The sequence below is a fragment of the Leucobacter iarius genome, assembly GCF_039530105.1.
In the GTDB taxonomy this organism is placed as follows: Bacteria; Actinomycetota; Actinomycetes; order Actinomycetales; family Microbacteriaceae; genus Leucobacter; species Leucobacter iarius.
Window position 1 is genome coordinate 1 of record NZ_BAAAOB010000006.1, and the last position, 55865, is coordinate 55865.

General features: G+C 71.3%; 53 protein-coding genes, 1 tRNA gene and 1 rRNA gene (1 of these 55 running past the window's edge). 32 read left to right on the plus strand and 23 right to left on the minus strand.

Going from position 1 to position 55865, the window contains the following annotated elements:
- The first annotated feature begins 2 nt into the window (after nt 1-2).
- Nucleotides 3-119, plus strand: a 5S ribosomal RNA gene (gene rrf, locus ABD169_RS15450).
- Between the two features lie 235 nt (nt 120-354).
- On the opposite strand, the gene ABD169_RS15455 is transcribed toward rrf, so the two are convergent.
- Nucleotides 355-1371 (minus strand): hypothetical protein, encoded by a 1017-nt coding sequence (locus tag ABD169_RS15455; protein ID WP_344033518.1) that lies wholly within the window; start codon nt 1369-1371, stop codon nt 355-357.
- A gap of 114 nt (nt 1372-1485) precedes the next feature.
- Between ABD169_RS15455 and ABD169_RS15460 the strand changes: the two genes are divergently transcribed.
- Both ABD169_RS15460 and ABD169_RS15465 read left to right on the plus strand, forming a co-directional pair.
- Nucleotides 1486-2304, plus strand: a complete 819-nt coding sequence (locus ABD169_RS15460; protein ID WP_344033519.1) for a hypothetical protein — start codon at nt 1486-1488, stop codon at nt 2302-2304.
- Nucleotides 2301-3341 carry an HAD-IIA family hydrolase gene (locus ABD169_RS15465; protein ID WP_344033520.1) on the plus strand — a complete coding sequence of 347 codons (1041 nt, stop codon included), beginning with the start codon at nt 2301-2303 and terminating at the stop codon, nt 3339-3341. The genes ABD169_RS15460 and ABD169_RS15465 overlap by 4 nt, the downstream gene beginning before the upstream one ends.
- A 114-nt stretch (nt 3342-3455) precedes the next feature.
- On the opposite strand, the gene ABD169_RS15470 is transcribed toward ABD169_RS15465, so the two are convergent.
- Nucleotides 3456-4739 carry an Nramp family divalent metal transporter gene (locus ABD169_RS15470; RefSeq protein WP_425560983.1) on the minus strand — a complete coding sequence of 428 codons (1284 nt, stop codon included), beginning with the start codon at nt 4737-4739 and terminating at the stop codon, nt 3456-3458.
- 95 nt (nt 4740-4834) lie between these two features.
- Nucleotides 4835-5515: a metal-dependent transcriptional regulator gene (locus tag ABD169_RS15475; protein ID WP_046454640.1), complete on the minus strand. Its 681-nt coding sequence runs from the start codon at nt 5513-5515 to the stop codon at nt 4835-4837.
- A 42-nt stretch (nt 5516-5557) separates the two neighbouring features.
- Here ABD169_RS15475 and ABD169_RS15480 point away from each other — a divergent pair, with 42 nt between their 5' ends.
- From ABD169_RS15480 to ABD169_RS15515, 8 genes are all read left to right on the plus strand, one after another.
- The gene (locus ABD169_RS15480) at nt 5558-5743 is read left to right on the plus strand and encodes a hypothetical protein (RefSeq protein ID WP_046454641.1); all 186 of its coding nucleotides are present in this window, start codon (nt 5558-5560) and stop codon (nt 5741-5743) included.
- Nucleotides 5736-6581 (plus strand): TlyA family RNA methyltransferase, encoded by an 846-nt coding sequence (locus ABD169_RS15485; protein WP_344033522.1) that lies wholly within the window; start codon nt 5736-5738, stop codon nt 6579-6581. Before ABD169_RS15480 ends, ABD169_RS15485 begins: the two co-directional genes overlap by 8 nt.
- Before the next feature lie 35 nt (nt 6582-6616).
- Nucleotides 6617-7537, plus strand: coding sequence for an NAD kinase (locus ABD169_RS15490; RefSeq protein WP_344033523.1), 921 nt, complete (start codon nt 6617-6619; stop codon nt 7535-7537).
- On the plus strand, nt 7534-9222 hold the full coding sequence (recN, locus tag ABD169_RS15495) for a DNA repair protein RecN (RefSeq protein ID WP_344033524.1): 1689 nt from the start codon (nt 7534-7536) through the stop codon (nt 9220-9222). Before ABD169_RS15490 ends, recN begins: the two co-directional genes overlap by 4 nt.
- 37 nt (nt 9223-9259) lie before the next feature.
- On the plus strand, nt 9260-10531 hold the full coding sequence (locus tag ABD169_RS15500) for an AI-2E family transporter (protein WP_344033525.1): 1272 nt from the start codon (nt 9260-9262) through the stop codon (nt 10529-10531).
- A 104-nt stretch (nt 10532-10635) separates the two neighbouring features.
- Entirely contained in the window at nt 10636-12324 is a 1689-nt protein-coding gene (gene pyrG, locus ABD169_RS15505) for a CTP synthase (protein WP_344033526.1), read from the plus strand.
- The gene (locus ABD169_RS15510) at nt 12317-13012 is read left to right on the plus strand and encodes an NUDIX domain-containing protein (RefSeq protein WP_344033527.1); all 696 of its coding nucleotides are present in this window, start codon (nt 12317-12319) and stop codon (nt 13010-13012) included. The genes pyrG and ABD169_RS15510 overlap by 8 nt, the downstream gene beginning before the upstream one ends.
- Nucleotides 13009-14061, plus strand: a complete 1053-nt coding sequence (locus tag ABD169_RS15515) for a site-specific tyrosine recombinase XerD (protein WP_344033528.1) — start codon at nt 13009-13011, stop codon at nt 14059-14061. The genes ABD169_RS15510 and ABD169_RS15515 overlap by 4 nt, the downstream gene beginning before the upstream one ends.
- A 23-nt stretch (nt 14062-14084) precedes the next feature.
- Here the strand turns inward: ABD169_RS15515 and ABD169_RS15520 are convergent, their stop codons facing one another.
- The 6 genes from ABD169_RS15520 to ABD169_RS15545 form a co-directional block, all read right to left on the minus strand.
- Complete coding sequence (locus ABD169_RS15520) at nt 14085-14990, minus strand: sensor histidine kinase (RefSeq protein WP_344033529.1); 906 nt, start codon at nt 14988-14990, stop codon at nt 14085-14087.
- Complete coding sequence (locus tag ABD169_RS15525; protein ID WP_344033530.1) at nt 14987-15703, minus strand: response regulator transcription factor; 717 nt, start codon at nt 15701-15703, stop codon at nt 14987-14989. The genes ABD169_RS15520 and ABD169_RS15525 overlap by 4 nt, the downstream gene beginning before the upstream one ends.
- Before the next feature lie 11 nt (nt 15704-15714).
- Entirely contained in the window at nt 15715-16311 is a 597-nt protein-coding gene (locus tag ABD169_RS15530; RefSeq protein WP_344033531.1) for a DUF3060 domain-containing protein, read from the minus strand.
- A gap of 186 nt (nt 16312-16497) precedes the next feature.
- Nucleotides 16498-17118, minus strand: coding sequence for an NADPH-dependent F420 reductase (locus ABD169_RS15535; RefSeq protein ID WP_344033532.1), 621 nt, complete (start codon nt 17116-17118; stop codon nt 16498-16500).
- Entirely contained in the window at nt 17115-18332 is a 1218-nt protein-coding gene (locus ABD169_RS15540) for an FAD-dependent monooxygenase (protein ID WP_344033533.1), read from the minus strand. The genes ABD169_RS15535 and ABD169_RS15540 overlap by 4 nt, the downstream gene beginning before the upstream one ends.
- A gap of 39 nt (nt 18333-18371) precedes the next feature.
- Nucleotides 18372-19751, minus strand: a complete 1380-nt coding sequence (locus tag ABD169_RS15545) for an MFS transporter (RefSeq protein WP_344033534.1) — start codon at nt 19749-19751, stop codon at nt 18372-18374.
- 138 nt (nt 19752-19889) lie between these two features.
- Here ABD169_RS15545 and ABD169_RS15550 point away from each other — a divergent pair, with 138 nt between their 5' ends.
- From ABD169_RS15550 to ABD169_RS15570, 5 genes are read left to right on the plus strand one after another with little or no spacing between them, the layout of a single operon-like run.
- Nucleotides 19890-20849, plus strand: a complete 960-nt coding sequence (locus ABD169_RS15550; RefSeq protein WP_344033535.1) for a LysR substrate-binding domain-containing protein — start codon at nt 19890-19892, stop codon at nt 20847-20849.
- 34 nt (nt 20850-20883) lie between these two features.
- Nucleotides 20884-21738, plus strand: a complete 855-nt coding sequence (locus ABD169_RS15555) for a ParA family protein (RefSeq protein WP_046454653.1) — start codon at nt 20884-20886, stop codon at nt 21736-21738.
- Nucleotides 21739-21757: 19 nt separating this feature from the next.
- Nucleotides 21758-22594, plus strand: a complete 837-nt coding sequence (locus tag ABD169_RS15560; RefSeq protein WP_046454654.1) for a segregation and condensation protein A — start codon at nt 21758-21760, stop codon at nt 22592-22594.
- Nucleotides 22584-23231: an SMC-Scp complex subunit ScpB gene (gene scpB / locus ABD169_RS15565; protein WP_344033536.1), complete on the plus strand. Its 648-nt coding sequence runs from the start codon at nt 22584-22586 to the stop codon at nt 23229-23231. Before ABD169_RS15560 ends, scpB begins: the two co-directional genes overlap by 11 nt.
- On the plus strand, nt 23218-24243 hold the full coding sequence (locus ABD169_RS15570; RefSeq protein ID WP_344033537.1) for a pseudouridine synthase: 1026 nt from the start codon (nt 23218-23220) through the stop codon (nt 24241-24243). The genes scpB and ABD169_RS15570 overlap by 14 nt, the downstream gene beginning before the upstream one ends.
- 35 nt (nt 24244-24278) lie before the next feature.
- Here ABD169_RS15570 and ABD169_RS15575 read toward each other — a convergent pair whose 3' ends face one another.
- Nucleotides 24279-25415, minus strand: a complete 1137-nt coding sequence (locus tag ABD169_RS15575; protein ID WP_344033538.1) for a 3-isopropylmalate dehydrogenase — start codon at nt 25413-25415, stop codon at nt 24279-24281.
- Between the two features lie 204 nt (nt 25416-25619).
- On the opposite strand from ABD169_RS15575, the gene ABD169_RS15580 reads away from it, so the two are divergent.
- The 4 genes from ABD169_RS15580 (at nt 25620) to ABD169_RS15595 (ending at nt 29580) form a co-directional block, all read left to right on the plus strand.
- Nucleotides 25620-26645 (plus strand): GNAT family N-acetyltransferase, encoded by a 1026-nt coding sequence (locus tag ABD169_RS15580; protein ID WP_344033539.1) that lies wholly within the window; start codon nt 25620-25622, stop codon nt 26643-26645.
- Between the two features lie 2 nt (nt 26646-26647).
- Entirely contained in the window at nt 26648-27184 is a 537-nt protein-coding gene (locus tag ABD169_RS15585; RefSeq protein ID WP_344033540.1) for a GNAT family N-acetyltransferase, read from the plus strand.
- Between the two features lie 117 nt (nt 27185-27301).
- On the plus strand, nt 27302-28783 hold the full coding sequence (locus ABD169_RS15590; RefSeq protein WP_344033541.1) for an aldehyde dehydrogenase family protein: 1482 nt from the start codon (nt 27302-27304) through the stop codon (nt 28781-28783).
- On the plus strand, nt 28780-29580 hold the full coding sequence (locus tag ABD169_RS15595) for an SDR family NAD(P)-dependent oxidoreductase (RefSeq protein ID WP_344033542.1): 801 nt from the start codon (nt 28780-28782) through the stop codon (nt 29578-29580). The genes ABD169_RS15590 and ABD169_RS15595 overlap by 4 nt, the downstream gene beginning before the upstream one ends.
- Nucleotides 29581-29678: 98 nt before the next feature.
- Here ABD169_RS15595 and ABD169_RS15600 read toward each other — a convergent pair whose 3' ends face one another.
- The 6 genes from ABD169_RS15600 to ABD169_RS15625 all read right to left on the minus strand — a co-directional run bounded on the left by ABD169_RS15600 (nt 29679) and on the right by ABD169_RS15625 (nt 37149).
- Nucleotides 29679-30464, minus strand: coding sequence for an NAD(P)H-dependent oxidoreductase (locus tag ABD169_RS15600; RefSeq protein WP_344033543.1), 786 nt, complete (start codon nt 30462-30464; stop codon nt 29679-29681).
- A 39-nt stretch (nt 30465-30503) separates the two neighbouring features.
- Entirely contained in the window at nt 30504-31904 is a 1401-nt protein-coding gene (locus tag ABD169_RS15605; RefSeq protein ID WP_344033545.1) for an amidase, read from the minus strand.
- Complete coding sequence (locus ABD169_RS15610; RefSeq protein ID WP_344033546.1) at nt 31894-33648, minus strand: dipeptide ABC transporter ATP-binding protein; 1755 nt, start codon at nt 33646-33648, stop codon at nt 31894-31896. Before ABD169_RS15610 ends, ABD169_RS15605 begins: the two co-directional genes overlap by 11 nt.
- On the minus strand, nt 33648-34568 hold the full coding sequence (locus ABD169_RS15615; protein WP_344033547.1) for an ABC transporter permease: 921 nt from the start codon (nt 34566-34568) through the stop codon (nt 33648-33650). Before ABD169_RS15615 ends, ABD169_RS15610 begins: the two co-directional genes overlap by 1 nt.
- Before the next feature lie 2 nt (nt 34569-34570).
- The gene (locus ABD169_RS15620; protein WP_344033548.1) at nt 34571-35518 is read right to left on the minus strand and encodes an ABC transporter permease; all 948 of its coding nucleotides are present in this window, start codon (nt 35516-35518) and stop codon (nt 34571-34573) included.
- Nucleotides 35519-35619: 101 nt separating this feature from the next.
- Nucleotides 35620-37149: an ABC transporter substrate-binding protein gene (locus ABD169_RS15625; protein WP_344033549.1), complete on the minus strand. Its 1530-nt coding sequence runs from the start codon at nt 37147-37149 to the stop codon at nt 35620-35622.
- Between the two features lie 258 nt (nt 37150-37407).
- Between ABD169_RS15625 and ABD169_RS15630 the strand changes: the two genes are divergently transcribed.
- On the plus strand, nt 37408-38163 hold the full coding sequence (locus ABD169_RS15630; RefSeq protein WP_046454664.1) for a FadR/GntR family transcriptional regulator: 756 nt from the start codon (nt 37408-37410) through the stop codon (nt 38161-38163).
- Between the two features lie 108 nt (nt 38164-38271).
- Here ABD169_RS15630 and ABD169_RS15635 read toward each other — a convergent pair whose 3' ends face one another.
- Nucleotides 38272-39504 carry an MFS transporter gene (locus ABD169_RS15635; protein ID WP_344033550.1) on the minus strand — a complete coding sequence of 411 codons (1233 nt, stop codon included), beginning with the start codon at nt 39502-39504 and terminating at the stop codon, nt 38272-38274.
- 209 nt (nt 39505-39713) lie between these two features.
- Here ABD169_RS15635 and ABD169_RS15640 point away from each other — a divergent pair, with 209 nt between their 5' ends.
- The 6 genes from ABD169_RS15640 (at nt 39714) to ABD169_RS15665 (ending at nt 46259) form a co-directional block, all read left to right on the plus strand.
- On the plus strand, nt 39714-40175 hold the full coding sequence (locus ABD169_RS15640; RefSeq protein WP_046453989.1) for an Lrp/AsnC family transcriptional regulator: 462 nt from the start codon (nt 39714-39716) through the stop codon (nt 40173-40175).
- 76 nt (nt 40176-40251) lie between these two features.
- Entirely contained in the window at nt 40252-41352 is a 1101-nt protein-coding gene (locus ABD169_RS15645; RefSeq protein ID WP_344033551.1) for a prephenate dehydrogenase, read from the plus strand.
- Complete coding sequence (cmk, locus tag ABD169_RS15650; RefSeq protein WP_344033552.1) at nt 41349-42131, plus strand: (d)CMP kinase; 783 nt, start codon at nt 41349-41351, stop codon at nt 42129-42131. Before ABD169_RS15645 ends, cmk begins: the two co-directional genes overlap by 4 nt.
- On the plus strand, nt 42128-43672 hold the full coding sequence (gene der, locus ABD169_RS15655; RefSeq protein ID WP_046453991.1) for a ribosome biogenesis GTPase Der: 1545 nt from the start codon (nt 42128-42130) through the stop codon (nt 43670-43672). Before cmk ends, der begins: the two co-directional genes overlap by 4 nt.
- A 689-nt stretch (nt 43673-44361) precedes the next feature.
- The gene (locus ABD169_RS15660; RefSeq protein ID WP_344033554.1) at nt 44362-45252 is read left to right on the plus strand and encodes an alpha/beta fold hydrolase; all 891 of its coding nucleotides are present in this window, start codon (nt 44362-44364) and stop codon (nt 45250-45252) included.
- 74 nt (nt 45253-45326) lie between these two features.
- On the plus strand, nt 45327-46259 hold the full coding sequence (locus ABD169_RS15665) for a DUF817 domain-containing protein (protein ID WP_344033555.1): 933 nt from the start codon (nt 45327-45329) through the stop codon (nt 46257-46259).
- 22 nt (nt 46260-46281) lie between these two features.
- Here ABD169_RS15665 and ABD169_RS15670 read toward each other — a convergent pair whose 3' ends face one another.
- From ABD169_RS15670 to ABD169_RS15680, 3 genes are all read right to left on the minus strand, one after another.
- Entirely contained in the window at nt 46282-46824 is a 543-nt protein-coding gene (locus ABD169_RS15670; RefSeq protein ID WP_344033556.1) for a DUF4190 domain-containing protein, read from the minus strand.
- Nucleotides 46825-47316: 492 nt separating this feature from the next.
- Nucleotides 47317-48879, minus strand: coding sequence for an MFS transporter (locus ABD169_RS15675; RefSeq protein ID WP_344033557.1), 1563 nt, complete (start codon nt 48877-48879; stop codon nt 47317-47319).
- The gene (locus ABD169_RS15680) at nt 48876-49499 is read right to left on the minus strand and encodes a TetR/AcrR family transcriptional regulator (protein ID WP_344033558.1); all 624 of its coding nucleotides are present in this window, start codon (nt 49497-49499) and stop codon (nt 48876-48878) included. Before ABD169_RS15680 ends, ABD169_RS15675 begins: the two co-directional genes overlap by 4 nt.
- 113 nt (nt 49500-49612) lie before the next feature.
- On the opposite strand from ABD169_RS15680, the gene ABD169_RS15685 reads away from it, so the two are divergent.
- Entirely contained in the window at nt 49613-50446 is an 834-nt protein-coding gene (locus ABD169_RS15685; RefSeq protein WP_344033559.1) for a lysoplasmalogenase family protein, read from the plus strand.
- On the opposite strand, the gene ABD169_RS15690 is transcribed toward ABD169_RS15685, so the two are convergent.
- Both ABD169_RS15690 and ABD169_RS15695 read right to left on the minus strand, forming a co-directional pair.
- Nucleotides 50443-51327, minus strand: coding sequence for an NUDIX domain-containing protein (locus tag ABD169_RS15690; protein WP_344033560.1), 885 nt, complete (start codon nt 51325-51327; stop codon nt 50443-50445). The genes ABD169_RS15685 and ABD169_RS15690 overlap by 4 nt on opposite strands.
- A 9-nt stretch (nt 51328-51336) precedes the next feature.
- The gene (locus ABD169_RS15695) at nt 51337-52740 is read right to left on the minus strand and encodes a DUF2252 domain-containing protein (RefSeq protein WP_344033561.1); all 1404 of its coding nucleotides are present in this window, start codon (nt 52738-52740) and stop codon (nt 51337-51339) included.
- A gap of 134 nt (nt 52741-52874) precedes the next feature.
- On the opposite strand from ABD169_RS15695, the gene ABD169_RS15700 reads away from it, so the two are divergent.
- The 4 genes from ABD169_RS15700 (at nt 52875) to ABD169_RS15715 (ending at nt 55065) form a co-directional block, all read left to right on the plus strand.
- The gene (locus ABD169_RS15700) at nt 52875-53270 is read left to right on the plus strand and encodes a VOC family protein (protein ID WP_344033562.1); all 396 of its coding nucleotides are present in this window, start codon (nt 52875-52877) and stop codon (nt 53268-53270) included.
- A gap of 71 nt (nt 53271-53341) precedes the next feature.
- Nucleotides 53342-53719: a MerR family transcriptional regulator gene (locus ABD169_RS15705; protein ID WP_344033563.1), complete on the plus strand. Its 378-nt coding sequence runs from the start codon at nt 53342-53344 to the stop codon at nt 53717-53719.
- The gene (locus ABD169_RS15710) at nt 53716-54690 is read left to right on the plus strand and encodes an aldo/keto reductase (protein WP_344033564.1); all 975 of its coding nucleotides are present in this window, start codon (nt 53716-53718) and stop codon (nt 54688-54690) included. The genes ABD169_RS15705 and ABD169_RS15710 overlap by 4 nt, the downstream gene beginning before the upstream one ends.
- A gap of 301 nt (nt 54691-54991) precedes the next feature.
- Nucleotides 54992-55065 (plus strand) — tRNA-Pro (locus ABD169_RS15715).
- Nucleotides 55066-55274: 209 nt separating this feature from the next.
- On the opposite strand, the gene ABD169_RS15720 is transcribed toward ABD169_RS15715, so the two are convergent.
- Nucleotides 55275-55865 carry the 3' portion of a TetR/AcrR family transcriptional regulator gene (locus ABD169_RS15720; RefSeq protein WP_344033565.1) on the minus strand. The gene runs 30 nt beyond the window's last position, so the window shows 591 of its 621 coding nt (coding positions 31-621); its start codon lies beyond the right edge, outside the window; its stop codon occupies nt 55275-55277.

Here is a 55865-nt window from a genome sequence, read left to right on the forward strand (position 1 = left end):
GTTACGGCGGTTATAGCGTCAGGGAAACGCCCGGTTACATTCCGAACCCGGAAGCTAAGGCTGACTGCGCCGATGGTACTGCACTCGGGAGGGTGTGGGAGAGTAGGACACCGCCGGACCCCTTTTCATGAGGAGGCCGTTCAGAAGGAGACACCAGCGATGGTGCCCCCTTCTGGGCGGCCTTTTCTATTATTGGCGCGTGGATGGCACGCGCAGGCACGAGGAGGCCACATGAGCAACGACCGCAACAACGACCGCGGCGACCGTCGAAACGACGGAGACCGGGGCAACCGCGGCGACCGCAACGGCCGGCGCGACTTCGGGTCCCGCGACTTCGGCTCGCGTGGCTCCTCCTCAGACAACCGCGGCGGGTACCGCGGCCCCAAGCGCGGCGACGGCCCGCAGGGCGGAAGCCGCAGCGGAGACCGCTTCGGTGACCGACCCGCACCGCGCCAGGATCGCCACGGCCGAGACGACCGCGGAGATCGCGGCGATCGCCCCCGCTACGACGGCGCCGCGCGCAAGCCCTTCCGCGACGACGACCGCCGCCCCCGCCGCGACGATCGCGCGCAGGGGGAGCGGAGCTACGGCGACCGCCCCCGCCGCGACGACCGTCCCCAGGGCGACCGCGCCTTCCGCAGCAACGACCGCTTCCAGGGCGACCGTCCCCGTCGTGACGACCGTCCGCAGGGGGATCGTCCGTTCCGCGATGATCGCCCGCGTCGCGACTTCGGCGACCGCCCGCGCCGTGACGACCGTTCTTACGGTGATCGTCCGCGTCGCGATGACCGCCCGCAGGGCGACCGCTCCTTCCGCGACGACCGCCCCCGCCGCGACGACCGTTCGCAGGGCGACCGTCCGTTCCGCGACGACCGACCGCGTCGCGACGATCGGGGCCAGGGGGAGCGTTCTTTCCGGGATGATCGCCCGCGTCGTGATGACCGTCCGCACGGTGACCGTCCGCGCCGCGACGACCGGGGCCAGGGGGAACGTTCCTTCCGGGATGATCGTCCCCGTCGCGACTTCGGCGACCGTCCTCGCCGTGACGATCGTTCGCAGGGCGATCGTCCGTTCCGCGACGACCGACCGCGTCGTGATGACCGTTCGTACGGTGACCGCCCGCGTCGCGACGACGGACCCCGTCGTGATTTCGGCGACCGTCCCCGTCGCGATGACCGCCCGCAGGGGGATCGCCCGTTCCGCGGTGATCGCCCGCGTCGCGACGACCGCGGATCGAACGACCGCTTCGACAACGCCCGCGGACGCGGCGGCACCCGCGGTGGCGGGCGCAGCGACCGCGGCGGTGCCGAGCGCGAGTTCACCGAGGCCGAGCGCCTGCAGCACTCGCTGCGTCCCGTCCGCGCCGAGCACGACGACCCCATCATCCCGGACGACATCCGTCCGAACGACCTCCACCCCGCCGCGCGCAACGAGCTCAAGACCCTCCAGGTCGAGCTGCAGGAGCGCGTCGCACGGCACCTCGCCATGGTGGCGCTCCTGATCGACACCGATCCCGCGCTCGCCCACGAGCACGCGCTCTCGGCCAGCCGCCGCGCCGGTCGGATCCCCGTGACCCGCGAGACCCTCGCGATCACGGCGTACCGCAACGGAGACTTCGGCCTGGCCCTGCGGGAGCTCCGCACCTACCGGCGGCTCACCGGATCCGACGCGCACCTCGCGCTCATGATCGACTGCGAGCGCGGCCTCGGCCGTCCGCAGAAGGCGCTCGAAACCGGCCTCGAGGCCAAGGACGCCGAGCTCGACATGGAGCAGCGGGTGCACGTCGCCATCGCCATGTCGGGCGCGCGGCTCGACCTCGGCCAGACCCAGCAGGCCCTCTTCGAGCTCGAGATCCCCGAACTGGACCCGAAGCGCGCGTACTCCTGGAGCCCCGACCTGTTCGGCGCCTACGCGACCGTGCTCGAGGACCTCGGTCGCGAGGCCGAGGCCGCCAAGTGGTGGGCCAACGCCGAGCGCGCGGCCGGCGCACTCGACGACCACTTCGGCGCCCGCGACGAACTCGAGGTCTTCGAGGTGTTCGAGCACGACTACGTCGAGTCCGACGACGCGGATTCGACCGACGAGGCCACTTCCGACGAGGCCACTTCCGACGCAGAGGCGTCCGAGGAGGACGCACCGGAGCTCGCTGAGGCCGAGGCCGCACCTGCGGCCGACGCCGATGCCGATCGCATCGCGGATGCGGACTCGCCTGCCGACGCCCCCGAAGCCGAGGATGAGGTGCCCGCTGCGGAGGAAGCAGCCGACGCGGCAGCCGAGCAGCCCGAGGCGGAGCCGAAGCAGTGAGTCTCTTCGGGCGCCGCGTGGCGGCCACGGGTCCCGCGCCGATCGAGGGACGCGAGCTGCTGCTCGCCGACCTCGACGGCGTGGTCTACCGTGGCGAGGGCGCGATCCCCGGAGCGGTCGAAGCCCTGAACCGCGGTGCCGCGCAGGTCCCGCTCGGGTACATCACCAACAACGCCGCCCGCACCGACGAGGCCGTGGCGGAGCACCTGCAGCGCCTCGGACTGAACGCCGAAGCACGCGAGATCGTGACCTCCCCGCAGGCCGCCGTCGCACTGCTGCAGCGCACCGTCGCACCCGGCTCGCGAGTGCTCGTGGTCGGCGGTGAGGGCATCGAGCGCGAGCTCGAGCGCGCCGGGTTCGAGATGACGCGCAGCGCCGACGATCGGCCCGACGCCGTGATCCAGGGCTTCGCCCCGCACGTCGGCTGGGAGCACCTCGCCGAAGCCGCGTTCGCGCTCGCCGAGGAACCCGGTCGCGAGCCGATCCCGTGGATCGCGACGAACACCGACTGGACGATCCCCGTCGCCCGCGGCCTCGCGCCCGGCAACGGCACCCTCGTCTCGGCAGTGCACACCGCGGTCCAGCGCCTTCCCGTGTTCGCGGGCAAGCCCGAGACGCCGATCTTCGAGACCGCGTTCGAGCGGTTCGGGACCCGCAACGCGCTGATGATCGGCGACCGCCTCGACACCGACATGGCCGGAGCTCAGGCCGCGGGGATCCCCTCGCTGCACGTGCTCACGGGCGTCGACCGGCCCAAGCAGCTGGTCGCCGCCACGCAGAACATGCGCCCCGACTTCATCGTCGCGAGCCTCGACGAGATGTTCGAGCCGTACCCCGAGACGCGCACGCTGAAGGACGGCACCGTCGTCGTCGGCGACGCGAAGGTGCGCATGAGCGCGCACGTCGCCGAGGTCGTCTCCGAGGGCACCGACCCGCTGAACCTGCTGCGCGCCGGCTGCGCGGCGATCTGGGCCTCCGGGCTCGCGATCTACGGGCTGAAGGTGCCCGAGATCCTGTACGCCGACCACTGGCGCTGACCGCGCCGACGGGACAGCCGTCACCGGCGCTGCGAACCGACACCACGAGGCCCGGTGGGGTCGATCCTCGGATCGACCCCACCGGGCCTCGCTGCGTTTCCGGGCGGTGTCGGGCTAGGCCTGCCCGGTCGCGGTGAGCACGACGAGCAGCACATTGAGCGCGACGATCGCGACGGTGATGAGGATCGCGACCACCTGCAGGGGGACGCGGTTCGCGAAGCCGCCCATGTCGGACTTTCGGCTCGTGAGCCAGACGAGCGGGATCAGCGCGAACGGGATGCCGAGCGAGAGGACCACCTGGCTCACGATGAGCGAGAGCGTGGGATCGATGTTCAGGCCGAGCACCAGCAGCGCGGGGATGAGCGTGATCGCGCGGCGCAGCAGCAGCGGGACTCGGATGTTGATGAGTCCGGCCATGATGTCGGCGCCCGCGTAGGCGCCGACCGAGGTCGAAGCGAGGCCGGACGCGAGCAGGCCGATGCCGAAGATCACGCCGATGGCGGGGCCGAGGTGGGCGCTGATCGCGGCCGCGGCGCCGTCGATGGTGTCCGTGCCGTCGACGCCGGGAAGCGCGGACGCGGCGAGCAGCAGCATCGCGATGTTGACGCCGCCGGCGACGACGAGCGCGAGCGCGACGTCCCAGCGGGTGGCGCGGAGGAGGCGGCGCACGACGCTCGGGTTCTCGGAGGTGCCGTGGCGATCGCGGGAGAGCGTGGAGTGCACGTAGATGGCGTGGGGCATGACGGTGGCGCCCAGCATGCTCGCAGCGAGCAGCACCGTCTCGGGGCCCTGGAACCGGGGGACCATGCCGCCCGCGACCCCGCCCCAGTCGAGCGGGCTGAAGAACAGTCCCGCGACGAAGCCGACGGTGATGATGGTGAGCAGCGCGAGGATCACCAGTTCGAAGCGGCGCTGGCCCCGGCCCTGGATCGCGAGGATCGCGAGCGACACGATGCCGACGATGACGCCGCCCACGAGCAGCGGGGTGTCGAACAGGATCTTGAGGGCGAGCGCACCGCCGACGACCTCGGCGAGGTCGGTCGCGATCACCACGACCTCGGCCTGCAGCCAGTACAGCACCCGGCCGGCCTTCGGCATGCGTTCGCCGAGCAGCTCGGCGAGGCTCTTGCCGGTGACGAGGCCGAGCTTCGCCGAGAGGTACTGGACGACGACCGCCATGGCGTTCGCGACCACGAGGACCCAGATGAGGAGATAGCCGTACTTGGCGCCCGCGGTCAGATTGGCCGCGACGTTGCCGGGATCGACGTAGGCGATGGCGGCGACGAACGCGGGTCCGAGCAATCGGAGCAGGCCTCGTTCGGGGCGGGCGGTCGTGGTCACTGCGGGAACCTCCGGATCGGTCGACGGCCGGCGCTGATCGCCGGGTGCTACGACCATACGCGAGATCAAACTACGTCGCAACGTAGTTTCATTCTCGGGCGCAACGAAAAGCCCCGCGAACGGCGTGTTCGCGGGGCTCCGAGGTGATCGTTCTAGTCGGTGAGCACGGTGGCCCAGACGGAATCGAGGGCGACCTGTCCGAGCGGGAACGATTCGGCGGCACCCGCGATCGCCACCTCGACGGCGCCGGAGAACGGCGCCCCGGCGCGCAGCTCGATCTCGGTGCCGATGCCGATGCCGTGATCCGCGAAGAACTGCAGGAGCGCCGGATCCTCGTCGGAGATCCGCTCGATGCGCGCCCGGCTCCCGGCGGTGAGCGTGCTCAGCAGCACGGCGTCGGGCAGCTCGAGCGTGCCGTCGGCCGCGGGGATCGGGTCGCCGTGCGGGTCGCGGGAGGGGTGCCCGAGGTGGACGTCGATGCGGTCGACGAGGAAGTCGGAGACCGCGTGCTCGAGCGCCTCCGCCTCGTCGTGGACCTGATCCCAGCGGTAGCCGAGCACCTGCACGAGGAAGGTCTCGATCAGCCGGTGCCTGCGGACCATGGCGAGCGCGAGCTCGCGGCCCTCGTCCGTGAGCGAGATGGAGCCGTATCGGGCGTGGTCGATCAGTCCGAGGTCGGCCAGTCGGCGGACCGCGTCGGACGCGCTGGAGAGCTTGACTCCCGCCTTCGCCGCGAGGGTCGACGGGGTCACCGGGGCGTCCGACCACTCCTGCAGGCTCCAGATCGCCTTGAGATAGTTCTGGTTGCTGGCCGAGAGCGTGGAGACGGACATGCCTCGAAGGGTATCAACTCGGGGCAGCGGTACGCTTGGTCCATGAGTCCCGAGGAGATCCCCGAGCCGGTCCCGGAGCTCGCGAGCGCGGGCGACGACGGCCTGCTCGATCGCGCGGCGCTCGTCGAAGCGCAGCCGCTCGCGCAGCGCGCGGCCGGCTTCGACCAGATCGCGGAGGAGCTGCTGGCCGAGCTGCAGCGCAGCGACCACGAGGGCGCCGGTGGCTGAGCGCGACGCGAGCAGCGCGGTCTGGCAGGGTTCCGCCGAACGTCTCGATCGGGTGCTCCCCGAACTCGGCCTGGTCCGCTCCCGGAGCCGCGCGGCCGAGCTGATCGTGTCCGGGGAGGTGCGGGTCGATGGCCGCGTCGCGACGAAGGCCGGCGCGCGCATCGCCGCCGGAGCGACGATCGCGGTCTCAGGGACCGACCGGTACGTCAGCCGCGGCGCGCACAAGCTCATCGCGGGTCTCGACGGCTTCGGGGTCGCGGCCGCGGATCGCCTCGCCCTCGACCTCGGTGCGTCGACGGGCGGCTTCACGCAGGTGCTGCTCGAACGGGGCGCTCGCGAAGTGCTCGCCGTCGACGTGGGGCACGACCAGCTCGTGCCCGAGCTGCGCGAGGATCCGCGCGTGCGCGTGGTGGAGGGCTGCAACGCCCGCGAGCTCACCGCCGCGGGTCTCGCCGCCGACACGGGCGTCGCCGAGGCGCCGACGCTCGTGGTCGCCGACCTGTCGTTCATCTCGCTCACCCTGATCCTGCCGGCGATCGCCCGGGTCGCGGCGCCGCGCGCGGAGCTGATCCTGCTGATCAAGCCGCAGTTCGAGGTCGGCCGCACCGGGATCCGCGAGGGGATCGTGGTGGATCCGGCGCTGCGCGCCGAAGCGATCCGCACGGTTCTGGGATCGGCGGCCGAGAACGGCTTCGCGGTGCGGGGCCTCGCACCCTCGCCGATCGCCGGTTCGCACGGCAACCGGGAATTCCTCGTGCATCTCTCGCGCGGCGGAGACGCGGATCCGACAGAATGGGAAGCACGGATCGCCGAGCTCGTCCCGGAATCCACCGACTGACCGGAGCGCACCGGGAACCCCCGACAGGAGGCGACATGAGCCGAGCCGACGCGGCCGAGCGCCGCATGCTCGTGGTCTCGCACACCGCGAAGCGCGAAGCCATCGAAGCGACGATCGACGTGGTGTCCGCGCTGCGCGCCGCCGGGGTCACCCCGGTGATGGCCCCCGCGGATCGCATCGAGTTCGCGCCCCATCTGCCGCTCGACCGCACGGCGGAGCTGGGCGTCGACGCCGAGGTCTCGGCGCTCGAGATCGCCATCGTGCTGGGGGGCGACGGGACGATCCTGCGCGCGGCCGAGCTGGTGCGCGAGTCCGACTGCCCGATCGTGGGCGTCAACCTGGGCCACGTCGGATTCCTCGCCGAGATGGAGCGCCACGATCTCGCCTCCACCGTCGAGCAGGTGCTCGCGGGGGACTACACGGTCGAGGAGCGCGTGACGCTGGAAGTCCGCGCCACGCTCGACGGGGCGGTCATCGCCGAGACCTGGGCGGTCAACGAGGCCAGCGTCGAGAAGCGCCAGCGCATGCTCGAGGTCGCCGTCGGCGTGGACGGCCTCCCGCTCTCCTCCTTCGGCTGCGACGGCGTCGTGCTCGCCACGCCCACGGGATCCACCGCGTACGCGTTCTCCGCGGGCGGCCCGGTCGTCTGGCCCGGGGTGCAGGCCATGCTCCTGGTTCCGATCGCGGCGCACGCGCTCTTCAACCGGCCGCTCGTCGTCGGGCCCGACTCGGTCCTCTCGGTCGAGATCCTGCCGCAGAGCGTCGGCGAGGGCGTGCTCTGGTGCGACGGACGCCGCCGTTCGGAGCTGCCGTCGGGGTCCGTCGTCGAGGTGCGGCGGTCGGCGCGGCCCGTGCGCCTCGCGCGGCTCGACGAGGCCGTCTTCACCGACCGCCTCGTCAACAAGTTCAACCTGCCGGTCACGGGCTGGCGCGGACGCAGCGGAGGCGAAGCGTGATCGAGGAGCTCAGGATCCGCGACCTCGGGGTGATCGGCGACGCGACGCTCGCGCTCGGCCCGGGGTTCACCGCGATCACCGGCGAGACCGGTGCGGGCAAGACGATGGTCGTGAGCGCACTGGGCCTGCTCATGGGCGGGCGCAGCGACGCGGGCGCGGTCCGATCCGGCGCGAGTCAGGCGCGGGTGAGCGGCCTGGTGCGCACCGCAGATGCCGACGTGGTCGAACTCGTCGAGGAGGTCGGCGGCGACGTCGAGGAGGGCGAGCTCGCCCTCACCCGGACGGTCAGCTCCGAGGGGCGCAGCCGCGCCAGCGTCGGGGGAGCCGCGGCTCCGGTCGGTGCGCTCGGGCGTCTCGCCGATCGGCTGTTCGCCGTGCACGGCCAGTCCGAACAGCTGCGCCTGCGCAGTCGGTCGGCACAGCGCGAGACCCTCGACCGCTTCGGCGGGGCCGAGGTCGCCGCAGCGCTCACCGCCTACCGGAAGCTGCACGAGGAGCGCGCCGCGCGTTCGGCGGAGCTCGCCGAGCTGCGCGCCGCGCACGACGCCCGAGCGGCCGAAGCGGTCCGCCTGCGCGAGGATCTGGACGAGATCGCGGCGCTCGACCCGCAGCTCGGCGAGGACGACGAGCTCCGCACCCGGATCGAGCGGCTCAGCAACCTCGAGGCGCTGCGCGCCGCGAGCAGCGCGGCGGCGCGGGCCGTGGCGGGCGACGGCGACGATCCCTACGAGCGCGACGCGACGGGCCTCATCACCGAGGCCCAGCAGGAGCTCGAGCGGGTGGCCGCGCACGACGAACGGCTGGCCGCCGTGCTCGAGACGCTGCGCGGCATCGGATTCCAGCTCGCCGACGCGACGCGCGAGCTCGGCGGCTACCTGAGCGACCTCGACGAGGACGGCCCGGGCGAGCTCGAGCAGGCCAACGAGCGGCTGTCGGCGCTGAACGCCGTGATCCGCCGATTCGGCGGCGGACTCGCCGAAGTGCTCGAGATCGCGGAGACCGGGGCGCTGCGCCTCGCAGAGCTCGACGGCGACGACGAGCGGGTCGACGAACTGGACGCGAGGCTCGCGGTGCTCGTCTCGGAGGAGCGGGCCGCTGCGGATCGCCTCTCCGAGCTGCGCCGCTCGGCGGCGGTCGAGCTCGGCGAACGGGTCTCCGCCGAGCTCCGGCACCTGGCGCTGCCCGACGCGGAGTTCGCGGCGCTCGTCGAACCGGGCGAGCTCGGGGGAGCGGGCGCGGACGAGGTGACGTTCCTGCTCCGCTCGCACCCCGGCGCCGATCCCCGGCCGCTCGCGAAGGGCGCCTCCGGCGGCGAGCTCTCGCGCATCATGCTCGCGCTCGAAGTCGTGGTCGCCGCCACCGACCCCGTGCCGACCTTCGTGTTCGACGAGGTCGACGCCGGCGTCGGCGGTGCGGCGGCCATCGAGATCGGGCGGCGGCTCGCCCGGCTCGCCCGCACCTCGCAGGTGATCGTCGTGACCCACCTGGCGCAGGTCGCCGCGTTCGCGAACAACCACCTCCAGGTCGTCAAGGATTCCTCCGGCGGGTTCACCGAGAGCAGCTGCCGCCGCCTCGACGGAGACGAGCGGCTCGGCGAGATGGCGCGTCTCCTCTCGGGGCTCTCGGACTCCTCGAGCGCGCTCGAGCACGCCGCCGAGCTCCTCCAGCTCGGGCGCGAGGCGTAGCCGTTCCGACGTCGGTGCCGACTGCTACGCTCCCTGCATGAGCAAGATGCCCTGGCGGCGCAGCCGACCCGCGGAGCGCCCGAGCGCCTCCAGCAGCGCGAGCGAAGCGGCCGAGCGCGCGCACCTGCTCGACTCGCACCCGCAGGTCGTGCACGCCGACATCGAGCAGATGGACGCCGAGACCCGCAAGATGTACCGCGACGCGCGCAACGCGGCGATCGAGACCCGCGAACAGGATGCGCGCGAGAAGCGGACCCGCGAGTTCGTGGTGCGCGCCCCGTTCCAGCTCGGCTTCGTCATCACCCTCGGTGTGCTCGCAGCGCTGCTGGTCGGCGCCATGGTCAGCGAGCTGACGACCATCATCATGTACGTGGTCGGCGCCCTGTTCATCGCGCTCGGCCTCGACCCCGTGGTGCGCTGGCTCGAGCGCAAGGGCATCAAGCGACCGCTCGGCATCGGCATCGTCTTCGGCAGCTTCATCCTGATCATCGCCGGGATCTTCGCGCTCGTCATCCCGATGCTCTCCAACCAGGTCGCCCAGCTGGTGCGCAGTGCACCGAGCTACTTCAACGACATCCAGAACCAGCCGTGGTTCAAGGACTTCCACGCCCGCTTCGACGGACTCGTCGACCTCGACGGCCTGCTCAAGATGGGCCAGGACTTCGTCGCGAAGCCCGAGAACTGGGCCCAGTTCGCCGGCGGCGTCTGGCAGGCGAGCATCGGCATCGCCAACGGCATCACCGCCGCGATCATCGTCCTCATCCTCAGCCTCTACTTCCTCGCCTCGCTGCAGGCCATCAAACGCGGGTTCTACACGCTCGTCCCGCGGTCGGGTCGCGCCAAGGTGATGGACATCACGGAGCAGGTCACCAAGTCCGTCGGCGGCTACGTCAACGGCATGGTGATCCTCGCGCTCATCAACGCCGTGCTCGGTTTCATCATGATGACCATCGTCGGGGTGCCGTTCGCCGGCCTCGTCGCGGTCGGGGTCTTCTTCCTCGCGCTCATCCCGCTCGTCGGTTCGCTCATGGCGACCGTGCTCGTCGCCGCGGTCGCCCTGTTCAACTCGCCGGGCGCCGCGCTCGCCGCTGCGATCTACTACCTCATCTACATGCAGCTCGAGGCCTACCTCCTCACGCCGCGCATCATGAACCGTGTGGTGTCCGTCCCGGGCTCCCTGGTGGTCATCGGCGCGCTCGCGGGCGGCACGCTGCTCGGCCTGCTGGGCGCGCTCATCTCGATCCCGGTCACCGCGATGGTGCTGATGATCGTGAAGCAGGTCTGGGTGCCGCGCCAGGAACTCCACTGATCCGCGGGCGCGATCCGCTCCCTGACTGGGATCGCGGGGTCCGCGCCCCCTCCGTGCCCGAATGACCGGCGGCGAGAGCCCCAACAGTGATAGGATCGAAGCCCGTGGGAGCAGAGCGAAGCACGACGGACACGACCAAGCACATCTTTGTCACGGGAGGTGTGGTCTCCTCGCTGGGCAAGGGACTCACCGCCGCCAGCCTGGGCAATCTGCTCACGGCTCGCGGACTCCACGTGGTCATGCAGAAACTGGATCCGTACCTCAACGTCGATCCGGGCACGATGAACCCCTTCCAGCACGGCGAGGTCTTCGTGACCGACGACGGCGCTGAGACGGACCTCGACATCGGGCACTACGAGCGCTTCCTGGGCATCAACCTGTCCCAGGCCGCCAACGTCACGACCGGTCAGATCTACTCGACCGTCATCGCCAAGGAGCGCCGCGGCGAGTACCTCGGCGACACGGTCCAGGTGATCCCGCACATCACCAACGAGATCAAGCGCCGCATGCGGCTGCAGTCCGAAGAGGATCCGCGTCCCGACGTGATCATCACCGAGGTGGGCGGCACCGTCGGCGACATCGAGTCGCAGCCGTTCCTCGAGTCGGCGCGCCAGGTGCGCCACGAGCTCGGCCGCAAGAACGTCTTCTTCGTGCACGTCTCGCTGGTCCCCTTCATGGGCGCCTCGGGCGAGCAGAAGACCAAGCCGACCCAGCACTCCGTCGCCGCGCTCCGCTCGATCGGCATCCAGCCCGACGCGCTCGTGCTGCGCAGCGACCGCCCGGTCACCGACGACAACCTGCGCAAGATCGCGCTGATGTGCGACGTCGACGAGGACGCGGTGGTCAACGCCATCGACGTGCCGAGCATCTACGACCTGCCCCGCCTGCTCAACGACCAGGGCCTCGACCGCACCATCATCGAGCACCTCGGTCTCGACGAGCGCGCCGGCGAGGTCGACTGGACGGACTGGCAGCCGGTGCTCGACGCGGTGCACCACCCGAAGGGCGAGGTCACCATCGCGCTCGTCGGCAAGTACATCGACCTGCCCGACGCCTACCTCTCGGTCACCGAGGCGCTGCGCGCCGGCGGTTTCGCGCACTCGACCAAGGTCAACATCCGCTGGGTGCCCTCCGACTCCTGCGAGACGCCCGAGGGCGCGCTCGAACAGCTCGGCGAGGTCGACGCGATCTGCGTGCCCGGCGGCTTCGGCGTGCGCGGCATCGAGGGCAAGCTCGGCGCGCTGCGCTTCGCCCGCGAGAACGCCATCCCCACGCTCGGCCTCTGCCTCGGCATGCAGTGCATGGTCATCGAGTACGCGCGCAACGTCGCCGGGCTCGAGGGCGCCTCGTCGACCGAGTTCGACCCCGAGACCCCGACCCCGGTCATCGCGACGATGGCCGAGCAGGTCGAGATCATCGACGGCGGTGACCTGGGCGGCACCATGCGCCTCGGACTCTACGAAGCGGCCTTCTCCGAGGGATCGCTCGCGGCCGAGCTCTACGGGGCGTCGAGCGCCAGCGAGCGCCACCGCCACCGCTACGAGGTGAACAACCGCTACCGCGATCAGATCGGTGCGGCCGGCCTGTCGTTCTCGGGCACCAGCCCCGACGGCGAGCTCGTCGAGTACGTCGAGCTGCCGCGCGACGTGCACCCGTTCTACATCGCCACCCAGGCGCACCCCGAGCTGCGTTCGCGCCCGGGCACCCCGCACCCGCTGTTCGCCGGGCTCGCCGAGGCCGCGATCGCGCGCCGTGAGGCCGCCCGCCTGTTCGACGTCGAGGGTCGTGACTAGCGACCGCTCGAGCGAGGGGTTCGACGGCGTGCCGGCAGGGCGCGCCGCCGAACCCCTCGCCGACGCCTACGCCGCCGACGTCGGCGTCGAATCCAGCGAACTGCTGACGCGCGGCCACGTCTGGGACGTGCGCCGCGATCGCTTCGCCTACGGCGGATCCGTGCTCGAACGCGACTACGTCGACCACCCGGGGGCCGTCGCGGTCCTCGCGCTCGACGAGCAGGAGCGCGTGCTGCTCATCCGGCAGTACCGCCACCCCATCGCGCACCGCGACTGGGAGATCCCGGCCGGCCTCATGGACGTCGCCGGAGAATCCGGCCTCGCGGGCGCGCAGCGCGAACTCGTCGAGGAGGCCGACCTCGAGGCCGCCCGCTGGGATCTGCTGCTCGACGTCTGCACCACTCCCGGGGGCAACAGCGAGGCGATCCGCATCTTCCTCGCCCGCGGCCTCGCCCCGGTCGAGCACGACTACGTCCGCACCGATGAGGAAGCCGACATGCTGCGGCGCTGGGAACCGCTCGACACGGTGATCGATGCGGTGCTCGACGGGCGCGTGCAGAACGCGCTGACCACGAACGCCGTGCTGGCCGCGGCCGCGGCCCGCGCCCGCGGATGGGACTCGCTGCGCCCGGCCGATAGCCCGTGGACGCGCCGGGACCTCGTGCGCGGCGACCGCTCGAAGGCATGAGCGGGGCGCTGCCCCCGCGGACGGGCGTCGAACGGTTCCTGCGCCACATCGCGATCGAGCGCGGACTCGCGGAGCACACCCGAGCCGCCTACCGGCGCGACCTCGACGCCTACGCCGACTGGCTCGAGTCCCAGCGCATCGACGACCTCGGACGGCTGACACCCGAGACGCTCTCGGCGTACGTCGCCGAACTCGGCGGCGCGCCGACCCGGCCCGGCGGACCCGGCGGGACGGCCGAGACCGCAGCCGGGGGAACCCCGGTCACGACGCCCGAGCACCCCCAGCGCCTCGCCCCGAGCTCCATCACCCGGCGCATGTCGGTCGTGCGGGGGCTGCACCGCTTCCTCTTCGAAGAAGGTGTCCTCGACGAGAACGCCGGGGGAGCGCTCCGCGCCCCGAAACCGACGAAACGGCTGCCCAAGGCGCTGTCGATCGAACAGGTCGAAGCGCTGCTCGCCGCGACCGTCGGCGACGACCCCGTCGCGCTCCGAGATCGCGCCCTGCTCGAACTCCTGTACGCGAGCGGCGCGCGCGTCAGCGAGGTCACCTCCCTCGACCTCGACGACCTCCTCGCCGGAACCGGCGACGGCGGCGACGCCTGGACCGACCCGGTCGCGGCCCTCGGTGACGGCGGTTTCATCCGCGTCACCGGCAAAGGATCGAAGCAGCGGATCGTGCCCTACGGCCGATACGCCGGCCAAGCGCTCGCCGCCTACCTGGTGCGGGCCCGCCCGCCGATGGTCGAACGGGGACGCGGCACGCCCGCACTGTTCGTCGGGCCGCGCGGCGCACGGCTCTCGCGGCAGAGCGCCTGGCTCGTGATCCGAGCCGCGGCGGAGCGCGCCGAACTCGACATCGAAGTCTCACCGCACTCCCTGCGGCACTCCTTCGCCACCCACCTGCTGGCCGGCGGAGCCGACGTGCGCACCGTGCAGGAACTGCTCGGGCATGCCTCCGTCACCACCACCCAGATCTACACCCAGGTCACCGCCGACACCCTGCGGGAGCACTACCTGATGTCGCATCCGCGTGCGCGGATCCAGCGCTGATTCGGCGTCGTGGGCGCCGAGAACTAGGCGACCGGGATCCTGACGCGCACGCTCGTACCCGATCCCTCGCGGGAGCGCACGGCGACGTCGCCGCCGTGCCGCTCCGCGACGATCCGCACGAGCGACAACCCCAGCCCGCTGCCCTCGACGCGACGTGCGCGGTCCCCGCGCCACAGCTCGTCCCAGACCCGGGCCTGCTCGGCCTCGGGAATGCCCCAGCCGGTGTCCGCGACCTCGACCACCACGAAACCGGAGTCCTCCGAACCGCGGATCTCGATGCGGGCGTCCGGATCCGAATACTTCGCCGCGTTGACCAGCAGATTGCGCACGGCGACCGCGAGCAGATCCGCGTCGCCCGCGACGGACGGCAGCGGCCAGGGTGCGGCCGGGAGCTGCACACGGATATCGCGGCGGGCGTCGCGCACCTCGAGATCCTCGGAGAACGCCGCGGTCTCATCACGGACGACCGCGGCGAGATCGACCGGAACCCGTTCGATCGCGGAGGTCTCGAGCGCCGAGAGCGAGCGCAGCTCGCCGATCAGATTCGCGAGACGGCCAGCCTGGGCCGCGGCGACGTCGAGCGAGGGGGCCGGATCCGGATCGAGCTCGAGCGCGGCGCGGATCGCGGTCACCGGATTCTTGAGCTCGTGGTCGAGCCGGGCGACGAAGCGCCGGTGCGCCTCCCGCTCCTGCTGCGCGCCCGCCGCGAAGCCCCGCGCCTCGCGCGCGCGGAGCACCGAGCGCACTCCGAGGCCCGCCCAGACGCAGACGGAGAGCAGCGCGCCCGCCACGACGAGAACGGTCGCGAGCGGGACCGTGACCTCGAACGAACCGTTCACCCGGGCCGCCACCACCGCGACGGCCGCGAGGCCGCCGAGCAGGAGGGGCGCACCGATCCCGATGAGCGATGCGATGCGAGCGCGGCTCACCGCTGCACCACCCGCCCGCAGAAGCGGTATCCCGCGCCGGGCACCGTCTCGATCCAGCGCGGACGCTGGGCGTCGTCCCCGAGCACGCGCCGGAGCTCGGCGACGCGATGGTCGACGGCGCGCGTCGTGACCGCGAACTCGAATCCCCAGAGCGCCGACAGCAGGTGCTCGCGCGTGTGCACCTCGTCGGGGTGCGCCATCAGATAGTCGAGCAGCGCGACCGCCTTGGGCGTGAGATCGACCGTCCGCCCCTCGACGCGGGTGCGGCGGCCGGAACGATCGAGCTCGAGCGCGTCGCTGAGCAGCAGATTCGCGGCCGAGAGCGGCCGCCCGCCGATGGTGCGCCGCAGCACGGCGCGGATGCGCGAGACGAGCTCCGACGGGAGGAACGGCTTGCCGAGGTAGTCGTCGGCGCCCTCGTCGAGGGCGGCGGCCCGCTCGGAGGCCTCATCGACCTGCGTCAGCAGGATCACCGGGGTCCAGGTCTCGCTCTGCCGCAGGCGGCGGACGAGGCCGCGGCCGTCGAGCCCGGGCATCAGCACGTCCGAGACCACGATGTCGGGACGGCTCTCGGCGTGGCGTTCGAGCGCCTCCTCGCCGTCCGCCGCGACGATCACCTCGAAGCCGGCCCGTTCGAGGTACGGGCCGAGCGTCGAGGTGATCGCCTCCTCGTCATCGACGAGGAGCACTCGGGGACGCTGCGGATCGGGCACGGGATCGACGATCAGTTCGCGGGGGCGAGCACGTTGCCGATGCCCGCGTCGGAGATGGCGGGGGAGCCGGACTCCCACGCGACGGTGTTGCCGTTGCCGGTGACGTCGAGCGCGTCGAGGCGCTTCGTGAACACCGTGACCCCCGTCCCGGTGACCTGCAGCTTCGCGACGTCGTTCGCGAGCACGGAGGCTCCGTTCGCCGATACCTTGACCGTCGCGCAGTTGCCGTCGATCGCGACCGTGGTGCCCACGTTGACCACCTCGACCGTGCCGCCGACGCAGCTGGCGTGCTTCTCGACCAGGGGTTCGAGCGTGGCGCGGGTGATCCGCTCGGAATCATCGGAGCCGCTCGCCCCGGTGGCACCCGATGCGCTGCCGGCAGCGCTCGCGGCGCCCTCGCTGGCCGCGGAAGAAGCACCCTCGCTCGCGGAGGTCGCCGGCGTCGAGGGGGTTTCGGAACGGGAGCTCGACGGCGCGGGCTTCTCGGCGTCGGACTGCGGCGTGAAGCCGATCCCGCACCCCGTGAGCCCCGCGGATACCGTGAGCAGTGCGGCGATCGCCGCGGTGGAACGGAGGATCGCTGTGCGTGCTGCGGTGATTTCGGTCATGTCGGACCCCTTTCGAATTCATACTCGCACACCGGTTCCGGCGCGCGTCGTCCGGAGCGATCCGAACGCTTCCCACGCTAGGAACCGAAGGGGACGCGATGGTCGTGGCGCTGTCGCAGCCCTGTCGCAGTTCTGCGACAGGGCTGCGCGGGCGCTGAACCCGATCCGAAGGGGGCCTCCCGCCCGTCAGGGCAGCAGCGCGAAGCCGGTCTCGTACCGGGTCTTGCCGAGGGCGGCCATGATGATCTGCAGGAAGCCCATCGCCTCCAGCTCCCGCGCGCGCGTCAGCGGGCCGGCGTCGACCGCGCGCATGCCCGCATCCTCGATGAGCGCCGCGACCTGCTGTTTGGCGTCCGCGTAGTCCCCGGCGATGAGCACGGTCGTGGGCGTCGTGCCGTTCGTGCCGCTGACGAGCGTGTCGCCGAGGTTGACGTTGAAGGCCTTCACGACCGCCGCACCCTCGGGCAGCTGCTGGGCGAGCTCGGCCGCGGTCGAGGAATCGGCCGGGGACAGCAGCTCGTCGTACGTGCTGAAGTCGATGGGGTTGCTGATGTCGATCACGACCTTCTCGCCGAGCTGGTCCCGATAGCGCTCCAGGATCCCCGGGTACGCCGAGTAGGGGACCGCGAGCACGACGAGATCGCCGGTGAGTCGATCGCCCAGCGCGCCGTACGTGAAGCCGGGCCGTGCTGCGGATGCGCTCGCCGCGCTGCGCTTGACGATCTGGACCTCCGCGCCGGCGCGCACGGCGACCTCGGCGATTGCCGCGCCCATCTTGCCGCTGCCGATGATGCTGATGGTGGTCATGCGGGAATCCTCCGGAATCGGGTGAGCGCCTGCTCGGCGACTTTCTGGGCGTCGTAGTCGAACACCGCGCCGCGTCGGAAGTCGCGCCCGACGCGGATGTCGGCGTCGCGCTTCTCCAGGTTCGCGAACTCGTACTGGGCGTCGAACATGGCGCCGGCGCGGCGCGAGCCGTTCTGCAGGATCGCGGTGCGCTGCATGCGGACGGCGGCGTAGCGGCGGAAGGCCTCGGGGATGCCGTCGACCCCGTCGGCCGCGGCGAGGAAGGTCGCCAGCGCCATGCTGTCCTCGATCGCCTGGTTCACCCCCTGGCCCTGATGGGGCAGCATCGTGTGCGCCGCATCGCCGAGGAGCGTGATCGGACCGTTCGACCAGTTCGTGAGCGGCTCGTGGTCGAACAGGCCCCACCAGAAGGTCCGCTCGATGGCCGCGATGAAGCTCTGGAGGCGCGGATCCCAGCCGTCGCCCGCGAACTCGGCGGCGAGCTCGCTCACCTCGGCCGACCCGGACCACGGGCCGTTCAGCGGCCGGTCGCTCGGGATGCCTGCGACGAAGTTGAACAGCTTGCGCTGCTGCAGCGGGTAGCACATGAAGTGGCGGCTGTCGCCCATCCAGACCTGGCTGATCATGGGCCAGTTCTCGGGAAGACGAGACGCGTCGACGACTCCGCGGTAGACGATGTAGCCGGAGTAGACGGGGTCGGGGTGCTGGTCGACGGACTTCCGCACCACCGAGTGGATGCCGTCGGCGCCGATCACCGCGTCGAAGTCCTCCTCGACGCCGTTCTCGAACGCGAGACGGACGCCGGATCCGAGGGGCTCGACGGACCGCAGCCGATGCCCGAGCCGGATGCGTTCGGGATCGACCTCGGCTGCCAGGGCGCCGATGAGGTCCGGCCGGTACATGCCGATGTTCTGGTACCGCTTGGCGGAATCCTCCCAGGCGGCGTCGGTGACGAGGCCGCCCATCGCGTCCAGGTAGACGCCGTGCCCGTCGGGCACGGCCCCGAGCGAGCGGATCCGGTCGAGGACGCCGAGCGCATCGAGCACCCGCGCCGCGTTGGGGGCGACCGTGACGCCCGCGCCGACCTCGCCGAGCCGGCTCGCCTGCTCGAACACGGTGACGTCGACTCCGGCGATCCGGGTGAGCGCGATCGCGGCGGTGAGGCCGCCCATCCCGCCGCCGATGATCGCGACCCTGGTGGACTGACTTACCATTTCTGCTCCTTGACTGAATTGCGAGGCACGGACGGCGACCTAGCGCGCCGGTGCCGGTTCGAGCGCTTCCGCCCGCGCGGTGAACACGGTGGCCCCGGCGGCCTGCTCGGCCTCGTGGTCGGGACCGAGGGGGATCCCGCTCCGGTCCCGGAGGCAGAGGGTCGCCGCGCCGCCGATGAGGGAGGCGGCGAGGAGGTAGCCGGAGACGGCGGTCGTCGAGCCAGTGGCCTCCAGGAGCATCTGCGCGATCATGGGCGCGAAGGCGCCGCCGAGGACCGCCCCGATCGCGTAGGTGATCGAGACGCCCGAGAACCGGATCGACGCCGGGAAGATCTCGGAGTACCACGCGGCCAGCGGGCCGTAGGTGAGGCCCAGCCCGATCGAGATGAGGACGAGCGCGGTGTAGAGCCCGGGCAGTCCGCCGTTGTCGACGAGCCAGAAGACGGGGAACACGACGAGCGCCTGCAGCGCGAAGCCGATGAGGAAGGTGCTGCGCCGGCCGATCCGGTCGGAGAGGATGCCCGCGACGAGCGTCGAGAGGAACCAGACGGCCGCGGCCGTCGCCGCCGCGACGAGCACCGCCGTGGTGTCGAGGCTCTGCACGTTGATCGCGTAGCTGTTGAGGAAGCCGCCGGTGGTCATGTAGCCGAGCGTGCCGTTGCCGGCGAAGACGAGCGCGGCGAGGAGCACGAGATGCCAGTGCCGCTTGAACACCTCGACGATCGGAACGCTCGGCTGCGCGCCCCGCTCGGCGAGCTCCGCGAACACGGGGCTCTCCTCGACCGTGCGGCGGATCACGAAGCCGACGACGATGAGCACGACGCTCAGGAGGAACGGAACACGCCAGCCCCATTCGAGGTATGCGGCGCCGGGGGAGACGACGCCGGTCATGAGCGCGGTCACGCCGGAGGCGAGGAGGAAGCCGAGGGGCACCCCGAGCTGGGGCCAGGATCCCGCGCGGCCGCGGCGGTCCGCGGGAGCGTGCTCGACCGCCATGAGCACGGCTCCGCCCCACTCGCCGCCGGCGCTGAGGCCCTGGAGGATGCGGAGGAGCAGGAGGAGGACCGGGGCCGCGGTGCCGATCTGCGCATAGGTCGGCAGCAGGCCGACGAGGGTCGTCGCGGCACCCATGAGGACGAGCGTGAGGACGAGCATCGCCCGCCGCCCGAGGCGATCCCCGAAGTGCCCGGCGAGGAACGCGCCGAGCGGGCGGAAGAGGAACGAGATGCCGACCGTCGCGAAGGAGAGCAGCAGCCCGATCTCGTGCCCGGCCGGCTGGAAGAAGAGCTGCGCGAAGACGAGCCCGGCGCTCGTCGCGTAGATGAAGAAGTCGTACCACTCGATCGTGGTGCCGATGATCGTCGCGAAGGCGATCCGGCGTTGCGAGGTCTGCGCGCTCGCGGAGGCTGAAGAGGTCATCGAAGTCCCTAACGTCATTGTTTTCCCTGCGGGAGGGAGGGCTGCCATCCATCGTGATGCGCACGACTCTGCGTGTAAATCACGGTTATTCGAGGATATAATTCGGCTAAATCGAAGAAGATGCATCGAGGGGGCACCGTGGCCGATGTGAGCCTGCGCCAGTTGGAGCTGTTCGCCGCGCTCCCGAACTTCGCCACGCTCAGCGCGGCGGCGGCACACCTGCACATCTCGGAATCCGCGCTGTCGCAGGCGATCACGGTGCTCGAACGCACCGTCGGCGAGCAGCTGTGCGTTCGCCGGAAGGCTCGCGGGCTCACGCTGACCCCGACCGGGCAGCAGTTCGCCAAGCGGGCCCGACGGATCGTCGCCGAGACGCAGGAACTGGTGCTGGGGGCGGGCCTCGGGCAGGAGCTGCACGGGCCCGTGAAGCTGGGCTGCTACTCGACCTTCGCGACGAACGTGGTGCCCGAGCTCCTTGAGGAGTTCCCGAAGCTCCACCCCGGCGTGCGCATGGAGATCATGGTCGGCACCAACGAGGAGCTGCTCTCGGCGCTCGAAGCGGGGCGCCTCGACGTCGCCCTCGTGTACGACGTCTCGCTGCCCGTCGGATACCGTCGCCGCAAGATCTACGCGACCGAGCTCGAGGTCCACCTGCACCCGGATCATCCGCTCGCGTCGGCCGGAACGGTCGACCTGCCGGATCTCGCCCATCAGCCCTACATCCAGTTCGACGCGACCCCCGGCACCGTGAACGTCACCGACGCGTTCGCCGCCCGCGGCCTCGAACCGTCGATCGAGGCCCGGGTCAGCGAGATCGGGCTGGTCGAGGCGCTCGTGGGGCGCGGGCTCGGCTACGGCCTGCTCATGTCCCGGCCCAACGCGGCCACGACGAGCCTCGAGGGGCGGCCGATCGTCATCCGTCCGCTCGACCCGCCCGTCACGGTCACCCATGTGGTGGGGATCTGGCCCGAGGACATGGACCTGACCTCGCGGGCGCTCGCGCTGCTGGACTTCGCCGCGGAACGGCTCGGCGGTCGCGACGGCGGTCGCGACCGCGGTCATGACCGCGCAGAATCCGGGGCGGTCGCCGCACGCTAGGATGGATCGTTAGCGACTCGAGAGGAGGGCCGGAATGGCGAAGCAGCAGGTCGAGCTCGGTCCCACCGGGCGACCCGAGCGGATCATTCCGGCACCGAAGAAGCTCGACCGCCACGGTCCCGCGCGCATCATCGCGATGTGCAACCAGAAGGGCGGCGTCGGCAAGACGACGAGCACCATCAACCTCGCCGCCGCGCTGGCGCGCTACGGCCGCCGGGTGCTGGCCGTCGACTTCGACCCCCAGGGCGCGCTCTCGGCCGGCCTCGGCGTGCCCGCGCACGACGTGCCGACCATCTACGACCTCATGCTCGGCAAGGTCAAGGACCCGCGCGAGGCGATCGTGCGCACCGCGACCCCCGGTCTCGACGTGATCCCGGCGAACATCGACCTGTCGGCCGCCGAGGTGCACCTCGTCACGGAGGTCGCGCGCGAGCAGATCCTCGCGGGCGTGCTCCGCAAGGTCGTCGACGACTACGACGTGATCCTCATCGACTGCCAGCCCTCGCTGGGCCTCCTCACGGTGAACGCCCTCACCGCGAGCCACGGCGTGCTGATCCCGCTCGCCTGCGAGTACTTCGCGCTGCGCGGTGTCGCGCTGCTCGTCGAGACCATCGACAAGGTGAAGGACCGCCTCAACCCGGCGCTCGAGCTCGACGGCATCCTCGCGACCATGTACGACTCGCGCACCCTGCACGCGCGCGAGGTGCTCGAGCGCGTCGTCGACACCTTCGACGACCAGGTGTTCGACACCGTCATCGGCCGCACCGTGAAGCTGCCCGACGCGCAGATCGCGGCGAAGCCGATCCTCGACTACGCGCCGTCGAACGCGGCGTCGGAGGCCTACCTGAAGCTGGCGCGCGAGCTCGTCGCCCGCGGCGTGGTCGCCTGAGCGGTCCGATGGGCGCGGCATGACCGAGCTCGGCACCGCGGAGGCGGGCGGCCCGGAGGCTCCCGGGTTCCGCGTCTCGCTCGAGGTGTTCGACGGCCCCTTCGACCTGCTGCTGAACCTGATCGGCAAGCACGAGCTCGACATCACCGAGGTCTCGCTGAGCCTCGTCACCGACGAGTTCATCGCCTACCTCTCGTCGCTCGACGGGCAGGGGCTCATCGAGCTGGATCAGGCCTCGGAGTTCCTCGTGGTCGCGGCCACCCTGCTCGACATGAAGATCGCCAGTCTGCTGCCGCAGGGGGAGGCGGTCGACGCCGAGGACATCGCGCTGCTGGAGGCGCGCGACCTGCTCTTCGCGCGACTGCTGCAGTACCGCGCGTTCAAGCAGGCCAGCGCCTGGTTCCGCGGCCGCATCGAGTCCGAGGAGGCGCGGCACCCGCGGCAGGTGCCGCTCGACGCGCGGTACCGCCAGCGCGGGCCCGAGCTCATCTGGACCCTGTCGGCAGACGACTTCGCGGCGATGGCCGTGCTGGCCTTCACACCGCGCGAGCTCCCCACCGTGGGGCTCGACCACCTGCACGCCCCGCTCGTGTCGATCCGCGAGCAGGCCGCCATCGTCGTCGCGATGCTGCGCACCGACGGCGCGCACACCTTCCGGCAGCTCATCGCGGGACTCCAGGTCGGGTCGGAGCGCGGCGTGATCGTCGCCCGGTTCCTCGCGATCCTCGAGCTGTATCGGCGCGACGCCGTGGGCTTCGAACAGGCGGAACCGCTCGGCGAACTGACGGTGCGCTGGACGGGCGCGCACTGGTCGGACGACTCTCTTGCGACACTGGGAACGGACTATGACGGATAACGAGACGACACCGGCCACGGGCGCTCCGGCCGACGGGGCGCAGGCGCCCGGTGCGGCGGGCGAGCTGGAGCGGGCGCGCGCCGAGCACACCCTCGAGCAGCAGCTCGAGGCGCTGCTGCTCGTGGCCGACGAGCCGCTGAGCATCGTGAGCCTCGCGACGGCCACCGACCGCCCGGTGCGCGAGGTGCGCCGCGCGGTCGACCTGCTGGCGAACGACTACGCGGGTGCGCTGGACGGACCGGTGCGCGGCTTCGAGCTGCGCGAGGTCGCCGGCGGGTACCGCTTCTACGTGCGCGAGACGCTCGATCCGGTCGTGTCCGACTTCGTGCAGCAGCAGACCCCGGCGCGGCTCTCGCAGGCCGCGCTCGAGACGCTCGCCGTGGTCGCCTACCGGCAGCCGATCTCGCGGGGCGCGATCGCCTCGATCCGCGCGGTGAACGTCGATTCGGTCGTGCGTACGCTGGTCGGGCGCGGACTCATCACCGAGGTCGGGCACGACGGTGAGACCGGCGCGATCCTCTACGGCACCACCGACACGCTCATGGGGCACCTCGGCATCTCGAGCGTCGAGGAGCTGCCGCCCATCTCGCCCCTGCTCGACGACGGACTGGAAGGATTCGAACATGAGTCGTTCTGACGAACGCCCGAAACAGCGACGCACCGGAGGTTCCGGCGGTTCCGGCGGGTCCGGCGGTGAGTTCTCGGTCGACGGGCAGGCCGTCGAGATCGACCTCGCCGAGTGGGGGTGGCCGGGGGCCGCAGCCGCCGACGGTGACGCGGAGCCCGAGGCTCCCGCCGACGACCGCCCGCGCCTGCAGAAGGCGCTCGCGCACGCGGGCGTCGCGTCGCGTCGCGCCTGCGAGACGCTGATCACGGGCGGCCGGGTGACGGTGAACGGCGAGATCGTGCGCGAGCTCGGCAGCCGGATCGATCCGGGCGACGAGGTGCGCGTCGACGGCGTCGTCGTGCAGCTCGACGCGAGCAAGCGCTACTTCGTGCTCAACAAGCCGCGCGGCGTCGTCTCGACGATGTCGGACGAGAAGGGGCGCCGCGACCTGCGGGAGTTCACCGATCGCGTCGAGGATCGGCTCTACAACGTGGGCCGCCTCGACACCGACACTTCGGGCCTGCTCGTGCTGACCAACGACGGCGACCTGGCGCACAAGCTCGCGCACCCCAAGTTCGGGGTGCAGAAGACCTACATCGCGAAGGTCGCGGGTCGCGTGACGCCGGCCACGATCCAGCGCCTGAAGAACGGGATCGAGCTCGAGGACGGTCCGATCCGCGCCGACGCGGCGAAGCTGCTCCCGGGCGAGGGCAGCCGGCACTCGCTCGTCGAGATCACGCTGCACTCGGGCAAGAACCGGATCGTGCGGCGCATGCTGGCCGAGGTGGGGCATCCGGTCGAGGAGCTGGTGCGCCGGCAGTTCGGCCCGCTGAATCTCGGCACTCTGCGCCTCGGCGAGATGCGCGAGCTGTCGGACGCCGAGCGGGGCGCGCTGCTCACGGCCGCCGAGGGCGACTCCGACGCGAACGGCCGTGCGCCGTCCGCGGGTCGCCCGGGAGACGGCAAGGGTGCGCGCGGCATGCGCGGGATCGCGGCGCGCGGCAATCCGAACGGGCGCGGCGGGGCGCGGAAGCCCCGCTAGCGGGCCCGAGCCGGCTCAGGCCGCCGCGGGCCCGGTCAGGCCGCGGGCCGGCTCGGCTCGAGCGCCGCGAGGGTGCCGAGCAACGAGTTCGGCACGAGCTCCGGATCCGTGGCATCGTCGCGCACGATCGCGGCGATGCGCGATCCCAGTTCGGCGGTCGCCGCGCCCATCTCGGGGCCCGAGAGCGCGGGGAGCGATCCCAGCACCTCGACGGTCGCGGCCTCGACCGCGCGCGCCGCGTCGGCCTCGCCGAGATGGCCGAGCATGAGGGCGAGCGAGAGGATCGCGCCTGAGGGGTTCGCCCAGCCGGTGCCGGCGATGTCGGGAGCGGAGCCGTGGATCGCCTCGAACATGCTCGGCGCCGAGCCGTCGAGGTTGAGGTTCGCGCTCGTCGCGACGCCGAGGCCGCCCTGGATCACGGCGCCGAGGTCGGTGATGATGTCGCCGAAGAGGTTGTCGGTGACGACGACGTCGAAGCGCTCGGGGGCGAGCGGCAGGTGGAAGCACATCGCGTCCACGTGCACGTAGTCGGTCTCGACCTCGGGGTACCGGGTCGCGAGGTCGGCGACGACCTCCTGCCAGAGCTGCCCGGCGGCGACGAGAATGTTGGTCTTGTGGCACAGGGTGAGGCGCTTGCGTCGACCGGCGGCGAGGCGGAACGCGAAGTCGACGACGCGCTCGATCCCGGCGCGCGTGTTGAGCGACTCCTGCATGGCGACCGCGTTGGGGGTGCCGGCGTGCACGGTGGATCCGCGGCCCACGTAGGCGCCCTCGGTGTTCTCGCGCACGATCACGAGCTCGCAGCGCTCCGGGGTGAGGCCCGAGATGGGCGTGGGGACGCCGGAGTAGAGGCGGACGGGGCGCACGTTGGCGGCCTGCTGGAAGCGCTGACGCATCTCGAGGATGAAGCCTCGTTCGAGGATCCCGGGCGTGACACGGGGATCGCCCATCGAGCCGAACAGGATCGCGTCGGCGCCGCGCAGCTCGTCCTCGAGCTCGGCGAACAGCTCGCCGGTTTCGAGGTAGTGGGCGGCTCCGGCGGCGTACTCGCGGCGCTCGGTGCGGAAGCCGTAGCGGGCCTCGGCGGCGTCGAGCACCTCGAGCGCGCAGCCGACGACCTCGGGGCCGATGCCGTCGCCGGGGAGCACGGCGATCTGGTGGGAGCGCGTCATCGTTGAGTCCTTCCGCGGAATGCCGGTGGGCGCGCGGGGATCCTCCGCCGCGACGCACAGTGTGAACCATATTAACTGGTCAGGCCACTCGTGGCGAGTGCTCGGCGAGCGGTTCCCAGCCGGTCGCGCGCCGCGATCAATAGCATGGTGGGCATCGCGGCGGCCGTGAACGGCCGCACTGAGAGACGAGATGGAGCCGAGACGATGAAGCCTCTGCGAGAGCGGGTCTCCGCACCCGATGCCCTGCGCCTGCCCGCCGACGTCGCGGGGGTGACCTGGCGGCGCATCGCAGAGGACGACCTGCCGCTGCTGCTCGAGCTGACCCAGGCCTGCGACGCGGTCGACAATCCCTGGGCCGTGACCACCGCCGAGGAGTTCGACCTGTGGTTCGACGATCCCAAGCTGCGGCTCGACCGGGATTCCGCGATCGCGCTCGACGAGTCGGGTCGGGCGGTCGCCTACGGCTTCGTGGGGCAGGGCGACGAGCACGAGTCGGAGCTGTGGATCGAACTCGAGGGCGCGGTGCACCCCGAGCGTCGCCGGGAGGGGATCGGCGGCGCGCTGCTCGACTGGCAGGACGAACGGGGGCGACGCCTGCTCTCCGCCGTGGACTCTTCGTTGCCCGCCCGCCTCTCGATCGGCGCGAACGAGGGCGAGGTCGGCACCATCGCGCTCGCCGAATCGCGTGGATACGGGGTCGCGCGCTGGTGGCTCGAGCTCGAACGCGACCTCGGGGAGCCGATCGTCGAGCGGGAGCTCGCGCCCGGACTCGTGCTCGAGTCGTACGCCGGGAACGAGGAGGCCACGAGGATTGCCCGCAACGAGTCCTTCCGGGACCACTGGGGGTCGCAGCCGGTGAGCGAGCGCGAATGGCGGGAGCACGACGAGCAGGAATCGACCCGCGCGGACCTCTCCTTCGTGGTGCGCGAGGGCGAGGGGGACGCCAGTCGGGTGCTGGGTTTCGCCCTCTGCGCGGTCTACCGCGAGGACTGGGACGCCCGCGGATTCTCGTTCGGCTACGTGGACGGTCTCGGAGTCGTGGCCGATGCTCGCGGTCGCGGGATCGCGAAAGCCCTGCTGGCGCGGGTGCTGCGAACCATGCGGGACGACGGGCTCGAGCGCGCGGTGCTCGACGTGGATTCCGAGAGCCCGACCGGAGCGGTCGGCCTCTACGAGGGCGTCGGATTCGAGACGGTGCGTCGATCGATGACGCTGGGAAGGGAGTTCTGAGCATGGGGCGTGCATCGCTGGAGGGGATGCGGATCCGTGGCGCCGAGGTCGGGGACCTGGATGCGGTGCTCGGGTTGTTCGACGACGCGGTGGCCTGGTTCGTGTCGAACGGCAACACCGGGCAGTGGGGCGCGGAACCCTGGTCCGGTCAGGAGCGTCGGGTCGCGCAGGTGGGCGATGCGCTGCGCCTGCCCGGGGCGCGGGTCGCCGAGCTCCCCAGTGCCGGCGTGGTCGGTCTGCTCGTGCTCGGTGAGGCCATGCCCTACGTGCCGCCGGCGGAGGAGCCCGAGGTGTACGTCCGGATCCTCATCGGATCGCGCGACCCGCGGGCCAGGGGGGCGGGGCGCGCGCTGCTCGCCTTCGCCGACGCCGAGGCCGAGCGGTCGGGCGTCAAGCGGCTGCGCGTGGACTGCTACGCGGGCGGCACCGGCGCGCTCGTGCGGTTCTACGAATCGTGCGGGTACGAGCGGACCGTCGGGTTCGACGTCGACGGGTGGCCGGGTCAGGTGCTCGAGCGCCGGCTGGGCGCCATGGCCTGATTCCGGCCGGGTGCCGACCCGGTTCCTCCGTGCGCTTGGAGATGGCCCGCGTGGTGATCTATATTAAATGGTAAGACCACTCGAATCGGGGGTGCGTCGGCAGCAAGGAGGCCAGCCATGTCAGATCCGCTCGACCTGATCGCGCCCGCGGGCGCCCTCCCGATCGGCGACGGCTGGCTGCCCGTCGACGGCACCTCGAGCGTCGTCTTCCCCTACGACGGCAGCGTCGTCGGACACGCTCCCGTCAGCAGGGTCGCCGACTCGCTCGCCGCGCTCGACGCTGCCGAGGCCGCCCGCTCCGAGGTCGCCGTGCTCACCACCGCGCAGCGCAAGTCGATCCTCGCCGCCGTGCACGACCGGCTCGCAGCCGACGCGCAGCGCTTCGAGGATCTGCTCGTGCTCGAGACGGGCAAGCCCCGGGTCGACTGCCGCACCGAGGTGAACCGCACCATCGTCACGCTCCAGGCCACCGCCGAGGAGGTCTCGCACGTCCACGGCGAGACCGTGCCGCTCGACCTTCAGGAGCTCGGCCGGGGCATGATCGGCTACTACACGCGCAAGCCCGCCGGCGTCGTCGTCGGGATCGCCGGATTCAACTACCCCGTGCTGCTCGCCACCCACAAGCTCGCCCCCGCGATCGCGGCCGGCTGCCCCGTGATCATCAAGCCCGCCCCCAACACCCCGCTCGCCACGATCGAGCTCGTCGCCATCGTGCGCGAGGTGCTCGCCGAGCACGGCGTCACCGGTGCGGCCGTGCAGCTCGTCAACGGCGGCCCCGAGGTCGGCGAGGTCCTCGTGTGCGACTCCCGGGCCCAGGTCGTCTCGTTCACCGGATCCGCCGCGATCGGACACCTCATCGCCGGGCAGGCGGCTCCCCGCAGGACCCTGCTCGAGCTCGGCTCGAACACGGGATTCATCGTCGCGGCCGACGCCGACCTCGAAGCCGCCGTCGATGCGGTGCTGCGCGGCGGCTTCTACGCCAACGGCCAGGCCTGCATCTCGGTGCAGCGCGTCGTGCTCGAACGGCCCATCGCCGAGCGCTTCACCGAGCGCCTCGTCGCTCGCATGAGCGAGCTCCGGGTCGGTGATCCCCGCGACATCGCGACGAACGTCGCCCCCGTCATCAACGCGGCCTCCGCCGACCGGATCCGCGCCACGGTCGAGCGTGCGCTCGCCGCCGGCGCGCGCATGCTCACCGACGTCGAGATCCCGGCCGAGGGCGGGCTCGTGCCGCCGATCGTGCTCGGCGATGTGCCGGTCGACGCCGACGTCTGGCGCGAGGAGATCTTCGGCCCGGTCGTCTGCCTCACCGCGGTCGACTCGGTCGACGCCGCGGTCGACCTCGTCAACGACTCCCGCTACGGTCTCCAGGCCGCCATCTACACGGCCTCGCTCGAGAGCGCGTTCGCCGCGATCGAGGGGCTCGAGGTCGGCGGCGTCGTCGTCAACGAGATCCCCGGATTCCGCTCCGACATCATGCCCTACGGCGGCGTCAAGGACTCCGGCATCGGCCGCGAGGGCCCGCGCTACGCGATCGAGGAGTTCACCGTCACCCGTATGGCCATGATCCGCCCGGCACCCCGAAAGGTCACCGCATGAACGCCCCTACCCCCGCCGTCGACTACTCCCGCCTCTTCCGCCTCGACGGCCGCACCGTCGTGGTCGTCGGTGCGGGCAGCGGGATCGGCCGCGAGGCCGCGCAGGCGCTCGCCGCGCAGGGAGCGCACGTGGTCGTCGCCGACTACTCGCCCGAGGGCGCGGAGGCCACCGCGGCGCTCATCGCGGAGCGCGGCGGCGTCGCCGAGGCCTATGAGCTGAACGTGCTCGACGACGACGCGGTCGAGGCCGCGGCCGAGCGCTTCGGCACGGCCTCCGCGCTCGTGTTCACAGCCGCGACGAACGTGCGCAAGCGCATGGACGACTATTCGATGGACGAGTTCGACCGGGTGGTGAACCTCAACCTGCGGGCCTCGTTCCAGTTGATCCGTCGGTTCGGGCGTCGCTTCGCCGACAACGGCGGCGGATCGATCATCGGCTTCGCGTCGATCCGCGCCCAGGTCGTCGAGCCCGGCCAGGGCGTGTACGCGGCGACCAAGGCCGGCCTCGTGCAGCTCGCGAAGACCGCGGCCGCCGAGTACGGAGCCTCGGGCGTGCGGGTCAACGTGGTCGCCCCCGGCGTCGTCGAGACCCCGCTCACCGGGCAGATCCGGGCGAACGAGGAGTGGTACCGCGCCTACGCCGAGAAGAGCGCGCTCGGGCGCTGGGCCCGCCCCGACGAGCTCGCGGGCGCGGTCGTGTTCCTCGCCTCGGACGCCTCGACCTTCGTGACCGGGTCCACGGTCAGCGTCGACGGCGGTTGGACCGCGATCGACGGGCGCTTCACCCCGCCGGCCTGAGGAGGGACGCGTTCGCACGCGCGGGCGTCTCCGAGATGACCCGTTCGCGGGCTATGAGTCCTCATAGCCCGCGAACGGGTCATCTCGGCGTCGGGCGCTCACGCGTCGGTGCGGTGGATCCCGAGGTCGGTGCGACCCCGCGCGACTTCGTCGCGCAGCACGCGCTCCGGCGTGTAGTCGCCGCTCTCCATCCTGCGGAACGGGATCGGGGCCTCCGCGGCGAGGCCCGCGATTCGCTCGCGCAGGCGGGTGATCTCGCGCGCGACGTCGCGGGAGTCGAACCCGTCGACGCCCTCGATGCCGTGCAGCGGCAGCACCTCGCAGCCGGTGTAGAACAGCACGCCGTGCGTGAGCCCGTAGAGGATCGTGTCGAGGTCGCCGGCGATGCCGCGGGGGCCGAGCGCCGCATCCGATTCGCCGTACGACACGACGATCAGCACGCGCTTGCCGGTGAGCAGGCCGTCGCCGTACCTGCGGGTCAGGCCGGTCTCGGGATCGACCACGTCGAAGCCGAAGCCCGCGGTGAGCACGCGGTCGAACCAGCCCTTGAGGATCGCCGGCATCGAGTACCACCAGAGCGGGAACTGCAGCACCACGAGGTCCGCGTCGAGCAGTTTCTGCTGTTCGACGCGGATGTCCTCGGGCAACTGCGATTCGGCCGTGGCTCGAGTCCAGCGCGAGATGAAGCTGCCGCTCGCCTGCGCGAGGGACCCGAGATCCCGGTCGTCGAGCAGCGGATCGAATCCCATGGCGTAGAGGTCGCTCGCGACGACGTCGTGGGTGAGCTCGAGCTCCGCGCGTGCTGCGTCGAAGAGCTCCCGGTTGAACGAGCGCGCCTCGGGGTGCGCGTAGAGGTAGAGGGCGTTCGGCCGCGATTCGGTCATGCGCCTATCTCAGCAGGTCGGGGTGCGCGGCGCGAGCGCTCAGCGCACGGAACCCCAGTCGACCGTCGCCTCCGGGCCGCGCACGGTCTCGAACCAGTGGGCCACCCGCAGCAGACGGTCGTCGGAACCGATGGGGCCCGCGATCTGCAGGCCGACGGTTCGGCCGTCGGCCTGGATGCCCGCGCCGATCGACACGGCGGGCTGCCCCGACATGTTGTAGGGCGCGGTGAATGAGATGTGGCCCATGGTGCGCAGCGGATCGGTGATCGGCATCGGATCCTCGGCCGCGAACGCCGCGACGGGGGAGACGGGCGAGAGCACGAGGTCGTAGGGCGCGGTGGCGGCGCGGGTGAGGCGGGCCATCTCGTCGGCGCAGCCGCGGTTGCGCACGGTCTGCGCGGCCGAGAAGTCGGCGCCGGCCGAGCACCACTCGACGATGAAGGGCAGCACGAGCGCGCGGTCCGCGTCGCTCAGCACCTCGAGGTCGGCGTAGGAGCGGCTGCGCCAGAAGTCGACGAGGCCGTCGAGCACCTCGGCGGGCACGAAGGGATCGAGCGGCTCGACGGCGGCGCCCGCCGCGGCGAAGCGCTTCGCCGCGGCCTCGATGAACGCGCGGGTCTCGGGCTCGACGGGGAGGCCCGATCCCGCATCGAGCTGCACGGCGACACGCAGCCCTGCAGGCGCGAGCGGTTCGAGCGACCAGTCCATCGGCGGGTAGGCGCGGGTCAGGTAGTCGCGCGCGTCGGGCTTCGCGATGATCGACATGAGGCGGATCGCGTCGGCCGCGGTGCGGGTGAGCGGGCCGGCCGCGCGGCCCGTGTATGGCACGTCGAGCGGGATCAGGCCCTCGCTCGGCTTGAGCGCGGTGAGGCCCTGCCAGGTGCCGGGCAGGCGGATCGATCCGCCGATGTCGGTGCCGACGTGCAGCGGGCCGTAGCCCGCCGCCGCCGCGGTGCCGGCGCCGGCGCTGGAGCCGCCGGAGGTGAGCGCGGGATCGAGCCCGTTGCGGGTGATCCCGTGCCGGCTCGAGACGCCGGACGAGAGCATGCCCCAGTCGGGCATCGTGGTGGACCCGAGGATCACGACGCCGGCCTCGAGCAGCCGGTCGGTGGTCGGGGCGTTGGCCGCCGCGATCGGCGGGTTCGGCAGCGCGGTTCCCGCGGGCTTCGGGCGGCCGGCGCGCGCGATGTTCTCCTTGACCGTCGCAGGCACCCCGTCGAACGGGCCGAGCTGCTCGCCCGCGGCCCAGCGCGCGGTCGACGCGTCGGCGTCGGCGCGCACCTCCTCCGGCTCGTGCAGGTAGAGCGCGTTCAGCTCGGGCTCGCGATCCGCGATGCGGGCGAGCACGCTCTCGGCGACCTCGCTCGGCGTGAACTCGCCGCTCGCGTAGCCGTCGGCGAGCGTTCCGGCGTCGAGCGCGAAGAGACCGTTACGAGGCATGGGTGAGCTCCTGACGCAGGGTGAGCGACGAATCGATGAGGCGCTTCGTGTACGGGTGCTGCGGATCCCGGTAGACGGTCTCGGTGTCGCCGGCCTCCACGATCTCGCCCGACTGCATGACGATCACCGAGTCGCAGAGGTGCCGCACCACGTTCAGGTCGTGCGAGACGAACACGAGCGTCAGCCCGTACTCGTCGACGAGGTCGGCGAGCAGGTTGAGCACCTGCGCCCGAACCGAGACGTCGAGCGCGCTCACCGGCTCGTCGGCGACGACCACCTCGGGGCGGCAGATGAGGGCGCGGGCGATCGAGATGCGCTGCCGCTGCCCGCCCGAGAACTGGTGAGGGTAGCGCGCCGCGGACTCGGCGGGGAGCCCGACGGCCTCGAGCATCTCGGCGACCATGCGCGACCGCTCGGCGGCGGTCTCGTTCCGCCCGCGCACGAGCAGGGGCTCGGAGATGATCTGCTCGACCGTCATGCGCGGATCGAGCGATCCCATCGGATCCTGGAACACGATCTGCAGCTGCTGCCGGAGCTGGCGCAGCTGCGACTCCTTCGCCCCCGCGACCTCGTTGCCGGCGACCACGGCGCTGCCGGAGGTCGGCTGGTCGAGGCCCGCGAGGATCCGCAGCAGCGTCGACTTGCCGGAGCCCGATTCGCCCACCACGCCGAGGCGGCCGCCGCGCGGCACCTCGAACGAGATGCCCTTCAGCGCGTGCACCTCGGGGGCCGGCTTGAACAGGCTCGTGCGCCCGCGGGTGTAGGTGCGCACGAGATCCGTGACCTTCATGACGGTCTCGGCGGGTGCGGCGGGTGCAGCGGGTGCGGCGGGGGTCTCGGCCGGCTCCGGGGGAGCGGCCTCGGCGGATGCGGCTGCCGGATCCGTATCGACCGTCGGCGGCACGTAGTCCTGCGCGCTCGCGACGGTGAACAGACGCCCGTCGGCGTCGGTCGCCTCGAGGTCCGATGCGGCGAGCAGGCCGCGAGTGTAAGGGTGCTGCGGCTTCGTGAAGATGTCCTCGGTGGGCCCCTCCTCGACGACGACGCCCTGGTTCATCACGAGCACGCGGGTGCACATGTTGGCGACGACGGCGAGGTCGTGGGTGATGAACAGCAGCCCCGTGCCGCGCTCGCGCACGAGCTCGAGGATCAGGTCGAGCACCTGGCGCTGCACGGTGACGTCGAGGGCCGTGGTGGGCTCGTCGCAGAGCAGCAGCGCCGGGTCGTTGGCGAGCGCCATCGCGAGCATGACGCGCTGCCGCTGCCCGCCCGAGAGCTGGTGCGGGTAGGCGCGGGCGGCCTGCGCCGGATCGGGCAGGTGCACGGCGTCGAGCATCTCGATCGCGCGCCTGCGCGCCTCCGCCTTCGACGGGGCGAGCCTGTGCTGCAGCATGATCTCGGCGACCTGATCGCCCGCCCGCATGAGCGGGTTGAGCGCGGTCAGCGGCTCCTGGAACACCATGGCCATGTCGCGGCCGCGGATCCTCATGAGCTCGGACTCGGGCGCCTGGAGCAGGTTGCCGTCGTGGCCGTCGAGGCGCACGGATCCGTCGGCGGTGACGCCGTTCGGCAGTAGGCCGAGCAGGGCGGTCGTGGTCATCGACTTGCCGGATCCGGATTCGCCGATGAGGCCGATCCGCTCGCCGTGCGCCATGTGCAGCGAGAAGTCGTGCACGAGCGTGCGATGCGGGGTGCGGACGTTGAGCCCGTCGACGGCGAGCAGGGTCTTCGTTTCGGTGGTCATCAGCCGCGGCTCCCGTTCAGCTTCGGATCGAATCGGTCGCGCAGCCCGTCGCCCAGCAGGTTGAAGCCCATGACGGCGATCGCGATGGCGATGCCGGGCACGATGGCGAGCAGCGGGTGGGTGCCGAGGAACTGCTGCGACTCCTGCAGCATGCGGCCCCACGAGGGGGTGGGCGGCGGCGTGCCGAGCCCGAGGAAGCTCAGGCCGGCCTCGGCGAGCACCGCGAGCGCGAACGACACCGAGCACTGCACGACGACGATGCCGATGATGTTCGGCAGCACGTGCCGCACGGCGATCCGCGTGCGTGACTGGCTGGCGGCTCGGGCGGCGAGCACGTACTCCGTGTTCATCACCTGCAGGGTGCCGGACCTCGCGACGCGGGCGAACGCCGGGATCGTCGAGATGCCGATGGCAACCATCGCCGTGAGCGTCGATGCGCCGAAGACCGCGGCGAACATGATCGCGAGCAGCAGCGCGGGGAACGCGAGCGCGATGTCGGAGGCGCGCATCACGACCTCCTCGATCCACCCGCCGCGGATCCCCGCGAGGATGCCGAGCGGCGTGCCGATGAGCAGCGCGATGCCGACCGAGATGACGCCGACGAACAGCGTGATGCGGGCGCCGACGAGCATGCCCGAGAACAGGTCGCGTCCGTACTTGTCGGTGCCGAGCAGGTGCGCGCCGCTCGGGCCCTGGAGGCGGTCGGCGGCGTTCACCTGCACGGGGTCGTAGGGGGTCCAGACGAACGACACGACCGCGGCGAGCACGACGATGCCGACCAGGATCAGCCCGGCGACGAGCGTGGGGGAGAGCCGTCCGCGCGAGCGCCGCGCGGGGCGGGCGGGAGCGGCCGCGGGGGACGCGATCGCGCTCGTGCGCGGCGCCTGGGACGGGGGAGTCGGGATGTGCTGGGTATCCATGGTCACGCGCTCTTTCGCATCCGCGGGTCGACGATCGTGTAGACGACGTCGATGACGAGGTTCAGGATGAGGGTGATGGCGACGAGCACCATCACGACGGACTGCACGGTGAGCAGGTCGCGGTTGCCGACGGCGTCGAGCAGCATCGAGCCGAGGCCGGGGATCACGAACACGCGCTCGATCACGACCGCGCCGATGATCAGGGCCGCGATCTGCACGCCGGTCACCGTGATGACGGGGATCGCCGCGTTGCGCATGCCGTGCTTGAGCAGCGCCTTGGTCGGGCTGAGGCCCTTCGAACGGGCGGTGCGGAGGTAGTCCTCGCTCATGATCTCGAGCACGGCCGAGCGCACGTAGCGGGTGAGGATCGCGCCCTGCACCGAGGCGAGCGCCAGCACGGGGAGGATGAGCCTGCGCAGGAAGTCGCCGAAGTTCTCGCCGGGCGGGGTCCAGCCGCCGGCCGGCAGCCAGCCGAGGCCGACCGCGAAGACGAGCACGAGGAGGATGCCGGCGAGGAAGCCGGGGATCGCGACGCCCAGCTGCGAGCCGGCGCCGATGAGGATGCCCGAGGCGTTTCGGTGCTTGACCGCCGCGATGGTGCCGAGGGGGATCGCGGCGAGGAGGGCCACGACCATGGCGGTGAGCACGAGGATGAGGCTCACCTGCAGGCGGTCGACCACGAGCGGGCTGATGTCGGCGCGGGTGACGTAGGACGTGCCGAAGTCGCCGCGCAGCAGGCCGCCGACCCAGTCGAAGTACTGCACGGCGAGGGGGCGATCGGTGCCGAACTCGTGCCGCGTCTTCGCGAGCAGCTCGGGGCTCGCGTTCACGCCGAGCGCGACCTGTGCCGGATCGCCGGGGACGAGGCGCATGAACAGGAAGACGACGACGGTCGCGACGAGGAACGTCACCGCGAACCGCGCGAGGTTGATGAGTATCCGGATGGCCATGCGTGATCCTCTGGACGGTGGGGCCGCGGCGTGCGACCGCGGGCGGGTTTCGAGACGGGGGCGACGGGGCGGCCGCGGTGCGCGTCCGCCCCGTCAGCGGGTCACTTCCAGGAGAGGCCGGTGAGGTCCAGCGACTCGACGATGGAGTTCTTCGGCATGCCGGTGAGCTCCGACTTGGTGATGACGATGTTCGGGAACAGGAACAGCACGCCCGACGCGGCGTCGTCGACGATCTGCTTCTGCACCTCCTGCATGCCCGAGATGTAGCCCTGCTCGTCGGCCGCGTCGGCCTTCGCAGCGATGGGGGCGATCTTCGCGTTGTCGTAGCCGATGTAGTAGTCCGGGTTGTTGAACACCGTGAGCAGATCGCGCGCCTCGACGGCGAGCACCGTGGTCATCTGGAAGTCGTGCTTGGTGAACACGTTGTCGAGCCAGACCGCCGGGAACTCGGACGACTGGATCTTGACGTCGATGCCGACCTCCTTGAGCTGCGACACGACGATCTCGGACACGGCCTGCGCGTAGGGACGGGTGGGGACCGTGTAGGTGATCGAGAGGTTCTCGGCGCCCGCCTCCTTGAGGAGCTGCTTCGCCTTCGCGGGATCGTGCGGGTACTTCGCGTTGAGGTCGACGTAGTAGGGATCGGTCGGGGTCGCGTAGGTGGCGACGAGCGAGCCGTAGCCGTTCCACGCGGTGTCGATGATCGCCTGTCGGTCGAGCGCGTAGAGCACCGCCTGGCGCACGCGCTTGTCGTTGAACGGCGCGACGCGGTTGTTGAACGAGAGCGAGACCTCACCGCTCGAGGTGCCCGAGGTGACGGTGAACTTGCCGTCGTCCTTGAACGTGTCGACGAGCTCGGGTGCCTGCAGGTTGACGATCGCGTCGACGTCGCCGGTGCGCAGCGCGTTGGTGGTGGCGGTCGCGTCGGCGAAGTACTTCAGCGTGACCTCCTTCACCTTGGGCGCGGTGCCCCAGTAGTCGTCGCGGGTCTTCAGCACGATGTTCTCGTTCTGCTTCCACGAGGCGACAGTGAAGGGGCCGGTGCCGACGGGCGTGTTCGCCAGGTCGGCGACGCCGGTGGACGAGAACATCGCGCCGACGGGGGTGGCCATGTCGAACAGCCACGCGTTCGACGGGTGGCTCAGGTGCACGGCGACCTCGGTGTCGTTCTTCACCTCGACGTCCTGCACGACGTCCATCTTCGCCTTGAGCGTGGTGGTCCAGTCCTTCTTCACCCGGTCGAGGCTGAACTTCACGTCGTTCGCGGTGAACTTCTCTCCGTTCGAGAAGGTCGCGCCGTCCTGGAGCGTGAAGGTGTAGGTCTTGCGGTCCTCGCTGATCTTCCACTCCTTCGCGAGAAGGGGGACGACCTTGCCCGACTGGTCGACGCGCACGAGGCCCTCGTAGACGTTGGTCATGAGCGCCTGCGGGATCGCGGATCCCGCGGTCTTGGTGAAGTCGAGGTTCACGGGTGCGCCCGTGAGTGCGACCGTGACCGCGGTCTGGCCGGAGCCCGTGCTCGATCCGGATCCGGTGCTGCCGCCGGATCCCGCCGAGCAGGCGGTGAGGGCGAGTGCGCCGGCCGCGACGAGCGCCGCGGCGAGGGTGAGAGGAGTCTTGCGTCGCATCATTGCTTCCTGTCGCAGGGTGGGCCGACCAGCGGTCGGCTTCTCGGTGCTCCGGCTCGGGGTGTGCTGCCGGGGTGGCTCGAACGGTGCGGGTGGCACCCCTCGGCGGTCATCTTCATCGACGTTCGCCTTCGAGTCGTGAGGTTCGAACCAGGATACATGGTAAGACCACTGCTCGCAGCGTTAGGATGAGGGGCATTTCCGGCAGACCCGTCGTTTCGGCGGGCGGACCGGGCCAGACTTCGCGAAGGAGCACCGTCGTTGTCCACTCCGCACAGCTTCGCCCCGGCGGTCCCCATCCACACCTACCAGCGCATCGTCGAGCAGATCGAGCAGGCGATCGTCTCGGGCGAGATCCCCGTCGGCGCCCAGCTCGCCAGCGAGCGCGAGCTCATGGTGCAGTTCGACGTGAGCCGCCCCACCGTGCGCGAAGCGCTGCGGGTGCTGCAGAGCATGGGCCTCATCGAATCGCGTCCCGGCACCCGGGGCGGCCCGCAGGTGCTCGCGCCCTCGCCCGAGACCCTGCGGCGCTCGCTGCGCGCCATGCTCGGCACCGCGGCGCTCGACCTCGCGGAGCTCGTGCAGTACCGCGTCGTGCTCGAGGGATCCGCCAGCGCGCTCGCCGCGCTGCAGCACACCGATGCGCAGCGGGAGGAGATGCGGGCCGCGGTCGAGGGCATGCAGGCCGCCGCCGAGGCCAACGCCGAGGAGTTCGCCGACCTCGACCTCGCGTTCCACACGCTCGTCTGGAACGCGAGCGGCAACCGGATCTTCGCGCTCAGCGGCGAAGCCGTCTCGGGCGTGCTCCGCGGCCTCATGCACCGCGACGCCGAGGGCACCCACCACGACAACCGGGTCAAGCTCGAATCCGCAGCCATCGACCGCGGTTTGTTCGACGCCATCGCCCGCCGCGACGCCATCGAAGCCGGCACCATCGCCCGCCGTGCCGTCGCCAATCGCTTCGGCCCGCTGCTCGAGCCCGGGCAGCAGGAGGCGCTCGCGCTGCTCGTGGGGTAGCTGGGCGCACGGGCGATTTGCGCTCAGTCGGACGAAATCCGTGAAATGTGCCTGTCCGAATACGAAACGCCCGCGTGAATGGCGCCGTTGGGCCGCGCCCACCCGAACTCAGGTACGCCGCGGTGCCGTGACCGCGGCGAGCACCGCGCCGAGCGAGACGAGCGCGGCGAAGCCGAGCACGGCGGCGGGCAGCCCGAAGAACCCCGCGGCCGAGCCGAGCGCGAGCACCGGCAGCGCGCTGCCGAGGTAGGTCGCCGTGTAGATCGAGCTGACCGTCGCGCCGGTACGCGACACGGGGACCGAAGCCACCGCCCGGCCGAACGCCGACTGGAACGCGAGCCCCTGGCCGGCGCCCGCGGCGATGCCGCCCGCGACGACCAGCGCGAGCTCGCCGGTCAGGGGAGCGAGGCCGAGCAGCAGGATCCCGACGGCGAGCACCGCGAGCCCGACGGGCTCCCGCCAGGCGCCGCGCAAAGGCAGGAGTTGGATCGACGCCGACGCCAGCAGGGTCAGCGCCGCGAGCAGGCCCACCGCCGAGCGGGACTCGACGGGCAGCAGCGCGGCGAACGCCGACGGCGCGAGCGAGAGACAGAACCCGAAGAGCGAGAAGCTGAGGAACCCGATCGCGGCCGCCCGGCGCACCGCGGCGGCGGAGCCCGGGGCGGCGGTCGACGCGCTCACCGCCGGGCCCTGCGGGTCGGCGGGGAGCGGCTCGGCGTCCTCGGCGCGGCAGGCGCCGTGGGGCACGACCGCCAGGATCACGGGCGCGAGCAGCGCCAGTGCGAGCGCGAGCGAGAAGTACGGGGTGCGCAGCGGATCACCGGTCTCGGAAAGGAGGCCGCCGAGCACGGGCCCGAGCGCGACACCGCCCGAGCTCGCCAGCAGGGTCAGGCGGCCGGCGGTCCGGGGGCGCCCGGCCAGCAGCACGCGGAACGCGCTCGACGCGGTACCGGTCGCGGCGGCGATGGCGAGTCCCTGCACGGCGCGGGCCGCGCAGAACCAGCCGAGATTCGGGGCGAGCGCGAGTCCCGCCGTGGCGAGCGCGGCCACCGAGAGCGCGGTCACGAGCACCGTGCGTCGGTTGAGGCGATCGGCCAGCCGCCGGAACAGGGTCAGGCCGACCAGCATGCTGAGCACGTAGCTCGAGAAGGCCACCGCGACGCCGAAGGAGTCGAGGCCGAGCCGCTGCTCGAGGAGCGGGAAGAGCGGCGTCGAGAGATTCGCGGCGATCAGCAGGAAGCCGAGCGTCAGGGCGGTCAGTGCGACCCGGATCCTGGGTCTCACCGCGGCCGGGGCGGCGACGGCGAGGTGCGGGGCGGCGAGAGCCTGGGGTGCGCTCAAGGCGGGTCTCCTGTTCGGGCGTGCCCTTGTGGGGCTGTCCGTGATCCGGTTCGCGCGGGGTGTTGCGCTCGCGGATCTCGTGGTGTCGGGTGCACTGACCGTGCCCCGCTCATATTCAAGGGAGTCCGAGCGAATCGCGCAAGCGAAGTTTCCTGAATTGAGCGATATGCTCGATCCCGAACTCTCAAACTGGGCAGAAGGTGAGCAGAATGAGCGACCTCGATCTGACCGACCGCAGGATACTGCGTGAGCTGGACGCCGACGCGCGCATGCCGGTGGCGATGATCGCCCAGCGCCTCGGGCTCGCCCGCGGCACGGTGCAGGCACGGCTCGACAAGCTCGACGCGGCGGGCGCCCTCCGGCTCGCGAGCACTCGCATCACTCCGCAGGCGCTCGGCCGTCCCGTCGCGGCGAGCGTGCAGGTCGAGCTCGACCAGCACAGCATCGCCGAGGCGATCGCGGCGCTCGCCGACATCCCCGAAGTGCTCGAGTGCTTCGCTCCCGCGGGCGACACCGACCTGCTGCTGCGCGTCGTCGCCCGCGATCCCGACGACCTCTACCGGGTCAGCGAGGAGATCCGGCTCTGCCCCGGAATCCGCCGCACCTCGACCAGCCTGTTCCTGCGCACCGTGATCCCGTACCGCGTCACCGGGCTGCTCGCAGAAGGATGATCCGCGTGCGCTGCGGAACCGGCGCTCGACCTGGGAGAATGGACCGGGCGAACAGCCGAGGACGCGAGGACGGAACATGACGGAACAGGCGAACGGACTGGCCAGCAGGGTCACGGGGCAGGTGCATGTGATCGGTGCCGGCCTGCTCGGAGCGAGCGTCGGCCTCGGGCTGCGCGCCCGCGGCGTCGACGTCACCCTCGAAGACGTCTCTCCGACCACCGCGGCGCTCGCCGCCGACTACGGCGCCGGCCGGGCCCGCTCAGCGGGCGAACCCGATCCCGCGCTCGTCGTGGTCGCGACACCGCCCGACGTGGTCGCCGACGCCGTCGAGGGCGCGATCCGTCGATTCCCGAACGCCGTCGTCACCGACGTGGCGAGCGTCAAGCTCGCCCCGCTCCACGAACTGCAGCGCCGCGGCCTGAACCTCGACAACTACGTCGGCTCGCACCCTATGGCCGGGCGCGAGCGCGGGGGCGCGATCATGGCCCGCGCCGACCTGTTCGTCGCGCGCCCCTGGGTGGTCTGCCGCGACGCCGACACCTCCGCCGAGACCCTCGCGCTGGTGGAGGCCGTCGCGCTCGACCTGGGCGCCGTGCTGCTCGAGATGACGCCCGAGGCGCACGACCGCGCGGTCGGGCTCGTCTCGCACCTGCCGCAGGTCGTGTCGAGCCTGCTCGCGGCCCGCCTCGTGCCGGCCGAGGAGCACGCCATCGAGCTCGCCGGCGCAGGTCTCCGCGACACCACCCGCATCGCGGCGAGCGATCCGGAGCTGTGGGTGCAGATCCTCGGCGCCAACCGCGAGCCGGTCATCGAACTGCTCGACGCGTTCCAGCGCGACGTCGCGGCGTTCACCGACGCCCTGCGCGCCGCCGATGCGCCCGGCTCGAAGCGGAGCATCGCCGACCTGCTGGCGAGCGGAACGAACGGCGTCGCACGGATCCCCGGCAAGCACGGCAGCGCCGCCCGATTCGCCTCGATCACGGTGCTGATCGACGACCGCGCCGGGCAGCTCGCGAGCCTGCTCACCGAGCTCGGCGAGCTGGGCATTAATATGGAAGATCTGCGCCTGGAGCACTCGCCGGGTGCGCAGATCGGATTCGCGGAGATCGCCGTGCTGCCCGAGGTGGCCGAACGGGCCGTCGCCGATCTGCAGAGCCGCGGATGGAGGACGCTATGACCGAACGGGTCGACCCCGCGCTCGGCGCACCCGAAGCCGTCCCCGCCGTGACCGGATCCCTGCTGGCCGCGATCGACGGCCCCGCGGGCAGCGGCAAGTCGAGCGTCGCGCGCACCGCGGCCGAGCGCCTCGGCTTCGGGATCCTCGACACGGGCGCCGCGTACCGCGCGCTCGCCTGGGCCGCGCTCCGCACCGGCATCGATCTCGACGACGCCGCGGCGGTCGAGAACCTGCTCGACCTCTGGCACTACGACATCACGCTGCAGGGGACGCAGCGCGTCGCCGTGCGCGTACCCGCGTTCGACGGTCTGCCGTCCGACGAGATCGACGTCACCGCCGAGATCCGCGACCACTCGGTCAGTGGCCAGGTCAGCCGGGTCTCCAAGCACCCGGCGGTCCGCGAACGGCTGAACGCCATGTTCCGCACCATCGTTGCCGAGTCGGGCCTGCCCGGCGTGGTCATCGAGGGGCGCGACATCACCACGGTCGTCGCTCCCGACGCCCCGGTCCGGATCCTGCTGACCGCGCGCCCCGAGGTGCGCGCCCAGCGCCGAGCCGCAGAACTTCCCGGTCTGAGCCCCGAACAGGTGCTCCAAGACCTGATCGCCCGCGACGCGAAGGACGCGCTGGTGGTCGACTTCCTAAACCCCGCACCCGGGGTCACCCTGGTGGACACGAGCGAGCTCGACTTCGAGCAGTCCGTCGCCGCCGTCACCGACATCATCCGAGGCGCGCAGGCCCACCAGGCCAGCGCCCGCCCCGAGGAGGAAACCGCATGACCGAGTCGAACGAACTGCACGACGAGGGCGAGACCGAGGTCTTCGACCTCTCCGCCATCGACCCGAGCGAAGTCATCGAGGGCGGCGCCGACGTCACCGACGAGGAGCGCCTGCGCTCCATGCGCTCGGGCCTCGACGACTTCGAGCTCGAAGCCGAGGACCTCGAGATCCTCGGTGCCGACGGCGAGTTCCTCGGCTTCACGCAGCCCGAGGCGGAGGCGCTGCCGGTCGTCGCGATCGTCGGACGCCCGAACGTCGGCAAGTCCGCGCTCGTCAACCGGATCCTCGGCCGCCGCGAGGCCGTTGTGGAGGACGTGCCCGGCGTCACCCGCGACCGCGTGAGCTACCCGGCCGAGTGGGCCGGCACCCGCTTCACCCTCGTCGACACCGGCGGCTGGGAGCCCGACGCGAAGGGCATCGACGCGTCGGTGGCCGCGCAGGCCGAGGTCGCCATCGAGCTCTGCGACGTCGTCATGTTCGTCGTCGACTCGCGCGTCGGCCCGACCGCGACCGACGAGCGCGTCGTGCAGCTGCTGCGCCGCACCAAGAAGCCCGTCTTCCTCATCGCCAACAAGGTCGACGACGCCGTGCAGGAGCCGCAGGCCGCGCAGCTGTGGTCGCTCGGCCTCGGCGAGCCCCGCCCCGTCTCGGCGCTGCACGGTCGCGGTGTCGCCGACCTGCTCGACGACGTCATGAAGGCGCTGCCCGAGGAGTCGGCGGTCGCCCGTCCGAAGCTCGGCGGCCCGCGTCGCGTCGCGATCCTCGGCCGCCCGAACGTGGGCAAGTCGAGCCTGCTCAACAAGGCCGCCGGCGAGGAGCGCGTGGTCGTGAACGACCTCGCGGGCACCACCCGCGACCCGGTCGACGAGCAGGTCGAGATCGCCGGACGCGTGTGGACCTTCGTCGACACCGCCGGCATCCGCCGCCGCGTGCACCTCTCGCAGGGCGCCGACTTCTACGCGTCGCTGCGCACCGCCGCCGCGCTCGAGAAGGCGGAGGTCGCGGTCGTGCTGCTCGACGTGACGCAGGAGATCAGCGACCAGGATCTGCGCATCATCGACCTCGTGCTCGAGTCGGGCCGCGCGCTCGTGCTCGCGTTCAACAAGTGGGATCTGCTCGACGACGAACGCCGTCGCTTCCTGGAGCGCGAGATCGACCAGGACCTCGCGCACGTCGCCTGGGCGCCGCGAGTGAACATCTCGGCCCGCACCGGCCGCCACCTCGAGAAGTTGGTTCCGGCGCTCGAGACCGCGCTCGACTCGTGGGACACCCGCATCCCGACGGCGAAGTTCAACGCCTTCGTCGCCGAACTCGTGCAGGAGCACCCGCACCCGCTGCGCGGCGGCAAGCAGCCCCGCATCCTGTTCGGCACGCAGGTGCAGAACCGTCCGCCGACGTTCGTGCTCTTCACCACGGGCTTCCTGGATCCCGGCTACCGCCGCTTCATCCAGCGCCGCCTGCGCGAACGCTACGGCTTCGAGGGCACGCCCATCGTCATGAACATGCGCATCCGCGAGAAGCGGCCCCGCGCCGGCCGCTAAGCGGTTCGACGGGGCTCGCCGGTTCGGCGGGGCTCGCCGGTTCGGCGGGTCCCGCTGGTTCGCCGGGGCTCGCTGGTTCGGATCGCGCGAGGCGGTTCGTCGTCCACAGCCCGTCGCAGCACACAGCGCGTCGCATGTTTCGTGCGGCGCGCTGCGGTGTTTTTGGGTGCGTACCGTGCGACCGGGATGATGCGTTGTCGCGAGTCGCCCCGTGCCTTCGACGAGTGGATGCCGAGCCGACGACCGGACGCGTTCCATACGCGCGACACGGCGTCCACTCGTCGGTCCGGCGTCCACTCGTAGATAGACCGTCCATCCGCAGATAGGGCGTCCGGTCGTCGAACCGACGTCTGTTCGTCGGTTGGACGTCCGCTCGTCGCAAAGGCGCCTGTTCGTCGGAGGCGCGTTGTATCGCGTCGTACGAGGCCGTGCCATCCGACCGAGGGTGATGCGTTGTCGTGCGGCGGCCCGTGTGTTCGACGAGTGGACGCTGAATCGACGATCGGACGGCTGCCGCACGCGCGGCACGCCGTCCACTCGTCGGTCCCGCGTCCACTCGTCGGTAAGGCATCTACTCGTCGGTAGGGCGTCCGGCCGTCAGAGGCACATCCACTCGTAGATAGGACGTCCAGTCGTCGCGAGGGTGCTCATCCGTGGATCCCGGCAGGCCCGATCGCTAGGGTGGGCGCATGGAGTTCGCGGAATCCGATGACGGGTCGCTGGTCGCGTTCGAGCTGGTCGAGGCCTGCGCGCCCGACTCCAAGAGTCAAAGCGACCCGGTGATCGTGATCCCCGGCGGGCCGTGCCGCGGACCCGAGTACCTCGACGGCCTCGCCGGGCTCGCGGCGGTGCGTCCGCTCGCGATCCTGCACCCGCGCGGCACCGATCCGACGGGAAGCACCGATCCGACGGGAAGTACCGTGCCGACGAGAAGCACCGGGCCGACGGGCGGCCTCTCGCGCGGGTGGTGGGCGGACGCGGCCGACGCGATCGCGGTCGCCGATCGGCTCGGTCTCGAGCGCTTCGACGTGCTCGCGCACTCGGCCGGCACCCGGGCGGCCCTCGCGCTCACGGCCCGGTTCCCGGGCCGAGCCCGAACTCTCGCGCTCATCACGCCGGCCGCGGCCTGGCTCACCGGCACCCCGCACGATGGGGGCGAGGTCGGAGCGCGTCGCAGCGATCCGCTGATCGACGCGGCGCTCGCCTTGATGGAGGTCGAGCCGACCGACGAGGCCGCGTTCCAGCGCGCCTGGGGAACCGAGGCGCCCGCGGGCTACGCCGCCTGGGGCGACGCGGAACGTCGGCACGCGACGATCGGCGGCATGTCGCTCGCCGCCGCGGCCGCCTGGTTCCGGGATATTCCCGAGGACGCGGTCGAGCGGATCCTGTCCGCCGAGCGACCGCCGGCGCTCGTGCTCGCCGGCGCGGAGGACATCCTGAGCGGGGTCGGGACGGTGCGCGCCTACGCGGCGGCCCTGGGCGCCGAACTGCGAACCCTCGAGGGCTGCGGGCACTACCCGTGGGTGGAGCGGCCGGCGGAGTTCCGCGCGGCGCTCGAGGACTGGATCGCCGCAGGCTGAGGCGATCCGTCCGCCGGGACGCTCCTCGCCGGGCGCGATTTCCTCGGTTGAACGCGTCCGGCTAGCCTCGAGGGATGACGGACGGCACCCGCGAGTTCACCCGCCTCGAGCGCGGGATCGATCGGCTCGCCCACCGGATCCTGCGTGACGCGCCCCGCCGTGGGGCCCGCGCGGTGCTCGTCGAGTGCGCGGTGTTCCTGCTCAAGCAGGCGTGGGCTTGCGTGTTTGGTGCGCTGCTGCTCGCCGTGATCGTCGCGGCCCGGATCTGGTATCCCGAGGATGCCGTGCTGGCCCGCAACGACGCCCTGACGATCGCGGCGATCGTGATCCAGATCGGGATGCTCGCGTTCCGGCTCGAGAGTGGCCGCGAGCTGTGGGTGATCGTGCTGTTCCACATCACCGGAACGGCCATGGAGCTGTTCAAGACCGACGTCGGATCCTGGAGCTATGACGGCGAGGGCGTGCTCCGCATCGGCGCGGTGCCGCTCTTCTCCGGGTTCATGTACGCCGCGGTCGGTTCCTACATGGTGCGCGTGTATCGCCTGCACGACCTGCGCTTCGCGCGGTATCCGAGGGTCTGGCTGACGGCGATCGTCGCCGCGCTCATCTACCTGAACTTCTTCGGCCACCACTTCGTGTTCGACTTCCGGTGGATCCTGCTCGCCGTCGTCGTGGTGCTCTGGCTGCCGACCGTGATGCACTTCCGCGTGTGGCGCACGACGCTGCGCGTGCCGATCCTGCCCGTGTTCGTCGGGGTCGCGCTCTTCATCTGGTTCGCCGAGAACATCGGGACCTGGGCCGGCGCCTGGTTCTATCCGAACCAGACCGACGGCTGGCATCTCGTGTCGCCGCAGAAGATCGTCGCCTGGTTCCTGCTGATGATCATCTCGATCGTGCTCGTCACCTTCGTGTACCCGCCGAAACCGCCCGAGGTGGATCGTGCGGATCGGACGGACGCCGGGGACGCGGAACGGCCCGCCCCCGAGGGGGAGCGGGCCGTCGACTGAGGCTGCTGCGGTCGGCCGCGGCTCACCAGCCCCAGTAGGGGATCGACGCGAGAGCGCCGAAGGTCACCGCGGCGATGCCGAAGAGCGCGGCGAGGGCGGTCGCGCCGAGCATGATCGAGTTGAGCACGACGCCCCAGATCGCGAGCGTGCGGTCGGCGGTGCGGCGGCGCAGGGCGATGATGCCGAAGACGAGGCCGACGATCGGGGCGATGAAGGTCCAGCCGGCGACCACCGAGACGATGCCGAGCACGAAGCTCGTGATCGTGAAGGTGCGGGTCTGATCGGGGTTCGGGGCCGGGCGGGGCGCGCCCTGGAACGGCGCCTGCGGGATCGGGTGCGCGGCGGCCGCCGGCGGCAGGTCGGCGTCGGGTCCGAGCGGCGGCAGCGGGATCGTCGGCTGCTGGGCGGTGAACTGCCCGCTCTGCAGCGGCACGGTCGGCTGGGTGCCGGTGGCGTCGGGCAGCACTGCGGTGGTGCCGGTCGTGCCGGCGGTGACGGCTGCGGGATCCGCCACGACGGCGGTGTCGGTCTGTGCCTGATCGTTCGAGTTGGCGGTGGCGTTCATGACGCGTTCCCTTCGGTGTGGCTCCGGCTTCGCTGGTCGTCCGGTGCGTGATGATTCCACGCTACGGACCCGTCGAGCCCCTGCCATCGGACCCCGGTATCGACGGGGTCGTACCCGGGTACCCGCTCGGATCGGGGAAACCCCGAGGCGACCCTGAGCGCCGGGCGTACGCCTCTTCGGTCTCGTCGAGTGGCGCCAAACCGCTGGAATCGAGCGGAATAGCGCCTGTTTGCCGCCGCTCGACGAGATCCCAGAGGCGCGCGCGAGCCTGATGTGCGTGCCTGACGCGCAGGCGAGCGATACTCAGGCGCGAGGTGAGGGGATCTCCGCGCGGGCCCGGAGAGTGTGCGTGTCCAGGCCTCTCCCGCCGCTTCCGCTCCTCCCGAAACCCGGTCACTTGCGTCTCGCCGAGTGGCGCCAAACCACTGGAATCGAGCGGAATAGCAGCCGTTTGCCGCCACTCGACGAGAGCCGAAGAAGGAGAAATCAGCCTCAGCGCTGGGCGTCCGACACGCTCGTGCCCTTCGGGGTGAGGAAGAAGATCGTGATCGCCACGGCGACGAGCACGCCGCCGCCGATGATCCCGGTCCACTGCATCGAGTGCGTGAACGCGACCCCGGCCTCGTGCGCGAGCTCGGGCAGGCCGAGCTTCTGCGAGACCGCGATGGCGCCGCCGAGCGACGACTCCGCGTCGGCGACCGCCGCGGGGTCGGGGGTGCCCGGCCAGACGAAGCCCGCGAAGTTCGCGCGGTACCAGAGCGCTGCGACGCTGCCGAGGATCGCGACGCCGAGCACGCTGCCGAGCTCGTACGCGGTCTCCTCGAGCGCCGCGGCGCTGCCGGCCTTCTCCTCGGGACTGCCCGACATGATGAGGGCCGATCCGATGGCGAGCGCGCCCGTGCCGACGCCGACGAGGGTGATCGCGATGAGCACGGTGAGCGTCGAGAGGGTGCCCGGCTGCACGCCGATGAGGATCATGCCGATACCGGCCGAGGCGATGCCGCCCGCGAGGACCGCGCGCGGGCTGGTCCAGCGGGCGAGCGCGGGGGCGAGCAGTGCCGAGATCGCGCCGCCGATCGCCGCGGGGAAGAGACGCAGGCCCGTTTCGACGGGGGTCGCGCCGTCGACGAGCTGCATCCACTGCGCGAGCAGCAGCAGCGCGGATCCCATGGCGAAGCTCGATCCGAGCGCGCCGATGATGCCGGCCGAGAACGGTCGGCTGCGGAACAGGCGCAGGTCGAGCAGGGGCGCGTCGCTGCGCAGGCAGCGCATCGCGAACCAGCTGAGCAGGGCGAGCGAGGCGAGCAGGGCGGCCCATGCGATGGGGTTCGCGAGGGACGCGCCGACGCCGAACTCCTTGACCGACCAGATGAACAGGGTCATGCCCGCGAGCGAGAGGATCACGCCGAGCGGGTCGATGCGGCCCGGGTTCGCGACCTTCGACTCGGGCAGCACGAAGATGCCCGCGACGAGCGCGACGACCATGAGCGGCACGTTGATGAGGAACGCCGACTGCCACGAGAACTGCTCGAGCAGCGCGCCGCCGATGAGCGGACCGACGGCGGCGCCGAGGCTCGACGCCGCGGCCCAGATGCCGAGCGCGAGGGTGCGCTCGCGCGGGTCCTTGAACACGACGCGGATGAGCGACAGCGTGGTCGGCATGATCATCGCGCCGCCGAGCCCGAGGAGCGCGCGGAGCGCGATGACGGCCTCGGCGTTCGTGGCCCAGAGCACGAGCAGCGAGGTGCCGCCGAAGATCGTGTAGCCGATCAGGAGCATGCGCTTGCGGCCCCAGCGGTCGGCGAGCGCGGTGCAGGTGACGAGCAGGCCCGCGAGCACGAGCGAGTAGACGTCGACGATCCAGAGCACCTGGTCGGCGCTCGGGCGCAGCTGCTCGGTGAGGTCGGGGATCGCGATGTTGAGGATCGTCATGTCCATCGTGATCACGAGCAGGCTGGCCGTGAGCACGGCGAGCGTGCCCCAGCGTCGTGCCTTCGAGTAGGGCTGCGAGATGGGGGCGGGGGACTGAGTGGTCGATGCTGCTGCGTCGGTCACGAGCGGGGTCCGTTCTGGTGCTGCGGGGTGGGCTCCGTGGAGCGGGGTCGTGCGGGGTGGGCGAGCGCTTCGAGATCGCCGACGATGACGTCGAGGTCGAGCGGCTCGTCGTGGAGCCCCGCATGGATCATGGCGCCGTCGACGTAGATCGCGACGGCGCGGGCTCGGTCGGGCGGGAGGCGTTCCGAGAGGATCGCGACTGCGCGGTCGAACCAGCGGCGGGCGAGGGCGCGCCGGGTCGGATCCGATGCGCCGGCGCTCACGAGGATCAGGTCGGCCTGCACCTGGCGCGGGTCGACGAGCCAGGATCGCACGAAGGGGGCGAGGTCGGCGATGGTGAAGCCGGCGGTCGAGGTGATCTCGGCGAGCAGGTCGAGCGCAGCGTCGGTCTCGGTGACGAGCTGTTCGAGCGCCGCCTCACGGAGCTCATCGAGCGAGGCGAAGTACTGGGTAGTGGATCCGAGCGAGACGCCCGCGCGCGCGGCGACGCGGCGGTGGGTGAGGGAGGCGGTGCCGCCCTCGATGATGAGCTCGGCGGCCGCGGCGATGATCGCGCGCTTGCGGCCCTCGGGGTCGCGGCGGCCCGGCGCGGGCGCGTCGATGACGGGCTGCTCGGTCATGACCGACCCCTTTCTGTACGTTTGTACATCAATTGAACGTGTACAAGCGTACAGGAACGCGCGGCGCGCCTGCCCGAGCAGTTCCTGTGCATCGCCGCCGGTAGGCTTCGGGCATGACACCGACGTCTTCCGCAGCGTTCTCCGACGCGTCCCCGGCGGCCCGCGAGGGTGCCGCGCGATCCGAGCGGGCTGCAGGATCCGCCTCCCCGCCGGCCGCGCTGCTCGCCTGGTTCGCGCCCTACGCGACCGTCTCGGCGGTTCACGTGATCCTCCGCTTCGCGGACCACCCGCTCGCGGAGCCCACCAAGCTGATCCTGATGCCCGCGCTCGTGCTCGCCGTGCTCGGCGCCGCCGCGCGGATCCGCCCGTTCCCGCGCGGCGCCGTCACCGTGCTCGTCATCGGGATCCTCGCCTCCTGGCTCGGCGACGGCGCGGGGACGTTCTTCCCGACGCTGCCCGAACTGCCGATGATGCTCGCGTGCTTCGGGATCGCGCACCTCGCCTATATGTGGGTGTTCTGGCGCGGGGCGGGGATCGCGGCGCGACCGCGCGTGCCGCTCCGGGCCGCGGCCTACGCGCTCTGGTGGATCGTGCTCATCGCGATCCTCGGCCCGCACACGGGCACGCTCCTGGTCCCGGTCGCGCTCTACGGCCTCGTGCTCGGCGGCACCGCGACGCTCTCGTCGCGCTGCGGCCCGGTCGTCGCCTGGGGCGGCGTCTGGTTCCTCGTGTCGGACTCGATCCTCGCGTTCCGTCTGTTCCTGCCCGACGCCATGCCGGACTGGACCAGCGGCATGGTCATGCTGACCTACTGCCTCGGGCAGGGACTCATCGCCGCGGGCGTGGTGCGCGCGGCGGGGCGGGCCGCCGATGGCGCGGCATCGAGCACCGGCCGGGCCGAGGCAGGGAGCGGGATCTCCGCGGGCGGGGATCCCGTGATCCGCTAGGCCGGGAGCCGCTTGAGCAGCTTCTTCGGGCCGCGGGTCGCCGCAGCACCGATCGCCTCGACGCGGGTGCGCAGCTCCTCGTCGGCGGTCACGACCGACACCCGCAGGCCGCGCTCCACGAGGGCCCGGGTCTCGGCCACGATCGTGTCGTCGCCCAGCTCGGGCGCCCCCACGACCCGCACGTCGCCCGCCGACTCGACGTCGCGGGCCACGCCCTCGGTCACCACGACCCATTCGGGGTAGGCCGCGTCGATGCCGGGCAGCGCCGCCTCCGACAGCCCGACGAGCCCCGGCGCGACCGGCGCCCCGCCGAGCGCGAGGATCCGATCCCGCAGCCGCTCGGCCGCGCCGCGGCGATCCTTCCACCAGCCGTCGGGCACCGAACCGATCACGTTCGCCGCATCGACCACGATCGCGGGCGGCGCGGTCAGCAGCGGGCGCAGCAGCGGCCAGCTCGCCGCGAACCCCGGGTGCAGCGGATACTCCTCGACGCGGTCGAGCGGCACCCACTCGAGCGCGTGGCTCTCCGCGTCGGCGATCACCGGTTCGAACGGCTGCACGGCATCGGCCACGATCGTCGCGTAGGTCCAGCCGCCGCGATCCAGCACGTGCCGGTAGCGGGGGAGCACCCCGTCGAGCGGCACGCCGGCCTCCTCGTTCGACTCGCGCACCGCGGCCGTGACCGCGTCCTCGTGCTCGTGCCGAGCCCCGCCGGGAATGCCCCAGGTGCCGCCGTGATGGCTCCAGTCGGCGCGGTGCTGCAGCAGCACCCCGCGCCCCGGATCGTGCAGCAGCAGACCCGCCGCGCCGAACCGGCCCCAGTAGCTGTTGCCGTCCGCCGCCGTGACCCAGGCGTCCCCGGGATCCCTGGTGTCGCTCATGCGACCAGCCTATTGCGGTGGGGCGGTTTCGAAGCGTCCGGCGTCAATCGCCGCAACGAACGCTCGGTAGTCTGCCAGCGACTGCGCCGCGTACTCCTGCGCCCACGACGCCATCGCGCGATCGAACACGTCGTTCGACCCGAGATACCCCGCGATGAATCCGGCACCCGGGCTCTGCGCGTGCGCCCGCGCCAGCTGGTGCCCGCACGCGCGCACGTAATCAAGGAAGGCCGGCGGATCCAGCTCCGACACCTCGATCGACGCGTTGAAATCGCGGAACTGCCGCACGTAGAAGCCGCGACCGTCGAACTGCAGGTGCCCCAGGAACGCGTCGGAGCTCGACTGCAGCACCTGCTGGAATGTGACCACGCGCTCGCCGCCGTCGGCCGGCGCGTCGAGCGCCGTGATCCCGCGGCCCGGCCGCCGATCCAGCCGGCCGTACTCGTCGAGCACGGAGCGTCCGGCCTCCTTCATCTGCAGGATCAGGGGTTCTCCGTGCGGGCCGGTGAGCACCGCGATGGAGCAGCGCGTGCCGACGCTGCCCACGCCGACGACGCGGCGGGCGACGTCGGTCGGGGTGTACTGCGCGAGGAGCAGCGCGATGTCGGGCGCGGCCGAGCGGCGGTAGGCGGCGACGAGCTCGCTGAAGCGGTTCTCCTGATCGGGATCGACGTGCAGCAGCGTCGGCGGCTGCTCCCGGATCTGCTGGGTGCCGTCGGGCGCCGTCTCCATGATCTTCGCCGCGACCCGCGACGAGGTGCGCTTCGCCGCCCGCTTGAGCGTGCGGTTCAGCGCCTTCACCGAGCTCGCGCTCATGCCCGGCAGCTCCGTCGCGAGGCTCCGCTGGTAGTAGCGCTCGAGCGCCGTGCGCTTCGCGAGCGCGCGCATCGTGATCCGGTACGAGGCAGCTGCTGCGAGCGTCGCCTCCTCGGCGTCGGCCGCGCCGAAGCCGTTGTCGGTCGCCGCGATCGACACGCTCGTCACCAGCCGCTTCACGTCCCACTCCCACGGCGCGATCGCGGCCTCGTCGAAGTCGTTCAGGTCGAACACGAGGCTGCGGTCGGGCGCCGCGAAGATGCCGAAGTTGGTGAGGTGCGCGTCGCCGCACGCCACGACCAGGCGGCCGCTGTCGGGGGAGTCCGCGAGGTCGGCGGCCTGGATCGCCGCCGTGCCGCGATAGAACGCGAACGGGCTCTCGGCCATGCGGCTCATGCGCAGGGGCACCAGGTCGGGCAGGCGATCCGCGTTCTGACGCTCGATGATCCCCAGCGGATCGCGCCCCGGATCCGCGTCGAACTCGGCGTGCGCCGAACGCGGGGTGCGGGATCGCGCCGCGCGCCCGTCGGCGCGATGATCGGCGAAACTCGCCACCGCGTCGTGCTCGAATCGCAGGCGTCCGGGAATGTGCGACATCTTCGTTCTCCTCACGGGCGGGGTGCGTTCAGCATATTCCGCCGGCTTCGTGAATTCGTCCCGCTGGCTGAACGAGCGCACCGATCCGGAATCCGATCCTGGACACCCGCGCGCGGCGGGCGCATGCTGGGGCCATGGCTGCTTTCACCACTGCGAACGCGTTCAGCGGGTTCAGCGTCGACGACATCGATGCGGCCCGATCCTTCTACGGAGACACTCTCGGGCTCGAGGTCGCGCCCAACGCGATGGGGTTCCTCGATATCCGCCTGCCGCAGGGCGGGGCGATCCTCGTCTACGGCAAGCCGAATCACACGCCCGCGAGCTTCACGATCCTCAACTTCCCCGTCGACGACGTCGAGGCGGCGGTCGACGAGCTCAACGCGAAGGGCGTCGTGACGAAGATCTACACGGACCCCGACTTCGGTACCGACGCGAAGGGGATCGCGCACGGCGCCCCCGGACGCGGCCCCGACATCGCGTGGTTCCGCGATCCCGCCGGCAACGTGCTCGCGGTGCTCGCCGCCGGGTGATCCAGGTTCGCTGAGAGTTCGCGCGATCCGCGCTTGACTTCGAGTGCGCTCGAAGTCGTAGCGTTGGCCCCATGCAGCAGACGATCGAGACCCGTTCCATCTCGGAGGCGGCGCACGAGCTCGGGCTGACGGCCCACACGCTCCGCTACTACGAGCGCGAGGGGCTCATGCTCGCGCCCGTCGATCGGGTGTCGTCGGATCGGCGGTACACCGACGCCGATATCGCGTGGCTCGGGTTCCTGCGCAAGCTGCGTTCCACGGCCATGCCGATCGCGACGGTGCGCCGCTATGTGGAGCTGGCCCGTGCGGGCGAGCACACGAGTGCCGAGCGGCTGGAGCTGCTGCGCGAGCACCGGGAGACCGTGCTGGCGCGCCTCGCCGAGCTGGACGACGCGCTCGGCGCCATCGACCTCAAGATCACCATCTACTCCGAAAGGCTCAACGCATGAAGCACGCAACACTCGGATCCCTGTCCGTCGGTCGGGTCGGCCTCGGCTGCATGGGAATGTCGGCGTTCTACGGCGGTGCGGGCACCGACGACGCCGAATCGATCCGCACGATCCACCGCGCCATCGATCTGGGCGTCACCCTGTTCGATACGGCCGAGCTCTACGTGTGGGGCGAGAACAACAACGAGGAGCTCGTCGGGCGGGCGCTCGCAGGCCGCCGCGATGACGTTGTGCTGGCGACGAAGTTCGGCGTGAAGCGGAGCGCCGAGGGCGGCCGCGCCGTCGACGGCACCCCCGAGAACGTGCGGCGATCCGTCGAGGGATCGTTGCAGCGGCTCGGCACGGACCGTATCGATCTGTACTACCAGCACCGCATGGATCCGGCGACGCCGATCGAGGAGACCGTCGGGGCGCTCGCGGAGCTCGTGGCAGAGGGGAAGATTCTGCACTACGGCCTGTCGGAGGCCGCAGAGGAGACCATTCGGCGGGCGCACGCCGTGCACCCGGTGACGGCGCTGCAGACGGAGTTCTCGCTGTGGACGCAGGAGCCGGCGCGGCAGCAGCTCACGGTGCTGCGGGAGCTCGGGATCGGGCTCGTGCCGTACTCGCCGCTCGGGCGCGGATTCCTGACGGGCGCGATCCGGTCCGCTGTTGCGTTGGGTTCCGATGATTTCCGTCGCAGCAACCCGCGGTTCGTGGGGGAGAACCTCGACGCGAACTTGCGCATCGTCGAGGCGGTCGAGGCCGTCGCTGCGGAGCTCGACGCGACGCCCGCGCAGGTCGCGCTGGCCTGGGTCGTCGCGCAGGGCGACGACATCGCGCCCATCCCCGGGACCAAGCGGGTCTCGCGGTTGGAGGAGAACGTGGGGGCTGATGCGCTTTCGTTGTCGGCTGAGCAGCTCGCGTTCCTCGATGCGGTGCCGCCCGCGGTGGGGGATCGGTACGCGGACATGTCGAGTATCGGGAAGTAGTTCCCGCCTGCTTCTCGCCGGTTGAGCGAGCCTGCGAGCCGAAACCATGCCCGCGCCGCTCTACGCGCGGGGACCCCGTCATCCTGCGCGAGGAACGAGTCGCAGGATCTCGAGATGACCCCTTCGCGGCCTATGGCCCTCCAAAACCCGCGAACGGGTCATCTCGACACCACTCGGCCCACCTCGCACCGCCCGCGGCACGCGCGGGATCCCCTGGTTCGCGGTGCGTCGAAGTTGTGGCTAAGATGGAGGGGTTGCCTCGGTGCGAGGCTCGCTCTGGCGGGTCGAGTTCGAGTAACAACGGGCTGTGGCGCAGCTTGGTAGCGCACTTGACTGGGGGTCAAGGGGTCGCAGGTTCAAATCCTGTCAGCCCGACGGAAAACTCTGGTGAGAAGCAATTTTCACCAGAGTTTCGTCGTTTCTGGATGTGCTCGCTCGCTCCGACGCCACCATATCCGCTTTCGCTCCCTCGCATCACAAGACGCTCAGCCTGCCGCGTCATCTGCTGCAGTCGTCCGGCCCCGGATGCGAGAGAGTGCGAACTCGGGGAACCTCTCGGCGTGCGGCGCAGCGCCGCGCTGTGGCTATTCGGTGTCGGCTGGGGCGCCCATTCCCGTGGCGGCGATCTCCTCGGGGGTGGCTCCGGAGGACGAGAAGAGAAGCGTTGCGAGCTGGTCGTTGAACGCGTCGACGGTGTCCTCGGTGGCGGTTCCGCTGGTGAGCCAGGCGCGGACTTGCCAGATTGTACCTGCGGCTAAGAACTCGGCACGTTGTTGGGGAGTGTCTGCGCCGGCGCGGCGTCGGATGATCGGGCCCAGGGGGGACTCGTCCAACAGGCGGTTTGCGAGGAAGCCGACGATGTCTGCAGTGAGGAGCGTCTCCGCGCTTTCCCAAGCGGTGAGGTAGAAGCGGGCGTCGCGCACGAGGTCGGTGAGGAGAGTGGTGAATGTTCCTCGTGCGAAGCTCTGCCAGGAGTCGCCGACTGCGGCGGCGGGGATTTTCGCGAACGTATGCTTCATCCGTGTCAGCGCTGCCTGACGGGCGACGGCGGGGACGTCCTGAAAGTGCGCGTAGAAGGTTGGCCTGCTCACACCAACGCTCGCAACGAATTCTGTGATGCTCAGCTCGGACGCTGCCTTGCCTGACATCAGGAGCTCGGTCATCGCCTCGATCAT

Excerpts from the sequence above, each read along its gene's own strand:
- ABD169_RS15500 (WP_344033525.1), top strand. The coding sequence starts at position 9,260 with ATGAGCAAGATGCCCTGGCGGCGCAGCCGACCCGCGGAGCGCCCGAGC.
- ABD169_RS15570 (WP_344033537.1), top strand. The coding sequence starts at position 23,218 with ATGAGTCGTTCTGACGAACGCCCGAAACAGCGACGCACCGGAGGTTCC.
- ABD169_RS15660 (WP_344033554.1), top strand. The coding sequence starts at position 44,362 with ATGGAGTTCGCGGAATCCGATGACGGGTCGCTGGTCGCGTTCGAGCTG.
- ABD169_RS15540 (WP_344033533.1), bottom strand. The coding sequence starts at position 18,332 with ATGGTAAGTCAGTCCACCAGGGTCGCGATCATCGGCGGCGGGATGGGC.
- ABD169_RS15475 (WP_046454640.1), bottom strand. The coding sequence starts at position 5,515 with ATGTCCGTCTCCACGCTCTCGGCCAGCAACCAGAACTATCTCAAGGCG.
- ABD169_RS15710 (WP_344033564.1), top strand. The coding sequence starts at position 53,716 with ATGAAGCACGCAACACTCGGATCCCTGTCCGTCGGTCGGGTCGGCCTC.
- ABD169_RS15460 (WP_344033519.1), top strand. The coding sequence starts at position 1,486 with ATGGTGGCGCTCCTGATCGACACCGATCCCGCGCTCGCCCACGAGCAC.
- ABD169_RS15590 (WP_344033541.1), top strand. The coding sequence starts at position 27,302 with ATGTCAGATCCGCTCGACCTGATCGCGCCCGCGGGCGCCCTCCCGATC.
- ABD169_RS15640 (WP_046453989.1), top strand. The coding sequence starts at position 39,714 with ATGAGCGACCTCGATCTGACCGACCGCAGGATACTGCGTGAGCTGGAC.
- ABD169_RS15530 (WP_344033531.1), bottom strand. The coding sequence starts at position 16,311 with ATGACCGAAATCACCGCAGCACGCACAGCGATCCTCCGTTCCACCGCG.
- ABD169_RS15700 (WP_344033562.1), top strand. The coding sequence starts at position 52,875 with ATGGCTGCTTTCACCACTGCGAACGCGTTCAGCGGGTTCAGCGTCGAC.
- ABD169_RS15695 (WP_344033561.1), bottom strand. The coding sequence starts at position 52,740 with ATGTCGCACATTCCCGGACGCCTGCGATTCGAGCACGACGCGGTGGCG.
- ABD169_RS15610 (WP_344033546.1), bottom strand. The coding sequence starts at position 33,648 with ATGACCACCGAAACGAAGACCCTGCTCGCCGTCGACGGGCTCAACGTC.
- ABD169_RS15480 (WP_046454641.1), top strand. The coding sequence starts at position 5,558 with ATGAGTCCCGAGGAGATCCCCGAGCCGGTCCCGGAGCTCGCGAGCGCG.
- ABD169_RS15535 (WP_344033532.1), bottom strand. The coding sequence starts at position 17,118 with ATGACCACCATCAGCATCATCGGCAGCGGCAAGATGGGCGCGGCAATC.
- ABD169_RS15665 (WP_344033555.1), top strand. The coding sequence starts at position 45,327 with ATGACGGACGGCACCCGCGAGTTCACCCGCCTCGAGCGCGGGATCGAT.
- ABD169_RS15545 (WP_344033534.1), bottom strand. The coding sequence starts at position 19,751 with ATGACCTCTTCAGCCTCCGCGAGCGCGCAGACCTCGCAACGCCGGATC.
- ABD169_RS15690 (WP_344033560.1), bottom strand. The coding sequence starts at position 51,327 with ATGAGCGACACCAGGGATCCCGGGGACGCCTGGGTCACGGCGGCGGAC.
- ABD169_RS15625 (WP_344033549.1), bottom strand. The coding sequence starts at position 37,149 with ATGATGCGACGCAAGACTCCTCTCACCCTCGCCGCGGCGCTCGTCGCG.
- ABD169_RS15585 (WP_344033540.1), top strand. The coding sequence starts at position 26,648 with ATGGGGCGTGCATCGCTGGAGGGGATGCGGATCCGTGGCGCCGAGGTC.
- ABD169_RS15600 (WP_344033543.1), bottom strand. The coding sequence starts at position 30,464 with ATGACCGAATCGCGGCCGAACGCCCTCTACCTCTACGCGCACCCCGAG.
- ABD169_RS15555 (WP_046454653.1), top strand. The coding sequence starts at position 20,884 with ATGGCGAAGCAGCAGGTCGAGCTCGGTCCCACCGGGCGACCCGAGCGG.
- ABD169_RS15515 (WP_344033528.1), top strand. The coding sequence starts at position 13,009 with ATGAGCGGGGCGCTGCCCCCGCGGACGGGCGTCGAACGGTTCCTGCGC.
- scpB (WP_344033536.1), top strand. The coding sequence starts at position 22,584 with ATGACGGATAACGAGACGACACCGGCCACGGGCGCTCCGGCCGACGGG.
- ABD169_RS15620 (WP_344033548.1), bottom strand. The coding sequence starts at position 35,518 with ATGGCCATCCGGATACTCATCAACCTCGCGCGGTTCGCGGTGACGTTC.
- ABD169_RS15490 (WP_344033523.1), top strand. The coding sequence starts at position 6,617 with ATGAGCCGAGCCGACGCGGCCGAGCGCCGCATGCTCGTGGTCTCGCAC.
- ABD169_RS15470 (WP_425560983.1), bottom strand. The coding sequence starts at position 4,739 with ATGGTCGTAGCACCCGGCGATCAGCGCCGGCCGTCGACCGATCCGGAG.
- cmk (WP_344033552.1), top strand. The coding sequence starts at position 41,349 with ATGACCGAACGGGTCGACCCCGCGCTCGGCGCACCCGAAGCCGTCCCC.
- ABD169_RS15615 (WP_344033547.1), bottom strand. The coding sequence starts at position 34,568 with ATGGATACCCAGCACATCCCGACTCCCCCGTCCCAGGCGCCGCGCACG.
- ABD169_RS15595 (WP_344033542.1), top strand. The coding sequence starts at position 28,780 with ATGAACGCCCCTACCCCCGCCGTCGACTACTCCCGCCTCTTCCGCCTC.
- ABD169_RS15680 (WP_344033558.1), bottom strand. The coding sequence starts at position 49,499 with ATGACCGAGCAGCCCGTCATCGACGCGCCCGCGCCGGGCCGCCGCGAC.
- der (WP_046453991.1), top strand. The coding sequence starts at position 42,128 with ATGACCGAGTCGAACGAACTGCACGACGAGGGCGAGACCGAGGTCTTC.
- ABD169_RS15705 (WP_344033563.1), top strand. The coding sequence starts at position 53,342 with ATGCAGCAGACGATCGAGACCCGTTCCATCTCGGAGGCGGCGCACGAG.
- ABD169_RS15605 (WP_344033545.1), bottom strand. The coding sequence starts at position 31,904 with ATGCCTCGTAACGGTCTCTTCGCGCTCGACGCCGGAACGCTCGCCGAC.
- ABD169_RS15575 (WP_344033538.1), bottom strand. The coding sequence starts at position 25,415 with ATGACGCGCTCCCACCAGATCGCCGTGCTCCCCGGCGACGGCATCGGC.
- ABD169_RS15560 (WP_046454654.1), top strand. The coding sequence starts at position 21,758 with ATGACCGAGCTCGGCACCGCGGAGGCGGGCGGCCCGGAGGCTCCCGGG.
- ABD169_RS15645 (WP_344033551.1), top strand. The coding sequence starts at position 40,252 with ATGACGGAACAGGCGAACGGACTGGCCAGCAGGGTCACGGGGCAGGTG.
- ABD169_RS15685 (WP_344033559.1), top strand. The coding sequence starts at position 49,613 with ATGACACCGACGTCTTCCGCAGCGTTCTCCGACGCGTCCCCGGCGGCC.
- ABD169_RS15580 (WP_344033539.1), top strand. The coding sequence starts at position 25,620 with ATGAAGCCTCTGCGAGAGCGGGTCTCCGCACCCGATGCCCTGCGCCTG.
- ABD169_RS15670 (WP_344033556.1), bottom strand. The coding sequence starts at position 46,824 with ATGAACGCCACCGCCAACTCGAACGATCAGGCACAGACCGACACCGCC.